General features: G+C 41.8%; 50 protein-coding genes (1 of these 50 running past the window's edge). 29 read left to right on the top strand and 21 right to left on the bottom strand.

Annotated elements, in window-relative coordinates; all coding sequences use genetic code 11:
• The 6 genes in view from RRG12_RS04665 to RRG12_RS04640 are tightly spaced (each overlapping or abutting the next) and all read left to right on the top strand, a layout consistent with a single transcriptional unit that may run on beyond the window.
• Positions 1-361, top strand: partial view of a cation:proton antiporter gene (locus RRG12_RS04665; RefSeq protein WP_420758517.1) — the end only. It extends 1,079 nt beyond the left edge of the window; the window shows 361 of its 1,440 coding nt (coding positions 1,080-1,440); its start codon lies beyond the left edge, outside the window; the stop codon is at positions 359-361.
• Entirely contained in the window at positions 346-735 is a 390-nt protein-coding gene (locus RRG12_RS04660; RefSeq protein WP_069073513.1) for a Na+/H+ antiporter subunit E, read from the top strand. Before RRG12_RS04665 ends, RRG12_RS04660 begins: the two co-directional genes overlap by 16 nt.
• Positions 732-989 carry a hypothetical protein gene (locus RRG12_RS04655; RefSeq protein WP_141699846.1) on the top strand — a complete coding sequence of 86 codons (258 nt, stop codon included), beginning with the start codon at positions 732-734 and terminating at the stop codon, positions 987-989. The genes RRG12_RS04660 and RRG12_RS04655 overlap by 4 nt, the downstream gene beginning before the upstream one ends.
• A complete protein-coding gene (locus tag RRG12_RS04650) occupies positions 986-1,264 on the top strand; it encodes a monovalent cation/H(+) antiporter subunit G (protein WP_069073512.1) in 279 nt (92 codons plus the stop codon). Before RRG12_RS04655 ends, RRG12_RS04650 begins: the two co-directional genes overlap by 4 nt.
• A complete protein-coding gene (locus RRG12_RS04645) occupies positions 1,257-1,826 on the top strand; it encodes a DUF4040 domain-containing protein (protein ID WP_420758516.1) in 570 nt (189 codons plus the stop codon). Before RRG12_RS04650 ends, RRG12_RS04645 begins: the two co-directional genes overlap by 8 nt.
• Positions 1,823-2,485 (top strand): Na(+)/H(+) antiporter subunit B, encoded by a 663-nt coding sequence (locus RRG12_RS04640; RefSeq protein ID WP_069073510.1) that lies wholly within the window; start codon positions 1,823-1,825, stop codon positions 2,483-2,485. The genes RRG12_RS04645 and RRG12_RS04640 overlap by 4 nt, the downstream gene beginning before the upstream one ends.
• Here RRG12_RS04640 and RRG12_RS04635 read toward each other — a convergent pair.
• The 9 genes from RRG12_RS04635 to RRG12_RS04595 all read right to left on the bottom strand — a co-directional run bounded on the left by RRG12_RS04635 (position 2,460) and on the right by RRG12_RS04595 (position 14,984).
• On the bottom strand, positions 2,460-2,603 hold the full coding sequence (locus RRG12_RS04635; protein ID WP_420758515.1) for a hypothetical protein: 144 nt from the start codon (positions 2,601-2,603) through the stop codon (positions 2,460-2,462). The two genes, RRG12_RS04640 and RRG12_RS04635, sit on opposite strands and share 26 nt — an antisense overlap.
• Complete coding sequence (locus tag RRG12_RS04630) at positions 2,600-3,955, bottom strand: UDP-N-acetylmuramoyl-tripeptide--D-alanyl-D-alanine ligase (RefSeq protein ID WP_420758514.1); 1,356 nt, start codon at positions 3,953-3,955, stop codon at positions 2,600-2,602. Before RRG12_RS04630 ends, RRG12_RS04635 begins: the two co-directional genes overlap by 4 nt.
• A gap of 561 nt (positions 3,956-4,516) precedes the next feature.
• Positions 4,517-4,963, bottom strand: a complete 447-nt coding sequence (locus RRG12_RS04625) for a tellurite resistance TerB family protein (RefSeq protein WP_420758513.1) — start codon at positions 4,961-4,963, stop codon at positions 4,517-4,519.
• Between the two features lie 177 nt (positions 4,964-5,140).
• Complete coding sequence (locus RRG12_RS04620; protein ID WP_176727159.1) at positions 5,141-5,278, bottom strand: hypothetical protein; 138 nt, start codon at positions 5,276-5,278, stop codon at positions 5,141-5,143.
• Between the two features lie 262 nt (positions 5,279-5,540).
• On the bottom strand, positions 5,541-6,470 hold the full coding sequence (locus RRG12_RS04615; RefSeq protein WP_420758586.1) for a histone deacetylase family protein: 930 nt from the start codon (positions 6,468-6,470) through the stop codon (positions 5,541-5,543).
• A 185-nt stretch (positions 6,471-6,655) separates the two neighbouring features.
• Positions 6,656-9,283, bottom strand: a complete 2,628-nt coding sequence (locus RRG12_RS04610; RefSeq protein ID WP_420758512.1) for an EAL domain-containing protein — start codon at positions 9,281-9,283, stop codon at positions 6,656-6,658.
• 441 nt (positions 9,284-9,724) lie between these two features.
• On the bottom strand, positions 9,725-10,936 hold the full coding sequence (locus RRG12_RS04605; protein ID WP_420758009.1) for an endonuclease: 1,212 nt from the start codon (positions 10,934-10,936) through the stop codon (positions 9,725-9,727).
• Positions 10,937-11,304: 368 nt separating this feature from the next.
• Positions 11,305-14,187: an isoleucine--tRNA ligase gene (ileS, locus tag RRG12_RS04600; RefSeq protein ID WP_420758511.1), complete on the bottom strand. Its 2,883-nt coding sequence runs from the start codon at positions 14,185-14,187 to the stop codon at positions 11,305-11,307.
• 359 nt (positions 14,188-14,546) lie between these two features.
• Positions 14,547-14,984: a hypothetical protein gene (locus RRG12_RS04595; RefSeq protein ID WP_069073504.1), complete on the bottom strand. Its 438-nt coding sequence runs from the start codon at positions 14,982-14,984 to the stop codon at positions 14,547-14,549.
• 149 nt (positions 14,985-15,133) lie between these two features.
• Between RRG12_RS04595 and RRG12_RS04590 the strand changes: the two genes are divergently transcribed.
• From RRG12_RS04590 to RRG12_RS04575, 4 genes are all read left to right on the top strand, one after another.
• On the top strand, positions 15,134-15,409 hold the full coding sequence (locus tag RRG12_RS04590; protein ID WP_420758510.1) for a hypothetical protein: 276 nt from the start codon (positions 15,134-15,136) through the stop codon (positions 15,407-15,409).
• A 338-nt stretch (positions 15,410-15,747) separates the two neighbouring features.
• Complete coding sequence (locus RRG12_RS04585; RefSeq protein ID WP_069073501.1) at positions 15,748-16,116, top strand: Crp/Fnr family transcriptional regulator; 369 nt, start codon at positions 15,748-15,750, stop codon at positions 16,114-16,116.
• Between the two features lie 168 nt (positions 16,117-16,284).
• Positions 16,285-16,650 (top strand): Lin0512 family protein, encoded by a 366-nt coding sequence (locus RRG12_RS04580; protein WP_420758509.1) that lies wholly within the window; start codon positions 16,285-16,287, stop codon positions 16,648-16,650.
• Between the two features lie 200 nt (positions 16,651-16,850).
• Positions 16,851-17,189 carry a hypothetical protein gene (locus RRG12_RS04575; RefSeq protein WP_069073499.1) on the top strand — a complete coding sequence of 113 codons (339 nt, stop codon included), beginning with the start codon at positions 16,851-16,853 and terminating at the stop codon, positions 17,187-17,189.
• Positions 17,190-17,666: 477 nt separating this feature from the next.
• On the opposite strand, the gene RRG12_RS04570 is transcribed toward RRG12_RS04575, so the two are convergent.
• Positions 17,667-18,917, bottom strand: coding sequence for an RNA-guided endonuclease InsQ/TnpB family protein (locus RRG12_RS04570; RefSeq protein WP_420758508.1), 1,251 nt, complete (start codon positions 18,915-18,917; stop codon positions 17,667-17,669).
• Between the two features lie 115 nt (positions 18,918-19,032).
• Between RRG12_RS04570 and RRG12_RS04565 the strand changes: the two genes are divergently transcribed.
• The 6 genes from RRG12_RS04565 (at position 19,033) to RRG12_RS04540 (ending at position 27,467) form a co-directional block, all read left to right on the top strand.
• Entirely contained in the window at positions 19,033-20,217 is a 1,185-nt protein-coding gene (locus RRG12_RS04565; RefSeq protein ID WP_420758507.1) for an AbrB family transcriptional regulator, read from the top strand.
• 508 nt (positions 20,218-20,725) lie between these two features.
• A complete protein-coding gene (locus RRG12_RS04560) occupies positions 20,726-21,052 on the top strand; it encodes a DUF3040 domain-containing protein (RefSeq protein ID WP_069073496.1) in 327 nt (108 codons plus the stop codon).
• A 16-nt stretch (positions 21,053-21,068) separates the two neighbouring features.
• Positions 21,069-23,150 carry a dynamin family protein gene (locus RRG12_RS04555; protein WP_420758585.1) on the top strand — a complete coding sequence of 694 codons (2,082 nt, stop codon included), beginning with the start codon at positions 21,069-21,071 and terminating at the stop codon, positions 23,148-23,150.
• Positions 23,151-23,292: 142 nt separating this feature from the next.
• Complete coding sequence (locus tag RRG12_RS04550; RefSeq protein ID WP_420758506.1) at positions 23,293-25,515, top strand: dynamin family protein; 2,223 nt, start codon at positions 23,293-23,295, stop codon at positions 25,513-25,515.
• A gap of 96 nt (positions 25,516-25,611) precedes the next feature.
• Positions 25,612-26,313: a DUF305 domain-containing protein gene (locus tag RRG12_RS04545; protein ID WP_420758505.1), complete on the top strand. Its 702-nt coding sequence runs from the start codon at positions 25,612-25,614 to the stop codon at positions 26,311-26,313.
• Positions 26,314-26,993: 680 nt separating this feature from the next.
• Positions 26,994-27,467 (top strand): DUF4385 domain-containing protein, encoded by a 474-nt coding sequence (locus tag RRG12_RS04540; RefSeq protein WP_069073492.1) that lies wholly within the window; start codon positions 26,994-26,996, stop codon positions 27,465-27,467.
• Here RRG12_RS04540 and RRG12_RS04535 read toward each other — a convergent pair.
• The 5 genes from RRG12_RS04535 to RRG12_RS04515 form a co-directional block, all read right to left on the bottom strand.
• A complete protein-coding gene (locus RRG12_RS04535; protein ID WP_420758504.1) occupies positions 27,422-27,724 on the bottom strand; it encodes a hypothetical protein in 303 nt (100 codons plus the stop codon). The two genes, RRG12_RS04540 and RRG12_RS04535, sit on opposite strands and share 46 nt — an antisense overlap.
• A gap of 335 nt (positions 27,725-28,059) precedes the next feature.
• Positions 28,060-28,272 (bottom strand): hypothetical protein, encoded by a 213-nt coding sequence (locus RRG12_RS04530; protein ID WP_420758503.1) that lies wholly within the window; start codon positions 28,270-28,272, stop codon positions 28,060-28,062.
• Positions 28,273-28,330: 58 nt separating this feature from the next.
• Complete coding sequence (locus tag RRG12_RS04525) at positions 28,331-29,350, bottom strand: aldo/keto reductase (protein ID WP_420758502.1); 1,020 nt, start codon at positions 29,348-29,350, stop codon at positions 28,331-28,333.
• Positions 29,351-29,460: 110 nt separating this feature from the next.
• Positions 29,461-29,796 (bottom strand): cytochrome c6 PetJ, encoded by a 336-nt coding sequence (gene petJ, locus RRG12_RS04520; protein ID WP_069073489.1) that lies wholly within the window; start codon positions 29,794-29,796, stop codon positions 29,461-29,463.
• 56 nt (positions 29,797-29,852) lie between these two features.
• On the bottom strand, positions 29,853-30,077 hold the full coding sequence (locus tag RRG12_RS04515; RefSeq protein ID WP_069073488.1) for a hypothetical protein: 225 nt from the start codon (positions 30,075-30,077) through the stop codon (positions 29,853-29,855).
• Positions 30,078-30,488: 411 nt separating this feature from the next.
• On the opposite strand from RRG12_RS04515, the gene RRG12_RS04510 reads away from it, so the two are divergent.
• From RRG12_RS04510 to RRG12_RS04500, 3 genes are all read left to right on the top strand, one after another.
• Entirely contained in the window at positions 30,489-31,289 is an 801-nt protein-coding gene (locus tag RRG12_RS04510) for a histidine kinase (protein WP_069073487.1), read from the top strand.
• 228 nt (positions 31,290-31,517) lie between these two features.
• The gene (locus RRG12_RS04505; RefSeq protein WP_069073486.1) at positions 31,518-32,324 is read left to right on the top strand and encodes a hypothetical protein; all 807 of its coding nucleotides are present in this window, start codon (positions 31,518-31,520) and stop codon (positions 32,322-32,324) included.
• 605 nt (positions 32,325-32,929) lie between these two features.
• Positions 32,930-33,868 carry a phosphoribulokinase gene (locus tag RRG12_RS04500; RefSeq protein WP_420758584.1) on the top strand — a complete coding sequence of 313 codons (939 nt, stop codon included), beginning with the start codon at positions 32,930-32,932 and terminating at the stop codon, positions 33,866-33,868.
• Positions 33,869-34,084: 216 nt separating this feature from the next.
• Here the strand turns inward: RRG12_RS04500 and RRG12_RS04495 are convergent, their stop codons facing one another.
• On the bottom strand, positions 34,085-34,660 hold the full coding sequence (locus tag RRG12_RS04495; protein WP_420758501.1) for a hypothetical protein: 576 nt from the start codon (positions 34,658-34,660) through the stop codon (positions 34,085-34,087).
• 47 nt (positions 34,661-34,707) lie between these two features.
• Complete coding sequence (locus RRG12_RS04490) at positions 34,708-35,271, bottom strand: hypothetical protein (protein ID WP_420758500.1); 564 nt, start codon at positions 35,269-35,271, stop codon at positions 34,708-34,710.
• 171 nt (positions 35,272-35,442) lie between these two features.
• Here RRG12_RS04490 and radC point away from each other — a divergent pair, with 171 nt between their 5' ends.
• Positions 35,443-36,174, top strand: coding sequence for a RadC family protein (gene radC, locus RRG12_RS04485; protein WP_420758499.1), 732 nt, complete (start codon positions 35,443-35,445; stop codon positions 36,172-36,174).
• 140 nt (positions 36,175-36,314) lie between these two features.
• On the opposite strand, the gene RRG12_RS04480 is transcribed toward radC, so the two are convergent.
• From RRG12_RS04480 to RRG12_RS04470, 3 genes are all read right to left on the bottom strand, one after another.
• The gene (locus tag RRG12_RS04480; protein ID WP_420758498.1) at positions 36,315-37,106 is read right to left on the bottom strand and encodes an SDR family NAD(P)-dependent oxidoreductase; all 792 of its coding nucleotides are present in this window, start codon (positions 37,104-37,106) and stop codon (positions 36,315-36,317) included.
• A gap of 278 nt (positions 37,107-37,384) precedes the next feature.
• Positions 37,385-38,857, bottom strand: a complete 1,473-nt coding sequence (locus RRG12_RS04475; RefSeq protein WP_420758497.1) for a lipase/acyltransferase domain-containing protein — start codon at positions 38,855-38,857, stop codon at positions 37,385-37,387.
• 232 nt (positions 38,858-39,089) lie between these two features.
• Positions 39,090-41,099: a hypothetical protein gene (locus RRG12_RS04470; RefSeq protein WP_420758496.1), complete on the bottom strand. Its 2,010-nt coding sequence runs from the start codon at positions 41,097-41,099 to the stop codon at positions 39,090-39,092.
• Between the two features lie 604 nt (positions 41,100-41,703).
• On the opposite strand from RRG12_RS04470, the gene RRG12_RS04465 reads away from it, so the two are divergent.
• The 4 genes from RRG12_RS04465 (at position 41,704) to RRG12_RS04450 (ending at position 46,605) form a co-directional block, all read left to right on the top strand.
• Positions 41,704-43,161, top strand: a complete 1,458-nt coding sequence (locus RRG12_RS04465; RefSeq protein WP_420758495.1) for an NADH:flavin oxidoreductase — start codon at positions 41,704-41,706, stop codon at positions 43,159-43,161.
• Between the two features lie 65 nt (positions 43,162-43,226).
• On the top strand, positions 43,227-44,693 hold the full coding sequence (locus tag RRG12_RS04460; RefSeq protein WP_420758494.1) for a cytochrome c: 1,467 nt from the start codon (positions 43,227-43,229) through the stop codon (positions 44,691-44,693).
• 30 nt (positions 44,694-44,723) lie between these two features.
• The gene (locus tag RRG12_RS04455; protein WP_420758493.1) at positions 44,724-46,160 is read left to right on the top strand and encodes a cytochrome c; all 1,437 of its coding nucleotides are present in this window, start codon (positions 44,724-44,726) and stop codon (positions 46,158-46,160) included.
• 7 nt (positions 46,161-46,167) lie between these two features.
• The gene (locus tag RRG12_RS04450) at positions 46,168-46,605 is read left to right on the top strand and encodes a hypothetical protein (RefSeq protein WP_420758492.1); all 438 of its coding nucleotides are present in this window, start codon (positions 46,168-46,170) and stop codon (positions 46,603-46,605) included.
• Positions 46,606-46,734: 129 nt separating this feature from the next.
• Here the strand turns inward: RRG12_RS04450 and RRG12_RS04445 are convergent, their stop codons facing one another.
• Complete coding sequence (locus tag RRG12_RS04445) at positions 46,735-48,300, bottom strand: cation:proton antiporter (protein WP_420758491.1); 1,566 nt, start codon at positions 48,298-48,300, stop codon at positions 46,735-46,737.
• A gap of 206 nt (positions 48,301-48,506) precedes the next feature.
• On the opposite strand from RRG12_RS04445, the gene RRG12_RS04440 reads away from it, so the two are divergent.
• The 5 genes from RRG12_RS04440 to RRG12_RS04420 all read left to right on the top strand — a co-directional run.
• A complete protein-coding gene (locus RRG12_RS04440; protein ID WP_420758490.1) occupies positions 48,507-49,508 on the top strand; it encodes a DUF389 domain-containing protein in 1,002 nt (333 codons plus the stop codon).
• Positions 49,509-49,550: 42 nt separating this feature from the next.
• Positions 49,551-51,104: a cation:proton antiporter gene (locus RRG12_RS04435; RefSeq protein WP_420758489.1), complete on the top strand. Its 1,554-nt coding sequence runs from the start codon at positions 49,551-49,553 to the stop codon at positions 51,102-51,104.
• 413 nt (positions 51,105-51,517) lie between these two features.
• Positions 51,518-52,234 carry a pirin family protein gene (locus RRG12_RS04430; protein WP_069073473.1) on the top strand — a complete coding sequence of 239 codons (717 nt, stop codon included), beginning with the start codon at positions 51,518-51,520 and terminating at the stop codon, positions 52,232-52,234.
• A gap of 3,209 nt (positions 52,235-55,443) precedes the next feature.
• Complete coding sequence (gene sat, locus RRG12_RS04425; RefSeq protein ID WP_420758488.1) at positions 55,444-56,622, top strand: sulfate adenylyltransferase; 1,179 nt, start codon at positions 55,444-55,446, stop codon at positions 56,620-56,622.
• A gap of 171 nt (positions 56,623-56,793) precedes the next feature.
• The coding region (locus tag RRG12_RS04420; protein ID WP_420758487.1) for a caspase family protein at positions 56,794-57,671 on the top strand (878 nt) is incomplete at its 3' end.

The raw sequence follows: 57,671 nt of genomic DNA, 5'->3' as shown, positions 1-57,671 counted from the left end.
GCCTTGGCAAGCGATCGCTATGAATATTGCAGCTCTCGGAACAGCAATATCTTTTGCCAAATTCATATTTCTGCCGCGTGGGGGAAAAGCGGAGGTAAAGCCTGGTTTTTGGGCAGCCATGATTCTATTGCTCGGTGGGCTGTTCCTAGCTAATATTGCGTATTACGAGGCGTACACCGTTGAGAATATCATTAAACCCCTCGCAACCATCGGCATTGGATGGTTGGCGTATTTACTAATTTTTAAACACTCAGCACTCAAGCTACCGCGTGTCCTTGAACAATTTGACCATTTGATCGGTGTTATGAGTCTGATTTTAATCCTATTGTTCTGGAAGGGATTTGCATGGTTGGGTATTTAAATCTAATATTGCGACTGACTATTTGGTTTTTGCTCACTGCCGATTTCAGTGTGGCAAATATCATCATTGGCATCAGCATCGCACTTCTATTACCGGGTGGTAAAACAGCAAGGGAATCATTAAAAGATTGGCTGCGTGTGCTGGGTGAAATTATGGTGGCGATTCCGCAAGCGTATATTGAAGCATTTCAACTCATCCTCCGCCCGCATAAATACGAAGATATAACGATGGAACGAGCCAAACCAGGACGTACACCAGGGCTTGTATTCCTAGATATCTTCCTAATTACCTTTACGCCAAAGACCATTGTTTTGAAATACCACGAAGCAGGCTGGTACGAAGTACATTGGGTGCGACGGAGGAGAAAAGTATGATCCTGAATCTAGTATTGATTGCCATGATTCTGGCAATGCTCATCCCCATGTATGAGGCATGGCAAGATGATGATATTTGGCAAAAAATGCTCGCATTTGCCAGTTTTGCCACCAAAAGTTCAATCATGATCCTGGTGGTATCCGTCTTCCGTGATGATTGGATGATTGGTGTTGTCGGGGTCATCATCCTAAGTGTGGGAAATGCTGGCTTAATGTTGCTGGCTCATGTAATCAAACGAATGAATGAAGTATGATTGACTTTTTGGGTTATATATGCATAGGGTTAGGACTTTTCTTCTGGTTTTGGGGAACCTTTCCTCTGCTGGGCAAGCGATCGCTATTATTCAAACTCCATAGTCTTTCGGTTGCAGACACCCTTGGCTCGATGAGTATCATTATCGGGCTGCTCTTAAAGATACCCAGCGAATGGCCGCTACTCATCCTCGCTCTCATCTCCTTGGCCATCTGGAATACAGTGCTGGGGTATGTATTGGCTTACTGTTCTAGTAGCGAGGGTAACTATGAATGATAGCTATCTCTATATCATCATCGCCCTACTGCCGTTGGCTGCGTGTATGGTGGTATTTCAGGTCAATCCCTATCATGCGCTGGTAATTCGCGGCATATTGGGAGCGGTGGCGGCAATGGTATATGCGGTTTTAGGAGCGCCAGATGTTGCTTTAACCGAAGCATTGGTGGGTACTATGCTGGCAATTACCCTTTACGCGGTGGCAGTGCGTTCATCCCTGGTAATGCGTCTTGGCTTAGTCAAAGACGAAGCAGATGAGGAACAGCATTTTGGGCAACTGATGGATGACTTACGCACAATTTTTCGCAAACGCCAGATGCGTCTAGAACTGGTTCCCTACCCAAATACCCAAGCTTTAGAACGGGCGTTGATGGATAAAGAAGTCCATGCAACTTGTGTCAGACGAGAACAAAACCAGGCAACCAGTGAGGACGAAAAACAATTTTATCACACCGCCATTAGGGTGAAACGCATCTATGAGATTATGCAAACCGAACTTGCATCACCAGCGACAATCCTGAGTTATGTAAGTACACCAGCTGAAGGGGAGAAGCATAAATGAAATGGATCTACATTGCAGCAGGGATAGCGCTCTTTGTAAAAATGCTCGTCTTGCCGAATTCAGCGCCAGTCATACCGGATTTCTCGATCGTTGAATCGGTTGTTAAAGATGGTGGCATACCCAATGCGGTTACAGTGATCATTCTTAGGAATCGGTTGTATGACACTATCTTCGAGGTGGTGGTATTTACGATCGCAATTATGGGAGTTAATTTTCTACTAGCGAATGAACAGCCGTCCTGCGCGATCTATCGTTTTACCGATCAACCATCCATTGTGCTGGCGCGTCTGGGAGCAACTATTGCTGCGATGGTAAGTATTGAACTAGCTATTCGGGGGCATCTCAGCCCTGGCGGTGGTTTTGCGGCTGGAGTCGCAGGTGGAACTGCGATCGGTTTGATTGCGATTACCTCATCACCGGAGTGGATGCAAGAAATCTACCAGCGCTACCACGCCGCTACATGGGAGAAAGTTTCGGTTCTTGTTTTCATTGTACTGGCGGCTATAACTCTGACTGGAGTTGAGTTACCCCACGGAGAAATGGGCGCACTTTTGAGTGGGGGAATTGTCCCCTTGCTGAATATTCTAGTTGCAGTCAAAGTCGCGTTAGGGTCGTGGGCGGTGGTTTTGCTTTTTATTCGTTATCGGGGATTGTTGTGAGAGTTTCTATTGGGGCATTGGGCATTGGGCATTGGGCATTGGGCATTGGTGACTCTTCCCCATACCCCATTTGCCATACCCAAAAACTCCATCCTGCAAGTGGCATGGAGTTTTTCATTTGGGAAATTCTGCACGTAACTGATTAACTACCCGATCTAGTCCTACGGAATGAGCAGCTTTAAACAATAAACGATCGCCTGTTTGCACAAATGTCTTCAACCTAGCGACCAAATCGGCATGAGTTGCAAAGCACTCCGATGGAATACCTTCAGCACTAAGAGCGATCGCTTCGGCATCTTGTCCATCTACCAAAACTAACAAGCCGTCTAAATTCAACTTTCGCACTGTTTCTCCCACTCGCTGGTGCAACTGCTGCGATCGCTCTCCCAATTCTTTCATTGCACCCAATACGGCAATCTTCCGCTTTCCGGGTGTATCTGCCAATAATTGCAACGCTGCAATCATAGCTTCTGGTGCAGCATTATAAGTTTCATCTAAAATTACCACATCATTAGGTAAGGTAAATCGCTGCGATCGGCCTGTGGGCATATCCACTTCCACACCTCCTTTGAGGTTTGACCAATCAATCCCCAAGACTTTTGCCACGGCTAAAGCAGCTAAGAAATTAGTCGCATTGTGACGACCGGGTAAAGGCAGTGGTAGTTGGATTCCTGCAACTTCCACAGTCTCGTTATCAATTAACTTTCCTTGAATATCTCCGCCAGAAAAGCCGTAAGTCAAAACTTCTCCGTGCCAAACTTTCGCCGCCGTGGCCATTAATAAAGGATTGTCGTGGTTGAGAATTGCCACACTATCAGCAGACATTTCAGCTAATAACTCACATTTTGCCTCAGCGATCGCTTCTTCCGAACCCAGTAACTCAATATGCGCCGTCCCGACATTGGTAATCACACCAATTGTTGGACGCGCTATTTGTGTCAGTTCGGCAATTTGTCCTCTACCGCGCATCGCCATTTCAATCACGGCGTAGTCATTTTCTGCGCCAAGTTCTAGGAGAGTTTTCGGGACACCGATTTCGTTGTTGTAATTTCCATAAGTTTTGTGAACTCGTCCCTTCGTTCCTAAAACTGCGGCGATTAATTCTTTGGTTGTAGTTTTACCCACCGAACCCGTTACGCCAATTACAGGAATATTAAAGCGATCGCGCCACCATCTGCCAATTTGTTGATATGCCTTGAGGGTGTCTTTTACCTGTAATACCGGAAATCCCGGATTTTCGTATTCAAAATCTACGATTGCAGCTATTGCACCCTTTGCGATCGCAGTTGGTACAAATTCATGTCCATCAAACTTATCGCCTCGGAAAGCGACAAATACTTCACCCGGCTTGAGGGTACGGCTATCTGTTTGGATACCGCTACTTACTTTTGTTAAAGCAGTTTCAGATAAGTTTAGAGTTTGGGCAAAAATAACTTCAACCAGTTCGGTTAGGGTGGCAGAACAATGCATAATAAGTAATTTTACAATTTAATGTTCAAAATTATAAAATCGGATTATGACACAATACTGCATTGAACAACAAGATTTACAACTTATCGAAAAAGTTAGGAATCTAACCCTAGTCAAAATAACACCAAAAATAGTGCCAAAGAAGTTAAGTTTCTTTGGCACGCTTTATTTATAAGCTATTTATAAGAAGAATTCAGAACTCAGGAGCGGAGCCGGAGACGCTCCGCCTCCGGTCAGAATGGGCTAAACCTTATACCAATCTAATGTGAAGTTGCACATATCTTGATCCCCCTAAATCCGGGTTAAGGAGGATCGAATTCTATGCAGCTTCATAAAGAATTGGTATTAGCTATCCGCTAACAGAATTGAATTGGAGTTCGACTGGGTAATGAATATTGGTTTAAACCCTTGCCCGCAAGTGGCGCGAAAAAATTAAATTAAAATATTCTCGCCTTAAAACTCTATCCCTTTATGGGTGGAGTATCCACCAATTCTGAATTCTGAATTCTGACTCCTGACTCCTGATTTTATATAGTTTAATTAGGCATATATTCTATCGTCCTATCCCCGGTTTTTAATCAAGATTACTTGCACAATTTGTATTGCGATCTCACTAGAAACCCCTAAAGCTTGATATAAATCATTTAAGAAGTTCTTTTCTTCTTCCGCTACGATACCTTCAGCTAAGACTAAATCAGTAGCTACTGCAAAGGCTGCTTCCCGTAAGTCTTGAGATAGAGAATCTTTTGCTGCATTAAATAAAGCATTAAAACCATCTCCCTGAAGAATGCCCAAGATTTTGTCAAACAGCCTGTTCATCATCTCATGGGGATAACTTTTAAAAAGTTTCATCCGTGACAGCACAGAAATGATAGAATTTGCTTGCTCAATAGAAATATAACCGTCTGAAGCTGTTGCCACCAAGATAATAACAGCAAAAGCTTCTGCTGGATTGAGTGCTGCTTGGGTTTGGCTTTCTGTGCCCAACACAGCGTCGAATAGACCCATTGTAGTAGCTCCTTGGTTAGAGTCCCACCAGCGCTACAGTTACCTGTGCATTTGGTAGATTTCCAGGTAAGACTGTAACGCTGTGAGACTTTCATCCCTTAGTGTTCCCAGGATTTATTCGCGGCGAACACTTGCAACCAATGGTTTTTGGCAATAACTACACTGCCATTTGTAAACTTAGCGTTCTCCTGTCTTTTCTATCGTTTCAATTACCGCCAAACCTATACCCGAACCTGCTATCAACAGTACTATTGACATCAAATAGGCGTTGGTCAGCATCCGTAGGGCTTCATCAAAAAAAATGTAGGTGGTCATTGCTTCACCTTTTGAAATTTGTGCTGCTAGTACTTTTTATTTCTCCACACACCGATAGGTGAATTTCGCTAAGAAACTGCTAGCAATTGCATCTTAACAAAACTTTAGCTGTTTAAGAACACTATTTAAACTTTTTATTTCTGAAGATTTGATGAATTTTAAAGAGTGTTAACTCATCCCCCGGCTTGAAGCCGGGGGATTTCGAGTCATTGGTCAGCGGAAGTACTGAGTATTTCTGAAATTTACTCGCTTGCCGAGGCACTCAGCACTGAGTGGGTAAACAGCGTTCAATCGTCGCTACAACTGATTGAGAAAGACTATCAAAGTCATAACCACCTTCTAAGCCAAACAGAATTTTACGAGTTATCCCTAGACAATAATCAGTAAATAATGCGTAATCTTCTGGTTGCAAATTGATACTTGCCAAAGGATCTGCGGCATTGCCATCATAACCAGCACTCACAATCAGTAAATCTGGCTGAAAGTTAGCTAAAAACGGTACGACTTGTGTTTCAAATAATGGCTGATATAGTGCAATATCACTGCCGGGGGGTACTGGTAAATTTAAGACATTTTTATGAAAACCGCGTTCTGCCGCTCTCCCAGTACCGGGATAGCAGGGATACTGATGTAGGGAACAGTAGGCGATACGTGCTTCAGCTTCGACGATCGCTTGAGTACCATTACCGTGATGTACATCCCAATCGAGGATGGCGACGCGGTTGATTCCGGGTTGATCGAGGGCAAATAAAGCTGCGATCGCAGCATTAGAAAATAGACAAAAGCCCATCCCCGCATCACTTTCTGCATGATGTCCTGGGGGACGCGCTAGTACAAAAGCTGGATTAGCTGAACTTAACACAACCTCAACTCCATCCAACCATGCACTGACTGCCAACAATGCCACATCATAACTGCGTGGGGAAACTGGTGTATCTCCATCCAAAGGGCCACCGCCACTAGAAGCGATTTGCCAAAGTTTTTTGATGTAGGCTGGGCTATGTGCTTTAACCAACGATGGCATCAGTGATGATTGTTCTGATGCTGGTGTAGGCGATCGCCAGGAAATTTGATCTGCAAATGTAGCTGCTTTTAGGGCATTTGCGATCGCTATCAAGCGTTCTGGTTTTTCAGGATGGTATTTTCCAGTCTTGTGATCTAAAAATTCGTCGGAATAGATGACTGGGAGCATAGGACGAAATAAGGTTGCAGCAGCGACACTGAATGCTATTGTATCGTCACTGGTACAAACAGTTTTTCTTTGTATAGCCGTAGCCACATAGGTTAGGACATTTTGAAAACCCCAAGGCTAGGAATAGTAATACTTTTACCTCCTGCCTCCTGCCTCCTGCCTCCTGCCTCCTGCCTCCTGCTGTACTACAGTTTTGGTCGTTTACTTTCAAGGATTTCTGTTGCTTTTTGGACAGAAAGCGGTCGATAGAATAGAAAGCCTTGTACCTCCTCGCAATTGATAGATTTTAAGAACTCTAATTCCTCTTCTTTTTCTACCCCTTCAGCTGTCAACTTCAATCCCAAGCTGTGTCCCAAGGTAACTATGGCCTTGATAATATGAGCTACTTTCACATCCTGCGTCAAATATTGAATGAAAGATTTATCTATTTTCAAATTATGGAGTGGTAAAAGTTGTAGGCGCGAGAGCGAGGAATGACCCGTACCAAAGTCATCAATGGAGATATAAACACCCATCTGCTTTAGATTCTCTAACACCGTTCTGGTAAAATCCAAATCCTCAATGGCTGTGGTTTCCATAATTTCTAATTCTAAAAAACGCGCTTCTAGACCCGTTTGTTCTAAAACTGTGGCTATAGTCTCAACCAATTTGGGTTGGCGGAACTGCTTAAGAGAAAGATTGACAGCCATCATTATGGGTGGAAATCCTGCATCTTGCCAGATTTTATTTTGAATACAGGCTGTCCGCAGCACCCATTCGCCAATGGCGACAATTAATCCACTTTCTTCGGCGAGGGGAATGAAGACGCTGGGTGCAACCAATCCCATCTCTGGGTGCTGCCAACGCAACAGAGCCTCCATACCAGTAATTTCATCTGTGGCAATGTTCACACGAGGCTGATAGTACACCGTAAATTCATTGCGTTCTAGGGCATAGCGCAAGCTCTTTTCTAAAGTCAAGAGTTCAGGATTTTTAGCGCTCAGGGAAACACTGTAGAATTGGTAGTTATTTCGCCCTTTATCCTTGGCATAGTACAAAGCAGCATCGGCGTGCTGGATTAGTGTTTCGGCGTCAGGACTGTTTTGATCAAGCAACGCAATACCGAGGCTGGCAGTCACGTAAAGTTCATGCCCTTGCAGATGGAAAGCATCTTCTAAAGCTTGTAAGATTCTGCACGCCACCAGCGTTACCTCTTCAATATCATTAACTCGTGGGAGTAAGATAGTGAACTCATCGCCTCCCCAACGGGCTATGGTGTCTCCGCCTCTAAGTGAGTCTTTTAACCTTTGAGCGACGCTTTGTAACAATTGATCTCCCAGAGTGTGCCCCAGAGTGTCATTAATAACCTTAAAGCGATCCAGGTCGAGAAAGATCACGGCTAAACTTTCACTATTACGAGTGGCGTTGGGCAGAGTTTTACTGAGCAGCTCGCTAAATAGTAGGCGATTGGGCAACCCTGTCAGTACGTCATGGAGGGCTTGATAGCGGATCTTTTCTTCTACTTGCTGACGCTGCCGCGTACTAATGATACTGGCGGCCATAGTCAAAAGGCTAGATTCTTCGTGCCTAGACCAATGACGCTCAAAAGTGCAGTCTGCCAAACCAAGGTATCCCCAAAACTCATTTTCCAAGCGAAGAGGCACTAAAAGAAGGGATTGAATGCCATCTCGAATTAGGAATTCTTGTTCGGCGACAGGAAATTTTTGGGTAATTCCGCTAATTGACTGGCCGGTAGAGAGAACATCGTACCAACGAGCTAATCCAGAAGCTTGATAAGGCAGATTTTGCCAATGGTGATGGGTAGATTCAAAAAAAGAGTGCGTCCATTCAAATCGTAGGCTGACGGCTATTTCCCCTGTAGCAGGATGGAGATGGTTTTGAAAAAGATAAGCACGATCTGCCTTGGCAGCTTCACCCAGTACAGCTAAGGCTCGATCAATACCAGTTTCATAATTCATTTCTCCTAGTAAATAATTGGCAGCTTCCGCAACTGCTTGTAGCAAGCGATCGCGCTGATGAAGTTCGGCTGTGGCTTGCTTTTGCTCTGTAATATCCCGAACAATAAAAGTTCTAATTAGATCACTTTCAGGAAGGTAGAGAACGGATTGTTCAAAAACTTCTGTGCCTACTTCCACTTCCCGCACAAAAGAATTTTGTTCTAGATTGTTAACTCCACTCAGGAGTCCTGTTAAAATCGGGTGTTCTGTCCCAACTTCCCGAAGTTTAGGAAACTTGATACCTGCGGCTGGATTGAGATAAGTAATTCTTCCCTCAAAATCCATCTCAATAATTGGATTGGGGATAAGTTCAGGGAAGGATGCTAGGCGAGCTAAGGCGGATTCACTAGCTGCTTCAAAGCTGGGATCGATCGCTAAGGTTTGAAAAGGATTGGCTTGCTCTGATAGGAAACCAGATAAGTCTTCAACATCACAAGATTCTGAAAATGCTTGTTCTGAGAGGTTAGAAATAGCATAATATTTAGCCTGAGCTTTATTATTGCCAAAGGCAATGACATCTCCGTGCCTGAGATTATGAGAAAAGCATTTAGCACCATTCACAAATAAGCCATTAGTACTTCCTTTACCCTTATAGTTGCCATCAATAATTTGGAAGCCGTATTGGTCTGTCTCTGGAACAGTTACTCGCAATAAAATTGCATGTTGCATTGATACTGACCGGGAAGCCAAGACAATAGTGTTTGCGGGATGCCGCCCCAGAGAATAAGTAGTCTCTCGTAAAGGGACAGTTCGTCGCCCTTCCAGGTCTTGGATGACCAACAAATGGCGTATTTTTTCCCGCTCATTTCCTAGCATGGCTGTTCCTCAAATTCTCATATTTTTATGTTTTAGTCTGAAAAATACTACTCCCAGAAGTTCAGATTTTCAGGCTGCACTTCTGGGAAAATTTTCTCAATCAAAGTTTTCACCATCTGCGATCTCATTGGTATGTGGGTGCATACCAGCTTTTCTCTTCAGAATGGACCACAGTAATAAGCTTTGTTGTTTCGTCTATATCATTTAACCTTGTCTTTCTTAGGATACCCAGAATAAAATCAAACACTTAATAGAACACGTGCTATATTTGCGGATTTTTATTCTGAGTTGTGGGGAAACCTTTATGGGCTAAAGCACGAAATACGCAACTATATTGCTGTTTCTCTGGGGTTTTCAACCTATCCTTAATAACCGGCTACGGTGTACACACAAGTCGAATTACCCCCCTTAATCCCCCTTTCAAGGGTAGGTATTTAAAAATCAGGCAGTAGAGAGGGTGATTTGAGAGACATGGAGTTGTGGAGTCAAGGAAGGCCAAGGTTCAGGGAAAAAGCTACCTTGAGGTAGGGGAAGACGATTAAGAACGGCAGCCTTAATCACTAAAAATCCACGACGGAAACATGAGAGACAACGATGGAAGACACTATTTTTCAAATTGCGTCGTGCAACGTGGGTTTGTGGTAATTCGTCTAAACTACTAATAGGCAAATTGGCATCAATAGCACCTCCAACACTAACCTGCCATAAAGTAGCGATTGCGATCGCTAACCAATGTCTCTCGGCTCGTTTGGTATCTGTCATTTTAGTTTGATGCCAAGCAAAACCACCTCTTTTACCGTCTTTAAATAGACATTCAATCCAAGAGCGCATCGAATACCAACAAGCATCCGCAACTTCGGGTTGTAAATCGGTGAGAATTAACCAAGGTTCGGCATAGCCCTCGTCATGACGGGCTAACAATGTACATTCAATCGGGTTACTTTTGAAACAAGTTACCAATGACTCAAATGACTGACCAACTTCTCGAACAAGAGTATTTAGAGGTAGCCAAGAAACAGTACCTTTAATTTGAAACTGCCCCTGAAGGTTAATCCGCATAAAAGGATGCCAACCACAGTTCAAGATTTGTTGATACAACCACTCAGCATAAAGCCCTCTATCTGTGGTGACAATTACAAACCAATCTGGTGGTACAGTTTTGTCTATATGGCGAAATAATTCTTCCCAGTGAGGTTTCCAACTTCCAGGAATGGTAGCTTCAACTATTTTCCAGGCAATTGGAATTCCACAGCCACGGTAAACAATGCTAATTGCTAATACAGTAAAGCGATCGCTTAAAGTTGAAGCATCTGCTGCCAATGCTAGACGTTTTTCACCTTTAGGCCAAAGACTTAGAATCCAAGATAGTAGTGGACTAAAACAAGATGTCACATCCAATGAAGTTCGACCAGTTTTTGTTTTATCTTCTGCGTCTCGATACCATTCCCGCAGTTGCTGACGTATAGTATTCTCCTTTTTACCCAGTAGTTCTGCTAAAAATACTGAAACCGTTGTCAGTCCACTTGATTGGGTCATTACTATCCCAAAAGTCCACATTGCCAGTACAACAGCTTGAGGTTTTGTGAGATTTGGCATTTTTTCAATTACTTTTCTAGTCCATTCTCTTAATTCCTCGCTTTTTCCTACTTGCATTCACCCTCCTGCACCCGTAGTAATTCTGCTGATAAAAGCTAGATAGTATTTTACCTGCAAAAATACGCCTTTATTAAATACCTACCCTTGAAAGCCTTAATCCCCCCGATGTATTGGCTACGGTGTACACACAAGTCGAATTACCCCCCTTAATCCCCCCTTGGAAAGGGGGGAAAAAGAAATCTAGTTCCCTCCCCTTTGCAAGTTTTCTGAATGTGAGTGCAGTTTTGGAGGAGAGGGGAAAAAGAAATCTAGTTCCCTCCCCTTTGCAAGGGGAGGGTTAGGGTGGGGTAAAACGCTGGTTAATCAGCTATTTAAGACTTGGTTTCGGTGACTTTTAATCTGCAAGCGCTGTGGGATTCTTGCTTTTAGAACTCTCCGGCTAAGGCTGCAACGCATCGTTCGCAAATTAGCGGATGTTCTGCTGATTCTCCCACATGAGTAGAGTAGTTCCAACAGCGATCGCATTTTTGCCCTTCTGCGTTCACTATCCCAATTGTCCAGTCTTCTGTTTGCGCTGTATATTTTAATCCTTGCAACTCTTGAGTAGAATCTAATAATTCCACTTGGGAAGTCAGCAATAAATACCGCAGTTCGTCAATCCCGTTACCTTTAGCAGGGTTAAAGGCTTTGATAGCATCGCCTAACTGTTTGTGAGGTATATGAATTAAAGCTTTCGCTTCCAGAGAAGAACCAATGAGTTTTTCAATCCTGGCTTGTTCTAACACCTTATTAACATCGGTGCGGAGTTGTCGCAGCGTTTCCCAAAATTCTGCTAAATCTGGATTACGCCATTTTTCCTCAACTAGTACCCAACCAGCCTCAAACACTGATTTGTAGGGTGTTTTGTAGGGGAGATATTGCCAGATATCTTCAGCTGTGTGGGATAGTACTGGTGCGATCGCTCGTGCTAAATTTTCTAAAGCAATCTGCAACACCGTTTGACAACTGCGACGGCGGAAAGCATCTTTTGCACTGATGTACAGCCTATCTTTGGCAACATCTAAATAAAAGTTGGATAAATCCACCACGCAGAAATTCTGCACTGTTTGGAAAAAGCGGAAGAATTGGAAACTCTCAAAGGCTTCGGTAACTTCCTCAAACACCTCATTGATGCGGTGCAGCATATAACGGTCAAGTTCTGGCAATTCCTCGAAGGGAACTGCATCTTTTTCTGGGTCAAAATCATCCAAGCTACCCAGCAAAAACCGCGCCGTATTGCGGATTTTGCCTCTGACATCATTCATCTGCTTGATGATGTTTTTGCCAATGCGGACATCGCCGGAATAGTCAACCGATGATACCCACAATCTCAATATATCTGCACCATAGGCCGGTTCTACTTTTTGATTTTTCCCGCCTTCAATGATTGTATTTGGGTCAACCACATTTCCTTCTGACTTACTCATTTTCCGCCCTTGTTCGTCCAAAGCGAAGCCGTGAGTTAGTACAGTTTTGTAAGGTGCAATGTCATTTACCGCTACACTGGTGAGCAAGCTTGACTGGAACCAACCGCGATGTTGGTCGGAACCTTCCAAATATATATCAGCAGGGTAGCGTAACTCTGGACGCTGTTGAGCGACAGCTGCCCAAGATGAGCCAGAATCAAACCATACGTCCATTGTGTCTGTACCTCTGCGGTAAGACTTGCCATTATTACGATAAGATTCTGGTAACAACTCTTCAACTGAAAGTTCCCACCAAGCATCGGAACCTTTTTCAGCGATAATTCCTTGAACGTGGTTGATAGTTTCCTCATTCAGCAGTGGTTCTCCCGTGGCTTCGTCGTAGAAAACGGGAATGGGTACACCCCAACTGCGTTGACGAGAAATACACCAATCGGAACGTTCCGCTACCATTGGCGTGATCCGATTTTCACCTTGGGCTGGAATCCATTTTACAGTTGCGATCGCCTTTAGTGCTTCTTCTCTAAATCCTTCCACGGAAGCAAACCATTGTTCAGTGGCGCGGAAAATCGTCGGTTTCTTCGTCCGCCAATCATAAGGATACTTGTGGGGATATGGTTCTTCCTTCAACAAAGAACCAGCCGCAGCTAGTGCATCAATCACCGCCTGATTCCCATCACCCAGCACATTCAACCCCGCAAATTGTCCCGCTTCTTCGGTAAAATTGCCATTATCATCAACTGGCGCAAGGATGGGCAAACCGTAACGCTGACCAACAATGTAATCTTCTTGACCATGACCGGGTGCGGTATGTACTAACCCAGTACCCGATTCAGTAGTGATATAATCACCGCCGACAACAATCGGACTTTCGCGGTCAAATAGAGGATGACGGTAAGTAGTATGTTCTAAGTCACTCCCTTTGAACGTGGCTTTTACGGTTAACTCAACTCCCAATGTTGAAGATAAACGTTCTACTAAATCAGCAGCAACGATTAGGTATTTGAAATTACACTGCGCTTGTCCCTCTGGATGTGAAACTTCCACCACTGCATAGTTCAAATCTGCATTCACCGCTACAGCCAAATTCCCCGGAATCGTCCAAGGTGTAGTTGTCCAAATAGCCACACCCAAATCTGACTGATATTCTGCCAACAGAGGCTTTACAGCTTCCGCCAAACTTGTGATTGCAAAAGCTGCATAGATACTGCGGGAAACGTGACCTTCAGGATATTCCAACTCAGCTTCAGCCAAAGCGGTTTTAGAACTGGGACTCCAGTGAACCGGCTTCAAACCGCGATAGATGTAGCCTTTTAAGAACATCTGACCAAACACGCCAATTTGAGCCGCTTCATATTCCGGCTTGAGAGTTAGATAAGGATGTTCCCAATCACCCCAAATACCGTAACGTTTAAAATTTTGGCGTTGGTCATCTACCGTCGCTAGACCAAATTCTTTCGCTTTTTGCCGGAGTTGTAAAGGCGTTAAGTTTTGCCGTTCTGCTGACTTCATGTTCTGCAAAACTTTCAACTCAATTGGCAATCCGTGACAATCCCAACCAGGAACGTAGCGAACCTTACGCCCTTTTAGCAGTTGGTAGCGATTAATAATATCTTTGAGAATTTTATTTAAGGCATGACCAATATGGAGTGAGCCATTAGCGTAGGGAGGCCCATCGTGCAGTATAAATAATTCGCCGGGGTTATTTTTGGAGAGGCGATCGTAAATTTTATTTTCTTCCCAAAATTTTTGGATTTCAGGCTCACGCTTGATGGCGTTTGCCCGCATATCAAAATTAGTCTTGGGTAGGTTTACAGTATCTTTGTAACTTCCTGGTTCGGTCACAGTCTCATGCCTAGAATTAGGTGTGCAGGTTTTATCAATTATAGAAGATGGCAGGAAAACCAAAATTCGCTTTTTGAGAGCGAGTTTGATAAACCTCTCCCTACCTTGAATTTTCGATAATAAAGTTGCAAAAATAAAGATAGGACTTTTCCACAAGAGCGTAGGGCGTGTTTTCAAAGTCTTAGATCCCCCCAACCCCCTTAAAAAGGGGGGCAAAGAGTCTCTTAAAGTCCCCCTTTTTAAGGGGGATTTAGGGGGATCTAAATTAAAGGTAGGTTGGGTTGACGTAAGGAAACCCAACTTATATTTAATGCAACAATTTAGTCTTGACACGCTACTAGATTTATGCAAAGAGTGGATTATTGCAGCAAAGAAGTTGTGCCGTTACCGTTAATTGACGCATTCGCAATTGCAGCTTGAGTAGGTTGAGTAGCAAGAACCGCTACAAGTGGAGCAACTTTTGAACTAGATTTTTTATTTCTTTTTCCATTAGAGCCGCCAGCCTTGGAATACTCTATACTGTTTCTGCCGTAGACAGTTGCAACTCCACTTAGCATTCGTTCAGACATTTCCGAGAGGGCTTTATCCATCTGGATTATTGTTTTACGCGATTCTTCAAGATTGGATACAAGCGTGTTATGAGCTTCTAGCGTCGAACGGGTAGTGTTGATGAGGTGGTTGTAGGCTTCGATAGTTAATCCATGTCCTAAATCCAGATTTTCATCAACGGATTTAAGCAAGGCGAGACGAAGTTGGGCTTTGTCAACAGCAGCAGAACCACGAGTTCTTAAAGACATGAGATATCCTTTTTTTAAAGAATTCCTTTTTCAACATAGTGGAGTATCCTTTTGCCTGAGATGGGTAGTTTTGTGGATTTATTTCATTAAAATTTCAACGAAATAATTACGAGTTTATCTGTATTCTTACTCATTTTTATATCGATTTGTTGTTTGAGAATAAGTGCAATCAGCAAATGCGATCGCCATATCAGCAAATGCGATCGCCATATCAACAAATGCGAACTCCGAATCAACAAATGCGAACTCCGAATCAGCAAATGCGAACTCCGAATCAACAAATGCGAACGCCGAATCAGCAAATGCGAACGCAAAATCAACAAATGCGATCGCAAAATCAACAAATGCGATCGCCGAATCAACAAATGCGAATGTCATATCAGCAAATGCGAACTCCGAATCAACAAATGCGATCGCCAAAATAACAACGGTGTATACAAAAGTCGAATTACCCCCCTTAATCCCCCCTTAGAAAGGGGGGAAATAAGAAATCCAGTTCCCTCCCCTTTACAAGGGGAGGGTTAGGGTGGGGTTAAAGCTTGGTTAATCAGCTATTTCAGACTTGTGTATACACCGTAGCTCCGACTCAGAGAGGGACGGTTTTGCCTGCATAGTAAAACCAGGGAAAGGTTTCTAGACGATTAGCAAATCAGAAATTTTGCGTAAATTGAGCTTAAGCAACAGAAAGTAGTATACTTTTGTGGGTTAGCGTCAAGCTATCCAAAAGTTTCGTCTAAAAACCAATAATTTTGGGGTTGCTCTAATGCTAAGTCCTGTAGTTACAGTCAGTATCTTTCAAAAACAACCCGACCCTAAAGGATTTTCAGCAGGTGAAGTCATCTTTGAAGAAGGGCAGCCTGGTAATGAAATGTACGGCATTCTGGAAGGAAAAGTGGATATATTAGTCAATGGCAAGGTTGTAGAAACCATTGATACAGGCGAAGTTTTTGGTGTCGGGGTACTCGTAGGAGTCGAAAATAGAACTTATACAGCTGTTGCCAAGGAGGATACCAAACTGGGTTTCCTTGATGAGAGAAAGTTTCTCTTTGCTGTTCAGGAAACACCAGTGTTTGCCTTAAAGGTGATGAAAAGTCACTCAGAACGTCTGAGTCGCTTGCATCATCTGCTCTAAAGCACCTTAGCCAGCAGAAGTTCCAAAACTAATCAAAATCTTACCTTCTCCCCAGAAGGCCACACACAATATGCTCTCTCTTGGGGAGTCATAAGTCAGAATTCACACAACTCTAAATTCTGGCTTCTGACTCCTGATTTATAGGTGCAGAATTTACCGGAGGTAGTAATGGCACGTAAACGATTAATTATTGAGATGGGGATGGGAATAGATCAACATGGACAAGAACCGACAGTAGCAGCATCTAGGGCGGTACGAAATGCGATCGCTCACAATGCTTTACCTGGTGTTTGGGAAGTTGCTGGCTTAAGTCATCCCAATGAAATGATTATAGAGGTTCAGGTAGCAGTTCCATATCCAGAACAAGTTAGAGAAGAAGAAGTATTAGCTGTATTACCATTTGGTCGGAAAAGTCTTACCGTAGAATCTGGGGGGATGATAGTTCAAGGGCGGGCAATTCCTGAACTCAACGATAAAAATGATGAAATGTTGATTGCGATCGCAGCTGTTACAGTTCTGATCGAAAATGATTAACCGACAAACCCTCAAAACTAGCTTGACAAAATACCAGTACATTGTGCCGGAAGTTTGCTTACTTTAAACAATTTTCTCAAACCCCTTGTGTGGTTAAGTCATGATCAAGTTAGTGGCTCTGCGCTAAAGTAAAAACATTGGGATAAAAATCTCTGGCAGTAAGTTCAACTGAATCACTAATCTTTAGCACTGCGGCGATAATGTCTCAAGAACATAACGAATCACTCCAAATTCAGGAGATCACCAAACTCAAACCGAAACACTTTGCTGATTTAGTCAGATCAGCACAATTGATTTTCGACCCCACAGCCGGAGTTTCGGGAAGACACATCACAGTTGACTGGGAACAATTCGGAATTCCCCGTGATGTGGCAGATAATCTCAAATCACTTGGTCAGCAGTACCAATATGCATCTCCTCACATCCCTGTTGAAGACATTTGGAGTAAATTAACTCCAGAAACTCGTATTTGGTTCGTTGAAAACAAAGATCGGTTATGGCAGCTTGAAGAAGCTTTCCCAGCCCTTGATGAAGATTAAACGGCTGAACCATTGAAAGGAATACAAATGATCTGTAGGGGGACAACGGTTGTTGTGCCCCTCTCCTCTATAGAAAAAATCTTGTATGAAGAGTGCTAAGTTGGTAAATTTAGACTAGTAGTCCACCAAAGCAACTTTGGTGAATCAATGAAGTTCGTAGTCAGGACTTTAGTCCTTGATTTGAACGCTAAAGCGCTCACTACAAACCTAGCAAACTTGACTTGACAGACTCTAATTATCTTGTGCGATCGCATTAGCTTGAGTAGATAAGTTAAATTATTGACGCTCCCCGCATTTCCCTAAAATTGTTAAATACTCAACTATTCCTCTCTCTGTTCTTGCTCCGCAAGAAATCATTCAAGGGATGTCTCGTATTTAACTGCCTTTCATCCCCACACTCCGCTATCGCTACGTATGGGGTCTTCCCGGCAATTTAGGTGACATGACTCCGACCTGAAGGTGCGGAGCTTCTAAGAATCACTTCTTAGACTTCCTAGTTACTCCCTTGCGGGTTTTCGACTTTGACCTAGACTGAGTTTCCCCAATCCCCGGCAAACCGTCTGCATAGGCATTTTGAATTCCGACGTGCCCCGCCGTACTAATCAGTTCTATTCCTCTGTTTCTAATTACTTGCCCACTGGCTACGTCACGATCTGTAATGTAATTGCAACTAAGACAATGATGCACTCTAACACTCAAGTCTTTTTTAACTTCTGCACCACACTCAGGACATTGTTGAGAAGTCCCCCTAGCATTGACTTCACCGAAGAATTTACCACGCTTCCAACAAACATACTTGGTGATGTTTCGGAACTGTCCAAACCCCACGTCAAGCATCTGTTTGCCCAGCATCCCTTTAGCCAAAGTCCGGTAATCCAAGTCTTCCATGAAGACCATATCACCAGCATCACAAAGGGCGTGAGCTTGTTTGAAGTGAAAATCTTTGCGAGTGTTGTCAATCGTGTGATGAAGTCTAGCAATCTTGATGCGTTGTTTCTCGTAATTTTTAGAGCGCTTATTTTTCCTCGAAAGTCTGCGTTGCAGCAATTTCAGCTTGCTTTGCATCACTTTCAGAAACTTGGGCGACTTTACGAGAACGCCGTCACTGGTTGCCAAAAACTTTTCAAGTCCCACATCTACCCCAACGGGATGACCGTGCGGCATCGGGCTGGGGACGCTAACATCACATTGGATATTAATGGAGGCGTACCAAATATCCGCTTTGTTGATTATCCGAACTTGCTTAACCACAAATCCACTTGGGATTGGGCGATGCAAATTAATTGGAATCAACCCCAATTTAGGCAAAGCAATATGTGTACTAGTTACTGGATTCTTTGCAAACTGGGGAAACAACAAAGACTTGAATTGCCCAAACTTTTTAAATCTGGGAAACCCATGCCCAATCTTCTGAAATCCCTCCCAAGCTCGGTGCAACTGCTTGATAGCTTGCTGCAAAACTTGACTTGGTACTTCACCCAATCTCTTGAATGCCTTTTTCGCTTTTGGTAAAGCGTTAAGTTGCTTTACTTCGCTAGGGAAAGAAGCATCCGCAGCCATAATGTATTCATGACTGATAGAGCATCTATCAACCATGCATTTCCGGCTATTACACCAATCCTTAATTTCTCGCAGTCCGTAGTTATAGGCAACACGACAAACATCCATCCAGTCAAAAAGCGATTGTTCCTGAGTTATGTTTGGATAGATTCTGTAGCGGTAATTCATGGTTAGCATTCCAGGACTTTAACACATTTACTGGAAGAGGTAAACCTAGCAAATCAAAGCCGTGCTAGAAGCACGGGGTTTTAAACCCATTTTTCTGATAAAAAAGCTTATATAGATGAATCACAGCCTAAGTGTTGCTCCCAGCCTGGAAGAACACACTCATGAAAATCCTATTGTTACCAAACAACAGCTATTTGCGAAGCAACTAATTGTCCTTGTCTTGGAAATATTTCTGGCATTACCTCTGGGTTTACTCCTCGCCAAGTTTCAAATTGGCAGGATTGCCTGGATCTTTGGTGGGATTGCAGCTGGTACTGTGGTTCTTCAAGGGTGTCGAATTTTTTATCAATATTCTCCCCAACCTAACCGCACTGCGAGAAAAGTGGGAATGGCACTTGTAGGCTTAACTGTCGGCGCTTCCAATACGCACGGTAATCTAGCTAGTGTTGCTTCTGGTATTCCCGTATTTATTTTTCTTACCTTGTTTCTACTGCTGAGTGGCAGCTGTATCGGTTATATTTACTCCCGCGTCAGCAAAACCAACCTCATGACAGCAATGCTGGCTACCGTTCCTGGTGGTGTCGGAATTATGGCAGCGATCGCCGCCGATTACAATAAAAATGTTAGCTTGGTTGCCCTAGTTCAGGCGATTCGCGTCACCTCAGTAGTTGTTCTAATTCCCTTCGTTGCTAGGACATCAGCTGGTAATTACTATCCACAAACACTCCCAATCAACCCTGCTTGGCTTAATTTCGATCCATTTCAACTAGAATTACTCTTGTTAGTACTGGTAATTACTGGATTAGTAGTTTATCCAGCTATATTATTTAAAATTCCCGCAGGCGATTTCTTTGGTGCATTGTTGATTGGTATTGGGTTTAATCCTTTGCTACATTGGCTGCCTTTCGTGGGTGATATTAGCTTTAGTCCGCCACCTTTAGTTAACTTATTGGGTCAAATGCTCCTGGGAATTACTATTGGTGAATATTGGGGAGACAAACCCAACTTTAGAAAGCGGACTGTTGGCTATGCCTTGATCTCTGTAGCCATGACCCTCATCGCCGGAGCGATCGCTGCTATACTTGCGATGCAATTAACCTCTTGGGACTGGTTAACCTGTCTGCTAGTCACAGCCCCAGGAGGATCAGCAGAAATGATCCTGGTTTCCCTGGCGTTGAATCATAATGTTGAAATTGTCACAACTGGTCATTTAGTGCGACTAATTGCGATTAATAGTTCCCTACCACTTTGGGTGTTTTTGTTTCGCCATCTGGATGAGCAACTTTCTGAACCAGTTTAATTGCAGAAGTATGAGGATTTGGCAAAACATTTCTGACAAGTAGAACCAAGATACTATTGATATTTATCGAACAGAATAAAGGCATCAGTCGTCAGAATGGGCTAAACCTTAGCTATCCGCTAACAGCAATGTTTTCTGTATGACTGGCGGTGCTTCGCAGCGTATACCCTTCGGGATGCTTCGCTTAGAGCGAGTATTTTCGAGTCGCGTCTGAATCCCCGACTGATAGCGTTCGCGTTGGCGGAGCCTCTCCGAGAGAAGCGTTAGCGAGTCCGCGTTCGCTTTTAGCGTCTCGTAGAGAGCGTCTTTATTCTGACTCCTGAATTCTGAATTCTGAATTCTGAATTCTTCTTCAAGGTATTCCAACTTCCAGCTTTAGATTTGTCGGCTAGGAAAATTAAAATAGTAATTTCACTGGGGTTAAAAAATATTTGTGTAAGTTACTATACTGCATGATTGTCGAGTGAATGTTGACATCATTTCATTGTCTTAGATGGGGTAGGCACCGATGACATCTGAAAGCGATCGCCAAAAAGAACTTGAACACCGAGAACGTTTACTACGAGAACGAGAAGTTGAATTGCGACTCCGAGAAATGGAAACTAACCTCCATACTACCGATGCAGCTTTTCATCAAACTGTGAAGCATCAGCCAGAAAATTCCCAGAAACCTTGGATGCAAAAAGTGATTCTGGGTGGAAAGCTGTTTGCTCTTGGTGTAGTAACACTAGTTGCAGTCAGAATAGCCGCAGCATTGGCTGGGTTTATTATTGTTGCTGCGCTGGGGTGGATGTCTTACAAATTATTTTTGGAATCTAAAAAAACTAATTCTTAATAATGGTGTAACTATGATGAGTGAGCAGGTAGCAACTGACAGATTTATCCAAGATTTAGAGCGTGTTGCTCAAGTGCGTTCTGAGATTTCTGTATGTTTGAATAAACTGGCTGAAACAATTAGCAAAGCTGAGTTCGCTGGTGATTCTTCATCAGGAAAACTCAGTTTAGATCGAGATATTGAAGATATTACAGTAGCTAGTAAAAACCTCCGCCAAGGTGTATTTCGCCTTTTAGTTTTGGGCGATATGAAACGGGGAAAAAGCACGTTTCTTAATGCCTTAATTGGTGAAAATTTATTACCTAGTGATGTTAACCCTTGTACCGCAGTATTAACAGTTTTACGCTATGGGCCAGAAAAAAAAGTTACTATTCATTTTAATGATGGGAAAAGTCCACAACAACTAGATTTTCAGAATTTTAAATATAAATATACTATTGATCCGGCTGAAGCTAAAAAACTGGAGCAGGAAAAAAAACAAGCATTTCCTGATGTAGATTATGCAGTAGTTGAGTATCCCTTAACGTTACTAGAAAAGGGAATTGAAATTGTCGATAGTCCAGGATTGAACGATACAGAAGCGCGAAATGAATTGTCTTTGGGTTATGTAAATAATTGCCATGCAATTTTGTTTGTGATGAGAGCTTCTCAACCTTGTACCTTGGGTGAACGTCGCTACCTAGAAAACTATATTAAAGGTCGAGGATTGACGGTTTTCTTTTTAGTTAATGCTTGGGATCAGGTGCGGGAATCATTGATTGATCCTGATGATGTCGAAGAATTAAAAGCATCTGAGAATAGATTACGGCAAGTATTTAATGCGAATTTAGCAGAATATTGTACTGTAGAGGGTCAAAATATTTATGACGAACGCGTGTTTGAGCTTTCGTCAATTCAAGCACTCAGACGGCGGTTGAAAAATCCCCAAGCTGATTTAGAGGGGACTGGCTTTCCGAAGTTTATGGAAGCCCTTAATACTTTTCTTACCAGAGAACGTGCGATCGCAGAACTCCGTCAAGTCAGAACCTTAGCAAGACTTGCCTGCAATCATACCCGCGAAGCAGTCGCTAGACGTTTACCATTACTTGATCAAGATGTCAATGAATTGAAAAAACGGATTGATTCAGTAGAACCAGAGTTTAACAAACTCACAGGTATTCGGGATGACTTCCAAAAAGAAATTATTAATACAAGAGATACTCAATCAAGAACGATTTCCGAGTCTTTTCGTAGCTACGTTTTAAACTTAGGTAACACCTTTGAAACCGATTTCTTACGCTATCAGCCGGAATTAAATTTGTTTGATTTTCTCAGTAGTGGTAAACGAGAAGCATTTAATACCGCACTACAAAAAGCCTTTGAGCAATATATCACTGACAAATCTGCTGCTTGGACATTAACTGCTGAAAAAGATATCAATGCAGCTTTTAAAGAACTTTCTCGCAAAGCATCACAATATGGCGCTTCTTACAGTCAAATCACAGACGAAATAACAGAAAAGCTCACCGGACAAAACGTCAAAGTAAATACCACTACTACTGCTGAAGAAGATAACTCTCCCGGTTGGGCAAAATGGGCAATGGGATTGTTATCACTCTCTAAGGGAAATCTTGCTGGTTTTGCAATGGCGGGGGCTGGATTTGATTGGAAAAATATCTTGTTAAACTACTTCACTGTAATTGGTATTGGCGGGATAATTACAGCAGTGACAGGGGTTTTGCTTGGCCCAATCGGGTTTGCGCTGCTAGGTTTAGGGGTAGGATTTTTGCAAGCAGATCAAGCGCGGAAAGAGTTAGTTAAAACAGCAAAAAAAGAATTAGTTAAACACCTACCCCAAGTCGCACATGAGCAATCACAGGTTGTATACAATGCTGTTAAAGAGTGCTTTGACTCTTACGAAAGAGAAGTAAGTAAACGGATTAACGATGATATTGTATCTCGCAAATCTGAATTAGATAATTTAGTCAAACAGAAAGAAACCCGTGAAATAAATCGTGAGACTGAGTTTAAACGTTTAAAAGATTTACAGGAAGATGTAATAGCTCAGTTGCAAAAAATCGAGGCAGCATATAGCAACTTATTAGCTTACTATAGCTAATATATTTCATTACTCTCGTTCCCAGCTTTTAGCTGGGAATGCCTACTGGGAGGTTCCGCCTCCCATAACCATAAGAATATGAGGCGGAGCCTCAATGAATTGCATTCCCAGCTTTTAGCTGGGAACGAGGAATAGGGGAACTATGCAACAACAGTATGAAGGTTATAAGGATTTAGCAGATTCTCTCAAATCTGCATCTACGTTCCTGAATTTAGAACGCAAATCGCAACTACATCAAGATATAATTACCATCTGCAATCATCTGGTTAATCCTAGCTTTCGGATTGCAGTATTTGGCCCTTTTAATCATGGCAAGTCTACCCTATTGAATGCCATGTTGGGGAATCGCACCTTACCAATTGATTTAATTCCTACCACAGGTGCATCGATTACTGTCAAGTATGGCTCTGATGTGCGGACTCGCATCATGTTGGTAGATGGTACAGAAATCTATCGCAGTGGCACAGAAATTTTACAGCAATTTGCAATTCTTGATGGCAATAGGCAGATGCGAAAAGATGTAGCATCTGTGGAAGTTTTTTGCCCAAATCCATTTTTGGAAACAGGAGTAGAATTTCTCGATTTACCGGGAACAAATGATCGAGATGAACAAGATAATTTAGTCAGAGAACAACTTTTAAGTGCAGATTTAGTTATCCAATTACTAGATGCACGCAAATTAATGACTTTAGGTGAGCGAGAAAACTTACGAGATTGGCTATTAGATCGCGGTATTAAAACAGTTATATTTGTTGCAAATTTTCTTAACTTACTCGAACCCGACGAGCAAAAACAAGTTCAAAATCGTCTGCTGTTTGTTGCAGAAAGCTTTCGAGCCGAATTACCTCCAGGTTTTAGTAATTTATATCGCGTTGATGCTTTACCTGCTTTAAGAGCCAGATTAAAAGGCGATGTTGCGGCTGCAAATAGTAGCGGGTTAGCAGCATTTGAAACAGCTTTGCAAAATATTGTCGGGATTTTGCAACCAAATCGTGGTGGTGTGCGTTTACCAAGAGTGGAAGCGATCGCTTCTCAAATTCAACTCTCATTCAAAGCTAAAATTGACCCGATTGCTATTGAAATAAAATCCTTTGATGATAAACAAAATAGCAAAATTGAAATTAAACAAAAAGCAGCTAACTTAATTTATAAAGGTTTTACCGCTAGCATAAGAGAGTTACGCGATTGGCTAGCATTACCAAAATTACTCACAAAATATCAAGCTGATGCGGCAGTTGCATTGGCAGAAAATAACTTTAAAGTTTGGCAAACAAATAATTTTAAAAAAGACCTGAACCAATTGCAATTGGCTGCGGTGAAATGGCTTTATCAAGCTTATGAATTTTTTCAAGAAGAACGGCCGCAAGATTTATTAATTCCCTTTCCTAGCGAACCACAAGTAATACTACCGCCAAAACCAAGCAGTACTGATGATTTAAGTGAACCTGGTTCCATCGCGGTTGGTGGTGGTATTGGTTGGTTGTTAGGCGGCCCGGTGGGTGCTGCTGTCGTCGGGAGTATTTCTTATTTGTTAAACAAGAATATCCAAAAACAAGACGAACAATTAGCAAAGGAATCTTATCATCAAGACGTTGCTAAACTTTGTATAACTGCAATAGAAGATTATTTATTTAACTTCAGCAGTCAAGCGTTATCAATTTTAACTGAATATGAACAGAAAGCCGATAAAGTAATTTGCTTTGAAGTCAGTCAAGAACCACTAGGAATTACTAATAAACGGGAAAAATTGCAGCAGTTACAAAACGGTTTTAATCAGTTATTAAAAGAGTTAGAAAAAGTCAAAATTATCTCAAATCATCAACCTTATAAAGAAATACCCAAATACAGCAACACCAAGAGCAAATATTCGCCACAGCCAAATAGAGTTCAAATTTCCCCTGAAAAACATCCTGACGTTAAGCGACAACAGGAAAATACTACTAAGAATACTAGGACAAGGGTAGAATCTGTTTCTCCACCACCGCCGCCAAAAGCTCCTCCCTCCCCACGGAAAGAAGAGGTGGAGGCAAAATTTCGTGATTGGGAACTAAATGAAGAAATAGCACGAATGAAAGCAGAGATGCAATCGCCTGGTTTTAAAACTAGTAAACAGCAAAATCCAACTCAAAGCAACGAAGCACCCAAACAACCCAAAACACAGACACAAAAAGATAAAATTACTCGCGCTTACAGTATTTTAGGATTGCAAACAAATGCTTCTTTGGCTGAGGTAAAACAGGCTTATCGAACTTTAGTAAAAAAATGGCATCCAGATTTGTTTGTGAATCAGCCGCAACTGCAAAAACAAGCACAAGAGAAAATGCACTTAGTTAATGAAGCTTACACAATTTTGAGTGATAAATAAACAACCAGATCCCCGACTTATCAAAGAAGTCGGGGATATTTAGATTTCATCCTAATTTCATTTCTGGCTGTCAATATAGAATTAGGAAACTATTATATGAGACTTATGCAACTGCTATCTTTGAGGAATGGCTTTTTAGCGTTAACCTTGACTGCGATCGCTTCAAGCGGTGGGTTAATCACAGGCTGTACCAATGCTGCTTCCCAGAACCCAAGCCAAGCGTCAGAAGCATCCACCAGCAATGCTAACAATAAGCAGATGATGAACCACGGTGGCATGAATCACAGCATGGGAATGGATTTAGGCCCAGCCGATGCAAACTTTGATTTACGGTTTATTGACGCGATGACACCGCACCATCAGGGAGCTGTGGAAATGGCTAAAGAAGCGCAGCAGAAATCAAAACGCCCTGAAATTAAAAAACTAGCAGACGATATCATCAAATCGCAAAACCAAGAAATCACTCAGATGAAGCAGTGGCGACAAGCTTGGTATCCCAGCGCCGGAGATAAACCAATGGCTTATAGCAGTCAAATGGGTCATACGATGGAGATGTCGTCTGACCAAATGCAAGCCATGATGATGAGTCAAGACTTAGGTGCAGCTGATGCTGAATTTGATCTACGCTTTATCAATGCGATGATTCCTCATCATGAAGGGGCTGTAACAATGGCAAAAGATGTCTTGAGTAAATCTAAGCGCCCTGAAGTCAAGCAATTAGCCCAAGAAATTATCAAGGCACAAAATACAGAGATTAAGCAAATGCAGCAGTGGCGAAAAACTTGGTATAACAAGTGATCGCATTGCCAAAAATCTTTGTTTGCGACTCAAATAACCATTTATGGTAGGTTCTGGTGCATCATAGTGTTCGCCTGCCAATACGGTTTGGTTAAGGCAAGAGACGCGATAAATCACCGTCTCTACAAGGATCAATCTTTTGTCTTAACCAAACCGTATTGGTTCGTCTGCTGGCAACTGCGATTATTTACGACTTTTCCAGTATCCCTTCGGGTCTACGTTCCTCAACCCAACCTACACATTTCAAGATTTTTGGCGCTAACCCAAGCGTATTGGAATATAGTCTCATTCAATCGTGTAAAGAATTCCATACGGAAACTTGCGTGTCATGCATCGGCGAACATCTTCATCAATCTCAACGTAGCGAGTAGGGGATTCTCTAATCCGATAAATCTCAATACTTAGATAGAAGTTGAACTTTTTTTTAAAGTTTATTATTCCTAACACCGTGTGCAACTTTCTCTCCGACCTAACCGCCAACCCCTTCCCTACTAGCGTTGGTGAGCAGGAATCAAAGCCTCTCAGGAGTGGGGCTATGGTGTACCTGATTATCGGTGAAATCGAAAAAGTAAAATTACTGTCCTACAAAGCTTTCAGCGTAAGATTGAGTGTTGCCAAAAAATGGATAAAGTCGAGCTAAGGATAAGTTGCACATCGCGTATTCCTAATAAAAATCTATCATGGCTTTTGATTATTCTTTAGACTTTAAAATTATTGATTTTCGCCAACATCCTGAACTCTATCGTGTTGGGAAGGGTGAGCAGGGTGTACTTTTGGTTGAACCATACAAATCAGAAATTCTTCCTTACTGGCGATTCAAAACTCCTGAGATTGCTAGAGAGTCGAGTGAAAAAATCTATGAAATGTTTCTTGATTATTTAGATAAAGATGATTTTGTTGGCGCAGATATGGCAAGGAAGTTTATCCAAATGGGGTATACTCGCTCTCGCCGTTATGCTAATCATAAAAGCGGCAGGAAGTATAAACAAAATTCGGAAGATTCAAGTTCCAAAAAAGAAATTCTTCCTTATGAAGTAGACCCAGTGAAAGCGGAATCAGCAGCAATATTTAAAGCTAAGTGGGTAGAAGCAAAGACAAATGAGAAATATCAAGAGCTTTTAGCCAAACATAAACAGATGTATGAGCTACAGTAAGACACTGATTGTGAAAAAGCTTGTTCAGCTAGAATTTTATCGTGATTTACTGACGTATCTTTAAATCCGCTTCCCCTGGGTGCAGGAGTAAGGCGTAAACCTTGCTGTTGTGGAGGTAAATAAACACGTTGGCTGAGGAATTCTTCGAGGGCATTTTCTACGATAGCGTTAACAGGTAAGGAAACTTCTTGATCGCCGATGTAAGCACTGAGAGCATTAGCGATCGCATCTGGCAGTGTGATATTTAGGGATTGCATAAGCTGGTTATATTGTTAGCGATTAATTTTAGAGTAACGCGATCGCTCTTGCGATTTCCCCTTGGTTGGCGAATACCTGTGCCATGTTGTTGAGAGTTGTGGCTTTTCTTGTTAATTCCTCTTCATGACAAGCTTGCCCACAACCGCCAGGAAATCAATTTCCTGGCTCATAGCTAAAGTCCGCTCAAGCGGACTAGAAATTCCCTCCCCTAAATCCTCAGTCCTCTTCAGAGGACTTTTGCTATTAGCCTGGGACTTCGAGTCCCAGGCGTTAGGGTGGGAAGTCGAAGAAATAGCTCTCACAATCTCCTCCGTCACGGGCAAATTAAACACACTCAACCGTGCGAGAAACTTTTGTTCTTCCGGTTCCAAGGCATCCAGCAGAGTTTGTGCCAGTGTAAGTTATCTGTTCGTCGAGGATAATAATTTTGCTCACACAAATCAATCAGCGCTGCCAACTCCGTTTTATCCAGGCGACGTGAGCCATAATCACAGCGCAGTTCAAAAGTTTGCTGTTGACTGAGGGCGAAGGTGAAGTTTAGGGGCATGGCTGACAGCAGTAGTTTCCACAGTAACCTTCACCGTATTATCACCCAATTCCTGAAATTATCGCCGATATTCGTCGCCGCAATCGCCGATAAGCTGGTACAAATCGCGTGATTGGCGAGATACTGCACTGATGCGATCGCGATCGTCTGTATCTAAACTAAAACTAAATACTTTGGCGTTATCTTCTATATGTTCAGAGACACCAAGTCTTGCACCAACTATCACACCGCCCACAGTTGGCTGATCTAAAATGTAACGTACTGCCACGTTGGAAATGCTTACCCCATGTTTATTAGCAATTTCCTTTAAGATAGCTAGCAACTCTTGAAATAATTGCCAACCACCCCAAGCATCGATCATATTTTTATATTTTTTCAAACTAGCAGTGGAGAGATCAAATCCTCGCGGTTCTGGTTTCCCCAAATAGTTTTCTGATAACAAACCGCCGCACACTGTACCGTAAGTAAAAAGCTTTATCCCATGCTGTTGACAAAACTCCACCATATTAACTTCAGGACGGCGGTCAACCAGAGAAAATTGCACTTGGTTAGAAACAATTTTGATACCTGCTTCGGTAATAATCTTCAAGTTTTCCGTATCAAAATTAGTTAAACCTAGATGCTTTATTTTACCCTCAGTCTGAAGTTCCGCCATATATTTGAGGGCATCCAGGTAATTTTTATCCTGATATTCCCACCAATGGAATTGCATCAAATCTAACGATTCCACATTCATTCTTCTCAGGGAGATATCAATATTTTCCTCAACCAGTTTTTTCGTCATTTTGCCTGGACGAGGTACCCATTTCGTAAAGGCTTGTACCTGAGATAAAGCATCTTTACCACGAGTATCAATTAGTTGACAACGAAACTCACCAATAAAGTCTTCTGCGGGGCCATAATGGTCTGCTAAATCCCAAGTGGTAAATCCTGCATCTAAGTATTTGAACATAGTCTCAATGGCAGCATTGGGATTAATCTGTCCATGTGCGCCAGAGACTTGCCACATCCCATTTAATATGCGGCAGATGTTCAAATCAGGAGTAAATTGGAGACGACTAGCTGCGGGTAAGTTCATTTTCAATTTATGAGTGAAAAGTAGGAATGGCAAGACTTAAGAATTACTAATAGATAAATCATAACTGATAATTCCTAGTTCCTAACTTCTAACTCCTAACTCCTAATTTTTTAACGCCAGCCTTTTTCAGCTTGTTCGAGAACGTAAGCAGAAACCTCTTGAATTTGCTGTTCAGTGAGTAGTTCTTTGTAAGCTGACATATTATTTTTACCATTGGTTACTATGGATGAAACAGCCTCTATTGAATCCATACCATACTTTTTCAGGGCTTGCTTTTTGAGATTTTTACCTCGCCGAATTATGTTGCTACCGTTAATATGACAACCAGCACAATGAACACTAAATATTTGTTCACCGTTAACTGTATCTGCTGCACTAACAGGCAAAGTAAAAGTACTGATTGATAACAAAATTGTTACTAATAATAATCTGAGTAACTTTTTCAATTAATTTCTCCTGATTTGGACATACTGGTTGCAAGTATTAAGTGTAAGAACCAATACTACAGAGATTCAAAATCTGTTGTAAATCCGGCAAAATTTGCACAATCTTCTTGAAAGGCTTCTGCATCGCTAACATCCTCAATTTTATAGGACATGATCCGCGTACCATCTGGCATTTTTTTGGAACCAATTAATTCACCTTGATATTTCTCTGCGATCGCTTTAAATTCAACACCATAAATTTTCCAGGCATCGCCCGAACAAGTAATATTTACTCGCCACATATTTTTCTCTCAATTACTACCATTAAATATTCATCATCTCACAAATAGGCAACATCTTACACATCACCTCTTTGGGATTGGAATTTTCTATCTAAAGGCAGTGCCAAGCCTGATCGGGCTACGCCATAATATGGATGTAGGAACACTTCTAGAAACTTTTATCGAAACAGAATTCAGGAGTCAGTAGCCAGAATTCAGAATAAATTTTGTGCGACTGGTGGATTAATCTAGAGGTTTAAGACCCCCACTAAATCCTTGATTTAGTGGTCTTCAATACTCTCGACTCCGCGGTAGCGAGTATTTTCGAGTCGCGTCTTCATTCTGACTCCTGTTAGCGGATAGCTAAGGTTTAGCCCATTCTGACTTCTGAATTCTTCTTCAACCCAATTAGTTAAACTCCAAGAGTTGAAAATGCCTAACAATATCAAACAACAAATTCAAGCAGACCTGCAACAAGCGAAAGAAACTGGACAATTAAGAACTGAGCGGATTCGAGAAATTGTCAAATCCGCAGTTTCTCAAGTATCGTCTGAGTTTAAACAAGGTTCTAGTGAAGTTCGTAGCATTGTTAAAGATGCTGTTTCTGCTGTAATTGAAAACTTCCAAGAAAAAGGTAGCGAACTCAAAGATGAAGTAACAGCTTCCATTGAAGGAGCGCTGGAAGGGATTAATAGCAAAAGACACGAAAGCATTGCTCAAACTCAAACAGATATCAAGCGCCTACAAGCTCAACTGGATGGTGAAGAAGAACAACTCCAGCAAGAGGTTGATGTAATTTTGGCAGAGATTGAAGAGACGGGTAGGGAAAAACCTGCAAGTACCAAAACTGCCATTGATTCTGCTGTCAATGCCATTAAAGATAGTGAAGAAGTCGGATTGTTAAAGAAACGTTACGCGCAACTGCAAGCGCAGCTAGCCATTGTCCGAGCTAATATGGCTGCACGCTACGGCGGACGGAATATGGAGGTTCAAGATTATCTAGACGAGGCTAAACACTGGTATGATAAAGCTCGTCCCCAAGCGGAGTCTGTAGTCGTACAGGTAGGAGAGAAGCGATCGCAGCTAGAAGATAAACTGGGTGAAGCTGGTACATCTCTAGCAAGAAAAGAGCGCCAAATCAAACAGACTTTAAGAGAGTTACTCCTAACTGCCGCTGACTTGTTCAAAGATAAGGAACCTGCTGATAAAGAGCGGGAGACTATTCATAAATAGACTAGATTCCTTTTTGACAAAAATCATGTTTTTGTAGGGGTGTAGGCAATGCCTGCACCCCTACAAATGTATTTATAATATAACTGACTCAATGCCGAAAATCTGGATTACCTTGTTTTTTGCAGGGTTTACTCATAAATAGTATCAACAACACTGGGTTTTGGCTTAAGTTCAATAGCCGTAAATTAAATTCTCCAACTGTCGGGTTAAAAATCGAGCAAATGTCTTATGGATTGGCTAATCTCAATTGATATATTTCACCTTGGGGATTGGATTCTTGCCCAAAGTCCAACTCCTACACCATTACCAACACCTGCCAAAAATGTTAATGATATTGAATTACTCAAAAGCCAGTTGGAATTTCTCAAGGCGACCAATGGTCAATTGAGTGAAAGTTTTAACAAATTTGTGGGTGCGATGCAATTTACTTTAGTAGTATTTGCATTTTTAGGGGGATTTTTAGCCTATGTATTTGGCAAAAACTTAGACGATGCTAAAAAAATTGCTAGCCAGGTAATTCGCCAGGAAATTGATAATAAAGTTGCTGATTTAGTCAAATCAGAAGTCGCAACAGTTACGCGAACTTTGCAGCGTGAAAGGGTGATAGCTTCGACAGTTGTAGATTATTACTTGCCTAGCAATGATCTAGAGACTAATGATTGTAAACTGTTGCAAAAACGAGGCTTTCAAAAAGTTAGGTTTTGGAATCAGAGAAGACAACCTAAAAATCCAATAGGTGATGTTTTTATACTGGATTTAATAAATTCTAATCTGCTTTCAGGACAAGAATTCGCTGGGCTTTCTGATACTGATGCAACTAACAAACGGGAAGAAAAAGTTAAAGAGCAAGTTGATTTAGTACTGAATTGGCTGGAAAAAGCAACCGTTCTCGTAATTTATGTTAAGGGAAGGTATAGAGAAATTGATAATTTAGCAACGCGAGTTGATTACTATTACGTTTCAGCAAATGCACCTGTGAGTTTAATGGGAATTGTTACAGATTCCGCTTACGTTGCTCATGGTGAAAAGAATTAGGTTTGACTCTATTATTACTAATTTTCACACTTTAAAAGTCCCTAAAGTCACAGCGAAACATTTGTTCATTCAACCTCTTAAAGAAATTCAACCTATCGTCTGGAATAACCTTCTGTTGTTGTATGAAGAGTGCTGAGTTCCAAGTGCTGAGTTGAAAGACCACCCACAAGGGGCGGGGCTTTTACCGTAGTGCGAAAGTACTGAGTACTTCTTAAATTTACTCGCTTGCCGAGGCACTCAGCAATGAGTGGGTAAATAATACTCAATTTATTCATGTTGACTTCAATGATGGGAAACGAGTTCTATAGGACTCATATTTGATTTTTGAACAAAACTCAGTACACCTTTATTCCATCTTCCCAGTCCCCAATCCCCAATCCCCAATCCCTAGTCCCTTACCTCTACGAGTGATTCTCCAAATCAAAGACGCTCGTTCGCGTAGCGTGTCGTAGACAAGACTCGCTACCGCTTCGCTATTGGATTGCTATATATGTAGAGATATTGCATACCAAGCCTTTGCTTGAGTTACTCGCCTAAACCCTTCTAGAATGAAAACTATTGTAGGGAATTTTATTAATAAACTTGTTTTTATTGTGGGAGGTATGATGAGCCGTCCAATAATTCTTGGTATTGTCGGCGACAGCGCGGCTGGGAAAACAACACTAACGCGAGGAATCGCTCAGGTACTCGGCCCAGAAAATGTTACGCTCATTTGTACAGATGATTATCATCGTTACGATCGCCAACAACGTGCAGAAATTGGCATCACTGCCCTCCACCCCGACTGCAATCACTTAGATATTATGCAGCAACATCTGTCGTTGCTACGCACGGGACAACCAATTCTCAAGCCAGTTTACAGCCATAAAACCGGCACATTTGAGCCACCGCAGTATATCAAGCCGAATAAATTCGTGATTATTGAGGGATTACTCGGTTATTCTACTCGTGCTGCTCGTGACTCTTACGATGTGAAAGTTTACCTTGCACCCCCAGAAACACTACGCGCTAAGTGGAAAGTTAAGCGAGACACCCAAAAGCGCGGCTACACGGCTGAACAGGTATTAGCGGAACTAGAAAAGCGTGAACCAGACTCATCACAATTTATTCGTCCGCAGCGGCAATGGTCTGATATAGTCATTAGTTTCTATCCACCCACCGGGGAAGATGATGAAACCAATGGTCATTTAAATGTCCGTCTCGTACTTCGTCCGACAATTCCCCACCCAGATTTTACTGAGATTGTCAACTCTGGCTATGGTAATTCTGACTCAGCAATCCGCTTGGGGCTAGACAGGGATATGAGTAAGCCTGTGGATGTCTTAGAAGTTGATGGTCATGCAACCTTAGAACAGGTAAATAAGCTAGAGCATATTATTTGTTCTGATATGCCCCATTTACGAAGTATTTGCGATCGCGAAAGTAATCCAGAACTGGGTAAAATTGCTGGTACAACTGGAGAAACACTCCAAAGTTATCCTCTGGCTTTGACTCAGTTGATCATTACCTACCACATGCTGAAAGCAACGCAAACTTATCAGTAATCAGCGAAGATGGAGGATTAAGGAGTTTGCGATCGCGTGCAATGTTAGGTTGTTGAATTATGCGAACGCACTATTAGTCTGTCAAGTTTTAATTGATGGGTAAGCAAGTTCGTAGTGAGGACTTTAGTCCTTATTTTCTAAGCACTAAAGTGCTTACTACAAAACCTCAAAACTATCTTGACAAAGTAATATAATTATGGTTTTAAACTCAAATGCTCATGATTGTGACTTGACGGGAGCTTGCAGCAATTCAATATCTTTAATCTGAAGAATACCACTACTCTCAAATTGCACACTGATTTGAATCTTGGCAGCATTCGCTTCTTTTTTGAAATAGGCACGCACTTTGTAAGGCTGAAAATTTTCCGTTTGTGAAACTCCTCTACCCCATGAAGTTGTTCTCATTTCGCCCGATTCTCTTGGTCTACCTACACCCAAACTTACTGCAATTGATTCTTCTGTATTCAGCGCTTTCGCATTAAATTGACAAGCAAGAACACATTCTTGGACATCGGGTTCTGCAACTTCAAACAAGATGACTTTTCGCAAAGGATCTGTACTATTAGTTAGAAAGCGCTGAGTATTATCGTCATAAGCTTCAATTTGCCAACTTTCTTCGACAATTGCAATGCCTCCCTTTGTCACCGTGGAATCGGCAGGTGTGAATCGACGAATCAATACAAATGGCTCTGCGGCTTCGGGAATAGCTAGGGGTTTTTCCAGTTCCTTAAGGGCTTCCTGAGCTTTAGAGAGAATAAAATTTGTCAGATTTTTGAATAGCTCGTCAAACATAGCGTACTTTAACTAATTACTCAAATTTCAGGTATTGCTCATGATTGCTACTTTACAGGCGCTTGCAACAATTCAATATCTCTAATCTGAAGAATGCCACTACTCTCAAATTGCACACTGATTTGAACTGTGGCGGCATCTGCTTCTTTTTTAAAATGGGCACGCGCTTCATAAGGCTGCAAATCTTCCGTTAGTAAAACTTCTGTTGGCCATAATCTCGTCATTGTGCCCCATTGTCCCGTTCTCCGCCAACCTAAACTAACTTTAATTGGTTTTTCTGTGTTTAGCGCTTTGGCGTTAAATTGACAAGCAAAAACACACTCTTGCACATCGGGTTCTGCAACTTCAAATAAGATGACATTTCGCAAAGGATCTGTACTATTAGTTAGAAAGCGCTGAGTATTATCGTCATAAGCTTCAATTTGCCAGCTTTCTCCAACAATTGCAATGCATCCCTTTGTCACAGTGGAATCGGCAGGTGTGAATCGACGAATCAGCACAAATGGCTCTGCGGGTTCGGGAACGCCGAAGCGTTTTTGCAGATCGTTACCGACTTCTTGAATTTTAGAGTCAATAAAACCTTTGAGATTGTTGAATAAATCATCGAACATAGCGATCGCCTAAATCATCTTATTTTTAGTATTCCCTTTGAAGGTTGCAAATGAGATTACCCATAGAAACTGACCAAGGTTAAAGATTTTCTCAAATAAAGATGTTTTTGAGAGCAAACAAGGGATAAATAAAGATAGTTACATCTTTAGTGACTATTTTCTTAGTTTCCTATGACCTATTGCCTCAGAATTGCCGACTTACCTACAAATGAGCGTCCGCGTGAACGATTAATGACGCATGGTGCCAAAATTTTAGCCACAGCGGAGTTAATCGCAATTCTTCTAGGCACCGGTCAAGGGCCGGGAAAACTCTCTGCTGTGGGTTTGGGACAATATATTTTGAGCGAATTAGCCAAACACCAACGCGATCCTTTGGTAGTTCTGCGAGAAGTTAGCCCTGCTGAGTTAATGCAAATTTCTGGTGTTGGCCCGGCAAAGGCGACAAGTATCTTAGCAGCAATTGAATTGGGTAAACGTGCTTTTCAATCTCGACCCAATGATGGCACATTAATTGATAGCCCACTTGCTGCTGCTGCTACCCTTAGTCAAGATTTGATGTGGCAAATACAAGAACGTTTTGCAGTGGTGTTATTAGATGTCAAGAATCGCTTATTGGGTACGCAAGTAATTACCATTGGTACCGCAACGGAAACCTTAGCCTCTCCCCGTGATATTTTTCGGGAAGTTATTCGCCAAGGCGCAACGCGGGTAATAGTTGCCCACAACCATCCTTCTGGGAACCTTGAACCCAGCCAGGAAGATATAGAATTGACGCGTCAGTTGTTAGCAGGGGCACAGCTTTTGGGCATTCCGGTACTAGATCATCTGATTTTGGGCAATGGCAATCATCAGAGTTTACGGGAAGTGACAACCCTTTGGGATGAGCATCCGCAGGGGGATTAAAATAATTCGTAATTCGTAATTCGTAATTCGTAATTCGTAATTAAAGACTTGTGAGAATTGCAACACGCAGATCCCGGACTTCTTTAAAAAGTCCGGGATCTTGTTTCTGCGCGTTTGATTTAGGATTGCTATGGTAAAACTTATTTGCTTTCCTGCATATTTCTGACTAGTTTAGTCACTAGCTTTCTGGGAGTAAATCTTACAGATTCAGCAAGGAGCTTATTTTTAATTCCAGGAACTACAACAGTTTTGTTTTCTAATAGACCACGATAGCCGATTTGGGCTACTGTTTCCGCAGTCATAATTTTTTGACCGCTTACTAGCTTTGAGTCTTCCATTGCGGCTCTTTGTTGAAAACCAGATTCGGTAGGCCCTGGACAAAGCGCCGTTACAGAAACACCTGTATCTTCTAACTCATTTGCGATCGCTTCTGTGAACGATAATACATAAGCTTTGCTAGCGTAGTATACTGCCATCAGCGGCCCTGGTTGAAAAGCAGCAGTCGAAGCCACGTTTAATATTTTTCCAGACCCCCGCTTCACCATACCCTTTAGGAATAATTTGGTTAAATGTGTGAGACATAAAACATTAACCTGTAACATTTGCATTTCAGCATTCAGGTCAATTTCGTTAAATAATCCATAGGTAGCAAAACCAGCATTGTTTACCAGCACGTCAACTCTGATAGATGCTTGTTCTAGCTCAGTGAAAATTTCTTCTGGGGCTGATGGATTTGATAAATCCTTGGAAATAACTTTGACAACAATGCCAAATTTATTTTTAAATTCATCGGCGATTTTATTCAGCTTGTCCACGCTTCTAGCTACCAACACCAGATTGTAACCATCTTGAGCAAATAACTTTGCAAATTCATAACCGATGCCGCCAGATGCACCAGTAATAAGAGCCGTTTGTTTGCGATTACTCTGCATAATTTTTTCTTTGTTAACAGCTTAAACAATGAATCATTTAGTTATTAGCTATTATTAACCTAACGCTCTTGAACCTTAATTATTCTCTCTTTACAATACTTAAAAAGCGCTAATTAATTTAAACTAATCACTGACTACACAACAAGCATTCCTCACACTACTACTTACAGCAGATTTAAAATTAGTGAAGTACACAAGCTAAGTCTTAAAGCCAGATATTTTACTTCTGAATTCTAACTCCTGAATTCTGAATTCTGACTCCTGAATTCTGCTGTAATTTATTGCCACCGTGAAATTTCCAAGCGGACTGCCACATTTTGGCCTAATACTCTTTGGCCACGTTCAGGTAAGGGAACGTATGCAACATATACATTTGAACTGGATTCTGAAGTGGGATTTAAGTTCGTTACTGGCTCTTTTTCAACGGAATTCCAACTGTATTTAGCCTCATAAGTACCATCTGTTGCGACAACGTCAGTAATTAGATAGTCAGTCCACAAAGGCACTTGGTCGAGATGACTGTCACGTAACCAATTTGTCTCTTGTTTTGTGAAAGAATGTAGTGCTAAACGCAGGGCATATCTACAGACATTATTATCACTAGCTGAGTTTTTTGGGATTAAAAAGGCTGTAAATAGAGGAACGGGTTTATCTGTTCTGGTTAACTCTTGTGTGATTGGGCAATAATGAGCGATCGCTTGTTCATATATAGGAGTAGGAAGACCACGCAAAGCAACCCTAGTTTCTAGTTGATAAAAATTCTTGTTCTGTTCTTTTAAATCGACATTACTCAGAGACAGTTTCACCTGAATATCACCGAACAAAAAGCGTTGCAGATTTTGATAACCTTCTTCCGAGTTTAATATACCATAACGTCCACCATGAGCGCGATGAATATATGCACGATGAGATCCTGTGATGTAGGCTTTATCAATCTGAACTAAACCATCACTTTTCACCCCGACAGCCTTTCGTGAAAGACCCAAAGCCTCTTCATAATCATGTGCATTAGTGCCGATTAGAGAAAAGACGCGGCTTGGCGAAAATGCATTCTCTATACTTTGTAACTTTTCTAGTTGAAAATTATTAGGTAACTTATCGGTTGGCTTAACATAAGGTGTTAAATACTGGTACATCCGCTGAGGGCCAAAATCATCAGAATTATTCAATTGAAACCTGTCCCTCAGTTCTTCCAGCAAGCCACTTCCGACTTCAAAATAAATGCCACCATGAGGTGTACCGTAGGTAAAGAATTTATCAATGTGAGCGGCAGCTTGCTCACCTTTTTCTGGATAAATCTTTTGAATCAAGCTTCGACAAACAAGGCCTCCCATTGAGTGGGCGACAAGATAAACTTTGTCTGCACCCGTCGTTTTCTTAACGTTTTGGATCAAGTTTCTTAAACCCTTAGCTATCTCCTCCATCTCCTGACGAACTACACTTGAGGAGCCAAAACTAGGTGTAGTTACATCATAAAATCGGTAGATCCAAATAGTTTTATGAAGTTGACCAGACAATCTTTTAATCTGATTGCTCACATTCTGATTGTCAACAATCGGTTGATAACCATGATCAGTCATTAGCCGCAGCAATGGACTCTCAAAAACAAACTTTTGGGGATTTTCTTTCTGGTCTACTCGAATATGTGTTGAACCACTATTGAACCCATAAAATGGATCGTTAACTGTTTGTTCAACATCTTTTTGTGTCCCTGCATATCCACGAACAAAGATTATTGGTAAATACTGCATCTATATCCTCACTAGTTATTGAAGAAGAATTCAGAAGTCAGAATTCAGGAGTCAGGAGTCAGAATCAAGACGCGACGCTGGTTCCTCTCTACCGCTACGCTATCGTGGACTCGCTTGCCGCCAGCGCTATCCGCCACTCACACAGAAAACATTGCTGAATTCTGTTCGATAAATATTTTTGCTCGTTCCCATATTTAACATGGGAACGAGTGCAGCATCCAGACAATTTGTCTTAGAAAGTTTTCACAAACTCAATTAGGGCTTTCTTATCTTCATCTGGCAGATTTGAGCCAAAATAATGACCCTCATCTTCAACGAAGTCGGGAGATTTGTTGGCTCTTAAAAGCACACGTGCTAATTTACCTTTGATTCCACCGCCCGGTTTCAAGTCTTGGAAAAGGCTGCTGAGATTGAGAGATGTAATCGCCTCTCTAATATTGATGCTTGCCAGCAAATTCACAGGTGTACCTTTAGGAATAGGAATCCTAAATCTCGGATTTGGATCTCCTGGAGGAAGCTCTAATTTAGTATCTTGAGATGTCCTGCTGATAATTCCTTCACGCTTTTCAGGCCACAGCAACTTTTCCATAGCATCCGTATAGGCTTCCACACGTCCTTTCACTGAAGGATCTTCGTTGTAAAGTCCTAGTGTGTTGTTGTGCAGAAGTGGTGCTGTTGCCCAAATACTAACTAGCGAAGGTGTGCGGTAATATCCCAAACCGCCATCTGGTATTTTAAATTCAATGGGTTTTTTCTCATCGAAGGGGTTGTACAGCGTCAAATTACCTGGTGACGGTAGTTCTTTGTAGGTTTTAGACGAGAACTGATCCCAAATATGCCCCTTAGTAGCATTTGTCCCTAGCGATCGCGCCGCATTGGTACCAATTAGTGTAACTGGATAACGCTGGTCATCAGACAAGAAGTTGTGGTCGAGAAAATTACTACTGAGTACAGATTCTTCATACCATTTCTGAGCCTGTTCGGAGTCAGCAGCAATTTCAGCAGGTGGCTTTTTGCTGGAATGGCAACCAGCACAAGTACTAGCAAAAACCAGTTTGCCACGTTTGAGAACTTCTTCGTCTTTGGTCAATAACTCTTCACCACCCGGTGCATCTTTCAAGTGCATCGGCTTGATGGTTTTCAAGAATGCTTCGGCATCAGCCATGCGTGCTTCTGTCTGTCTCCAGCCTTCGCACTCCTTCCGCGCCTTTTCGATATCAAAAGGTTTTTGGGGAGTTCTGCCTAATAAAGGTTCATGGAGAGTCGTCCAGTAATCGCCGCACATCCCAATATTGACGTAGACGCGTAGTGAGGCATTTGCCACTCCTGTAGAGTCTGCACCATCCTTGAGAATATGATTGACATCCTTGATTGAACCATCGTTCATTACTTCTGGATATGTGGGGCGATCGCCTAAATTAAAAATGGCATTGATCGCATTCGGATTGTTGATGTGATCGTTACCAATCCGAGAAGTATCAGATGTACCCGGCCTTTGAGAGTCAAGTACTTGCTTAACAAAACTATTTGCCCCAACGCTGGATGCAAATAATTTGCTTTCCTTGATGTACTGATTACCCAATGCTGCTACAAGATTTTCCCATTTCGGGTGTTCCTTATCTTTGGGTGGGTTGAGAGGATCTAACGCTACATGACAGATGGCGCAAGACTGCCCAATTACGTATGGAGGCTCAACTTGTGAAGTTTTGGCATATTCAACAGAGTTCCATTTTGCCGAGTCGAAGTTGGGGTTTTGGAACTTACGCAACCCGATAACGCCAGTTGAAAGTGGATCTTTGCACTTATCTAGCCACAAACCGTATTCATCTGGTGTTGTTGCTTTCTCACATCCAGGATCGTTAATAGCGCCATAGCGTTGGAATCGTTCATCATGCACACGCGAATCAATCAGCTTTAGCAGATCAACACCGCCATGTGTCCGCTTCGCTAAATCACGATAGTACTTAGCGTTACCGCCAGTCCATAAGTACCAAGTACAACGGCCCCGTTTCTCGGCATCTGTCAAATTCTCTATTTTGTAGTCTGGGAGATAACCGATACCCTCACAGTTATCAGGGTATTCAGATACACCCGCATCTGAATGGCTAGTACTTATGGACGTAGGTGTTTCACTATACTCATCAGCTAAAGCTGTAGGCGTTCCATAAAAGCCGCAGACTATAAACATAGTCACGAATAGCAGGAGCAGACAGCCCTTAAAAATTAGACTTGTCTTTTTCATAAAACTCTTTCTTTGTAAGACCTAAACCTTCTCCACAGCACCTCACATTTGCAGAGGTACACTAATACTTCATCACTAATTTCCCATTTTCCAGATTTAGTCTTGGGATATTTTGATGATTTTAAATGTACCTTACTGAGGTTAGTTATATATGAACTTACTACACAAGTTTGCAAAACGTCATCAATAAACTTTTATACATTTTTAAACCAAAAATTTAAAAATTTGTAAACTTACAATGGTGTTCAATAACCAATTTGCTATGGTTATATCCATTCCCTAGGTACTTGGTTAAGTTTGTAACAAATTGTTAGAAGCTAATCTTAAGGTTGACTTAACCTTTTAAGAGAAATAAAGACGAAAGTTTTCATTTTTCTTAAGATTTTGTTTGTTTATTTTGTAGGTTTACAAACTGCAAAAGACTTTATATAACTGTAAAAACCAATAAGGATAAACATCCATGCTGAAACTTGGTAGGAAAATATAAGTAACAAAAACTTAATACTTAGCTTTCGCATCCGAAAACCTCCACTGTAGATTTGTAGAGATAAAATATTACCCTCCCAGAGACATTAGAAATCATAATTCTCTGGCGAGGCTATTCGTGCTACGAAAAATTCTGACACCTAATTTTATTGCCGAAAAAACACAAAAGACAGAGGAACAGATGGAAAACGATATTATCTTTGAACCATTGAGATTCCGTAATCTCACAGTAAAAAATCGGATTTTTCGCTCTAGTATTTCTGGAAGATGGGATAACTATGATGGTTCAGGAACCCAAGCCCGAATCAACTGGGAAGAAAAGTTTGCTCGTGGTGGTGTAGGGGCTATTATTACTTCCTTTGTACCAGTCGCCATCCGGGGAAGAATTATGCCCAATTATGCCACTATTGACTGTGATGAACGCATTCCTTTTTGGCGGAAAGTAGGAGAAAAAGTCCACGAATATGACTGTAAATTTATCTTGCAATTAAGTCATTCGGGGCGACAGCAGGACATTGCTGGTGTAGAAAACTTAGGAAAAAAAGCCTTAAGTTCCACTAGCCAAACTGAGCCATTTCACGGATTTTTGTGTCAAGCGATGACACTAGCAGAAATTAAAGAAACAATCCAATACTTTGCCGATGGTGCTAGACGGGCCCGTGAAGCAGGTTTAGATGGAGTAGAACTGCACAGTGCGAATGGATATCTTTTTAACCAATTTCTCAGTTCTGGAATTAACGATCGCCAAGATGAATATGGTGGCTCATTAGAGAATCGAGCGCGGTTTCTGCTAGATGTAATTAGAGCAATTCGTAAAGAAGTAGGTAATGACTTTCATCTGCAATTTAAAATTAGTGCCGTTGACTATAACAACGCCGTCACCTTTTGGGAAAAACCAGGTAATACCATAGAAGATTCTATCCAAGTTTGTAAATGGGCAGAAGAAGCTGGGGCTGATGGCATCCATGTATCAACTGGTAGCTTATTTCCTCACCCACTCAATCCCATTGGTGATTTTAATTTTGATGTTATTACTAAAACTTATGATGCGATGTTGTCGAGTGGCGTTGAAACCACACGCAACTACATTTTATTTCGCAAATCATTTCTGCATCCAATTTTCAATCTTTTATGGAACCGTGTGAAAAAGCAATTACCTCCTCAAGCATTTAGTGGCAATGATGTAAAAGATCCCAAAATTAAGCAGTTATTAATAGAGAACCAAGGCAGAAACTTACTAGATTCCAGAGAGATTAAAAAGCACGTTAATATTCCCGTATTATGCACTGGTGGTTTACAGCAAGCTTCATATATTCGTCAAGCAATTAATGATCAGTATTGTGATGGTGTCACAATGGCTCGTACCCTAATTGCTAACAATTACTTAGTTAAATCTTTTCAAGAAGGTAAAGACTTAGCAGATAAACCATGTACTTATTGTAATAAATGTCTGTTGAATGTAATTGAAAATCCCTTGGGTTGTTACGAGCAGGATCGCTTCAATAGCTATGAAGAGATGATGGAAGAAGTAATGTCAGTTTTTCATCCAACTCAGTTTGCCAATTCATCTAAATAAAAAGCGATGGGTATCACATTGACAATTTCGCTTACAGATAATCTCGACAATATGGGGAGTGTTTCATGACTGAACAAACAAACCCTACCCTACTTCCGACCTCAATTAAGGGAGTATTTCAGCGGATTTGGGTGGTGATTGTAGGCATTGTAGCAGTAGCAGTATTTTTCCTTTGGCCTGTTTTATCTAACTCCCCAGTGGATTATGCTGATATTGAAAACCACTTTAAATATGGTTCAATCGGCAGCGAACCCATCAATGGCATCCCTTACTGGATTTGGAAAGTTTTACCAGAATTATTCCCAGATAAATTACCCGGACAAGGTTATAATTCTTTGGGATTTATCAAAGAACCTGACAAAGATTTACCTGTAGGTTTTTCGCAACGAAGAGTCTTTATTGACCGAGTTGGGTTGAATTGTGCAGTATGTCATACAGGGACACTGCGAGATACCCCTAATAGTGAACATCAAGTCATGACTACGATGCCTGCTAATGTGCTGAATTTGCAGGGATATATCAAATTTTTATCAGCAGTTGGTGTGGATGAGCGCTTTACTGCTAACCGGATGTTACCAGAAATTGAAAAAATTAGTGGTGGTCTTAATCCCATTGAAAAATTACTTTATCGCTTCATTGCAATTCCCCAAACTAGAGATGCACTAATTAATCAGGCATATCGACTTAAGTTTGTGGAAGAACAACCAGATTGGGGGCCAGGAAGAGTAGATACTTTTAATCCTTATAAAGCAATTCAATTCCATTTCCCAATGGATAAATTGCGTGAAGATGAACTGATTGGTACTTCTGATTTCCCCTCAATTTGGAATCAAAAACCCCGCGAGGGATTGCAGTTACATTGGGATGGTAATAACACATCTGTTGATGAACGTAATAAGAGTGCAGCCTTAGGAACTGGAGTCACACCCACAACAATTGATTTGCCTCGAATTCAGAGAGTTGCTGATTGGCTGTGGGAACTACCACCACCCAAATATCCTTATGAAGTTAACGAAACTTTAGCGGCTACAGGAAAACCACTTTTTGAAAGTAATTGCGCTAGTTGTCACGCTTTTGGTGGTGCGTATACAGGCAAAGTTGTACCAATTCAAGAAATTGCTACAGACCCTCATCGCCTAGATTCATTTACTTATGAAACCATCTCTAACCAAAATACGCTGTATGCAGGTTATCCGTGGCGCTTTAAGAATTTTCGCAAGACTAATGGCTATGCGAATATGCCTCTTGATGGTGTTTGGTTACGCGGCCCTTATTTGCACAATGGTTCAGTCCCTACCTTACGGGATTTACTAGAAAAACCAGAGAACAGACCACAAGAATTTTATCGGGGCTACGACGTTATCGATAGAGAAAAAGTTGGTTTTGTCTCTGATGTAGCCGAAGAAAATGGTAAAAATTACTTCAAGTTTGATACAAAACTTGATGGTAACAGTAATAGCGGTCACTTATACGGCGTTGATCTTTCCCCAGAAGAAAAAGATGCGATCGTTGAGTACATGAAGAAACTTTGAAAAATCTTTTAGCGAGAAAAACCTAAGTTTATGGCAATACTTAAGTCAAAATTAGGGAAAATAATCACCTCAATTGTTGTAGTTATTATCCTTGCTTTTGGGGTTGTGGGTTATGTGGGATGGTACAACCTTTTCCGCGAAGTTCCTAGCGAAGTTTATGAGTTACCGGAGGATCATTTTAAATATGGTTCTATTGGTACAGAACAAGCGCAAGGTGTACCGTATTGGATTTGGTTAGTATTACCACGCATATTTCCCGATAAGCTACCAGGCCCAGGCGGTTATACTTCTTTGGGAATTACCTGGGAAGAAGGTAAAGAGCTACCAGTCGGTTTTTCTAAAAAAACAATTGGGTTTCCCAGAGTTGGAATAACTTGTGCTGTTTGTCATCATGCTACTTATCGAGAAAACCTCAAAGATAAGCCAACAATTATTGCAGCTGGGCCTGCTAATAGATTTGATTCTCAAGGCTATATCCGCTTTCTCGGTAACGCTGCTAGTGACCCCAGATTTGAACCGGATTATATACTTGATGAAATCAAATATAGTCATGAGTTTAGCTGGTTAGAAAACCTGCTTTATCGTTTTATAATTATTCCCCAAACAAAAAAAGGGCTGCTGCAACAAAGTGCAGACTTTGCTTGGACTGATTCTCGTCCTAATTGGGGGCCAGGTAGAATTGACCCGTTTAATCCTGTGAAGTTTACTACTTTAAAGTTGCCTAAAGATGACACCATTGGTAACTCAGATATGATGCCTCTGTGGAATCAAAAGCAACACCAAAACTTTGCCCTGCATTGGGATGGTTTAGAAACTTCGCTGCGAGAAACGGTGCAGACTGGAGCGATTGGTGACGGTGCAACTAAAGAGTCTCTACCAGTAGAGGATCTCCAACGAGTAGAAGATTATATTTCGGAATTACCGCCTCCTAAATATCCGTTTGCAGTTGATGAGCAACTAGCTACACAAGGAAAAGCGATTTTTAGCAGTACTTGTGCATCTTGTCATGCATTTGGCGGCGAAAGGACTGGTAAGGTGATTCCTGTTGAAGAAGTGGGAACTGACCGCCACCGTCTAGATATGTGGACGCAGCAAGCAGCAGATACTTACAACAAATTTGGTGATGGTTATGCTTGGGACTTCAACCAGTTGCGAAAGACCAATGGTTATGTTTCTGTCTCTCTTGATGGTCTTTGGTTAAGAGCGCCTTATCTCCATAACGGTTCGGTGCCATCCCTACAAGACTTGTTAGAAAAACCGGAGAATCGTCCCCAATCTTTTTATCGAGGATTTGATGTCTATGACCAGAACAAAGTTGGCTTTATTTCCGAAGGAGAAGAAGCGCAACGTGTAGGTTTTAAATATGACATTAGCGTTCCTGGTAATAGTAACCAAGGACATATCTATGGCACTAATTTACCTGTCAAAGATAAACAAGCATTAGTCGAATACTTAAAAACTTTGTAACCAAGTTATGAACAAATATGCTGTTTGGTTCCGGGCGCTCGTCTGGTTAGGTGTTATCCAAAACTGCGTGATGGGTATACCCGCTATCTTCGCACCGAATTGGTTGCTGGAATTACTCCACCAAAGACCTACCGAAGACCCGGTATGGACTTCGTTTGCTGGCTTGCTAGTGGTTCTGCTGTCGCTGTTCTACATTCCGGGAGGAAATGACCCGTACCGCTACACATCTAATGCGGTACTAGCGATCTTTGCGCGATCGCAAGGAGTGATCTTCTTTTTCTTTATTTACCCCAATGTTTATCCCGTCTTCGGGATTATCGACTTGGTATTTTTCTTGTTCCAAGCACCACTGTTGATACTGACCATGCTCAACAAACCTCAAGCTTCTACGCCGGATAACGATGTTTTAAAGTATGACGGGTCTACCTACAAAGAAGTAACTTGAAGTTGCTTGTTAGGTGGAACTAATTTTTAGATCACAAAGATGCGATAAATCGCCGTCTCTACAATAATTAGTCTTTTGTAGAGACTGCGATTTATCGCGTCTCTTGCCTTAACCGAACAGTATTGGAAGTCAACCTTCTTTTTGATTCGGCAAAACACCCTCAAGCATAGATTCTAATTCTTTATTTAACCGACCAGATTTGACAAATTCTGCATAAGTATCTGCCTCAATTGCCAGCAGTTCTCCTCGAAATTGTTCTGTTGTAAAGCTCTGAAGATTGGGATATTCACCCTGTAATTTGTCAATTTCTATCCGTAAATCTGCAAGTTCACCTTTGATTAGTGTCTCTTGATAACGACGAAACTCTGGGTCAATACCTGGGCGTTTGTCTGCCTGGAGATGTTCTAGAACGCGTTCTAAGGCAACATGACGGGCAACGAATTCTAAATATTGCTCACGTAAGGGTGCATCACCTAGCAAATTGAGTTTCTCTAGCAATGGTTTGATGGTTAACCCTTGGACAAGTAGAGTAAATAAAACTACTCCAAATACCGTTGCAATGATTTTTTCTCGCTCTGGTAATGTTACTGGTACACTCAATGCCAAGGCAATGGAGACGGAACCACGTAACCCACCCCACCAGAGGATAGTTTGTTCTGGTAACGAAATGTCCGATTTGGTGATGCTAGTACTAAATTTGGTGAGAATCAAAATAGCAACTGCTCGCATCAAAATCATTGCTACCACTGTCACCATTATGATTTGCAGGTTTTCGCCTAAACTAGCAAAGCGTATTTGGTCGCCAATTAGTAAGAAGACAATCGAGTTAACAAAGAACGCCAAAAATTCCCAAAATTCGGAGACAATAATCCGAGTGCGGGGATTCATGCCGATACGAGAGCCAAAGTTGCCTAAAATCAAACCTGTGGTGACAACCCCAATTACCCCAGAACCGCCTAAATCTTCGATAATCAGGTAAGTGCCGTAGGCGGAAACTAGGGTTAAGGATTGCTCCACCAAGGGTAAATCGAAGCGCTGGGTGAGATAGGAAATCCCAAATCCAATGAAAGCTCCTACCCCTACACCAATGCCAACAACTGTAAATAACTGCAATAAAATTGGCTGGAATTCCAATTCCACAGTTCCCAAAGATAACGCCACCAAAAAACTAAAGGCAACTACAGCCATGCCATCATTGAATAGGCTTTCACCTTCCATTAAGGTGGTAAGACGACTACCTACACCGAGTTGGCGGAACAAAGCGGTGACAGAAACCGGGTCAGTGGCAGATAGACTGGCGGCGATGAGTAAAGCTGTAGTTAGGGAAATACCAACGAATTGATTGAGAGCGATCGCTACTCCTGCTATTGTAATTAACACCCCAAACACTGCATACAAGCAAATTGGCACTAAATCCCGCTTCAGTTCTGACCATTTCAAATTCCATGCGGCTTCAAATAGCAGCGGTGGTAAAAAAATGAACAAAATTAATTCGGGGGAAAGGGTTACTAAACGCACATCCACCAACGCCAAACCTAACCCAACAATCACCAGTAGTAAGGTGTAAGGGATATTGCGAAACCAGCTAAATATCTGCGGTAGTGTCGCCACACCTAGAGATACCGAAAGTACCAGTAAAAACTGCTTGAGATTGTTTGTAATCACTTCTTCAGCGATCGCGGATTCAAGTACCATAAGTAAATTCCTGGTATAATTTTGCATTTATTGAAACAGAATTCAGGAGTCAGGAGTCAGAATTCAGAATTCAGAATGAAGCCGTGAATTTTGTATGTTTGGCAGACTTAGATATGACTATTTTCAGATGACACCAATTCAATTTAAGACTTTAATTAGCAGAGAATGAAGATTTTACAGTTAACCGAACATTTAGGAGGAAGGTCTTGAGTAATAACATTCGAGACCGCTTTAAAAATTTCCGCCGTCGGGGTTCTCACCCAGAACAACTCCAACAGCTACAAACAGACTTGCTGGCAGAATCGACTCTAGACTCAGCTTACATAATTTTGATTATTAGCTCCTGTGCGATCGCTACTTTAGGTTTATTGTCTAATAGTGCGGCTGTGATTATTGGCGCGATGATTATTGCCCCTCTAATGTTGCCGATTCGCGGGTTAGCTTTTGGTGCTTTGCAGGCAGATATTACATTATTCCGTAAGGGAATAATTGCTGTAGCAGTGGGCACTATATTAGCTGTAGCGATCGCCTGGACTCTGGGTTGGCTAGTAGGGTTGCCCAGCTACGGTAGCGAGATCCTGGCTAGATCAAGACCAACATTATTAGATTTGGGAATTGCGGTAGCGGCTGGTGGTATCAGTGGCTACGCAAAAGTTGAGACGAAAATCTCTACTAGTTTAGCGGGAACTGCGATCGCTGTCGCCCTCATGCCTCCCATTTGTGTCATTGGCTTAGGCTTGGCACAGGGAAATTGGTCACTGAGTTTCGGGGCAACCCTACTTTATCTCACCAACTTGTTAGGTATCGCCCTCTCCTGTATGGTGACATTCGTGGTAGTAGGTTACACTTCAATGGCGCGGGCCCGTCAACCCCTAATTTGGACTATGGCTTTAACGGCTATTTTGGTAATTCCCTTGGGAGTAAGTTTTGCCAGACTTGTACGACAGGCACAACTGGAAAATAGTCTACGACGGGCATTATTAAACCGAACTGTCACTTTTGGACGCTTGCAGTTACTCAACAGTAATACCAATTGGTTGACAAATCCCCCAGAAGTCCGTTTGAGTGTCCGGGCAAGGGAACCTGTCACACCCCGGCAAGTAGAATTATTAGAAGAATTTATCGAACGAGAGATGGGGCAACCATTCACTCTCATTTTTGAAGTTGGTCAAGTGGAGGAAATTCGACGTTCTGAACCAACGCCCTGAAGTTGCTAATGTAAAGTCAAGATAACTTTCCAGAATGCAATAGTGGATGTAACTCAATTAGTCAAAGTTTCAATTATTCTCTTGCTTGTTGCTACAGGTGTAGCTTTGCTGTCCCGACGGCTGCGAATCCCTTATGTCACAGGTTTAGTATTAGCAGGTTTGCCAATCACTGAGTTATTATCTCGGCCCATTGGTTTAAATCCAACCCTTGTATTGAATCTTTTCTTACCAATTCTCATCTTTGAAGCTGGTATTAATACAGATGTCAGCCGCCTACGCAGCACCTTTAAACCAATTGCCCTACTAGCTGGGCCAGGGGCTATACTTTCTAGCGCGATTATTGCCGCCCTCTTAAAATTTGGGCTGGGACTGGGTTGGATACCTGCGTTATTTGTAGGAGTAATTCTGGCAAACACTGATACAGTTTCCATGATTGCTGTATTCAAGGAGATACCAGTTCCCTCAAGGCTTTCCACCATCGTTGAAGGAGAAACCCTATTCAATGATGCAGCCGCCCTAGTTTCCTTCAACCTGATTTTGCAAGTATATTCAACAGGCTCACTCACATTTTTAGAGGGAATCCAACAACTACTATTTATCTCTCTAGGGGGATGTGTTGTGGGGTTAGTCTTGGGCTACTTGAGTATACCTATATTCGCCCGTTTAGATGATGCTCTTAGCAGTCTTCTACTGACAGTTGCAGTTGCATTAGGAACTTTTCAGGCTGGGCAATTTATCGGTGTATCGGGTGCTGTGGCTGTAGTTGTTGCGGGATTAATTTTCGGGAATTTAGGGCTTTCTGGCAATACTTCTGCTTCTAGTCGCATCACCTTGTTAAGTTTCTGGGAATATGCCAGTTTTACCGTCAACACCTTTATTTTTCTGTTGATTGGTGTAGAAATAGACCTAGTAACGCTCTGGAGAACTTTACCTGCAATTCTACTTGCAGTTTTGGCTTATCAAGTCGGACGAGTTCTTACAGTCTATCCGCTACTAGCAGGGATTCGTTGGATTGACCGCCCAATTCCGCTGCGCTGGCAACATTTACTGTTTTTAGGCAACATCAAAGGTTCACTCTCAATGGCTCTAGCTTTGAGCTTACCCACTACTCTACCAGGGCGAGAAGTCTTGATAGCTATAGTCTTCGGCTGTGTGCTGGTGTCGTTAGTGGGACAGGGCTTAACTTTGCCCTGGGTGGTAAAACGCTTAAAATTATCTAAATTTTCAGAAGCTCAACAACAGGTTGAAGAATTGCAAGCCCAGTTAATGACGGGTAAGGCAGCACAAGATGAATTAGATAGTTTGTTGAAATCAGGGGTGTTACCAAAAGCCGTTTATGAAGAGATGCGTTCAGCTTATCAAGTGCGAATTGCCAGTGCAGAAAAAATACTGCGGGAACTATATAATCGTCGTCCTGATGAGGTAGAAGGTAGAAGTGGCAAGAGCAGTAAACTGGAAGCTATTCGCCGACGTTTACTGCTGGCAGAAAAAGGAGCGCTCAATGAGGCAATGCGGAAGCGAATTCTCTCAGAAGAAATTGTGCGTGGGCGGATACAAACTCTTGATGAACAATTACTGAAATTAGAAGATGATTAAGGATATGAGGCATTGGTCAAAACAGTTGTGTTAGCAATAGTGGGGCGTTTAGCCCCGCTACTGCTAACAGCACTTTTCATCCATTGGCTACGCTGTCCCACTTTCCCAAGGGTGGACTTATAATGTGCATCTTCATGCAGAATTGTTATTAAGACACCCTAGTAGCTAATCTTGTTGTTGAAAAATTAAAATTACAGTAATTTAGTTTTTAAAGAGTGTATTCCATTCAATTGAAAACCGCTGTCAAATCTCACAGTATCTTTTTGGTAAGTACGCCACTTTTAAGTGCGTACTTCTCATTTTATATGTATATACTTTACTATTTAAATAGTTACAAATTAGGTCTAATCAATCAGAACTTTAAACTTTCAATTCTAAATTCTTCTAAAAACAATTAACAACGAGGTAAACTTATGTCTCAAAATACAATTACCCACTTAATTCACGATCGCAATGACCGCGGCCACGCTCAAACAGGCTGGCTCGATAGTTATCACACATTTTCTTTCGGTAGTTTTTACGATCCCAACCGCATGGGATTTCGCTCTCTGCGAGTGATTAACGATGATCGCATCGCCCCTGGTGCTGGATTTCCTACCCACAGTCATCGTGACATGGAAATTCTCACCTACGTCTTAGAAGGTGCTGTAGAGCATAAAGACAGTTTGGGTACTGGGTCGGTGATTCGTCCTGGTGATGCCCAAATTATGAGCGCTGGTACTGGAATCAGCCACAGCGAATTTAATCCCTCACCAACAGAACCACTGCACCTGCTACAAATCTGGATTCTTCCCGATCGAGAAGGAATAACGCCAAGATATGAACAAAAAGCTTTTCCTCTCGAAGAAAAGCGCGGTAAACTCCGCTTAATTGCCTCTAAGGATGGGCGCGATGGTGCTGTGACAATTCACCAAGATGTTGAGTTATATACATCTGTTTTAGAGTCAGGTGATGTTGTTAATTATCAAGTCAAAAGCGATCGCTATGCCTGGTTACAAGTAGCCCAAGGCATAGTCAACTTAAATGGTGAAGAACTCAGAGCCGGCGATGGTGTGCAGATCAACGGCGAAGAACAGCTAGAAATTAGCACCAACATCGGCGGCGAAATCTTGCTTTTCGATTTGGGCTAATATTCCACCTAACCTGGATTTCTCACAAATGAGAAATCCGGGAGTTGGGTATTCTGTATGACTGGTGGATAGCGCAGTGTAAAGCCTTCTCTTTCAGAGACGCTAACGCGAACAGCATGGGCATGGCTTCGCTTAGAGCGAGTATTTTCGAGTCGCGTCTGAATAACCGGGTTTAATACCACCACCAAATCGTAGATTTGGTGGTGCAACAATTCAATCGCTGGTCTGAATCCCCAACTGATTAGATTCTGACTCCTGAATTCTGACTCCTGAATTCTGAATTCTTCTTCAATTATATTTATTAAGTTATATAGGACTCATATTTGATTTCTGAAAAAACTCAGTACAACTAAGAAGCCTTCTTGCCTGTTGCCTGTTGCCTATTGCCTATTGCCTATTGCCTATCTACGCAAATTCGTTCAGAAATCAAAGCGGATTCCTACACCATTGCTGTATGCTAATTTTAAATGTGACAATTTTTATTTTTAATTCACTATATTTAACTATTTATCTATCTAAAGGAGGTTTAATCACTTGCCAAAATGGCAATATCAATACGTATCATGTTTTAGAATTATTGTACACATCCTAGAGCAAGATGACCAAAAGGAAGAGTAGCTCTAAATTAATTCTGGTGTGTCGAATAACTGCTTTCTATGGAGGTTTAGCTTAGTGCTAAACCTTTTTCATGGCTTCCATTATCGTTTGATAAGGATTCTTATAATATTTGTATGCTCCCTAACAGCAACCGAGTTCTTAATTTTGGATAAAGTCGAGCTAAAAGGATATTTGAAAAGTATTGTGCGAATATAATTCGCTACCACAAAAACAAATTACATCTCTATATACTAATATAAAAATAATGCTTTTTAACCTACCAAGGCATGTTTTGCCTGTGTAGGCGTGATTGAAAATTGCAGCTAAAAGTAATAAATTAGACTTTTCAAAAATCCTCTAAGGCTTGGTGATAAAACAAGTTTTTTTTATTAAAACAATTCGCAATTCGCATTCTTGCTAACGCCCCGCTTCTCTACGAGATGCTACGCGAACGCTAACGCAATGACACTCTCTACGAGATGCTAAAAGCGAATGCGGACTCGCTACCGCTACGCTAAAATAATTACGTTTTGCGTTAGCGAGTCTGCGAGCATCCGGGGATTTAGACCCCGACCCAAAACGGGCTGCCTGTCTTGCTGGGGACTTAAACCCCCAAAGTTATTTAACATGAATTCCTATAGGACTCATATTTTATTTCTGAAAAAACTCAGTACAACTAAGAAGCCTTCTTTCCTGTAGCAAGATTGCCTATTGCCTGTCTACGCAAATTCGTTCAGAAATCAAAGCGGATTCCTATATTAAGTATAATTTAATGTAAATTGTATAAAGCACTGGTATTAGATTAATATTTCGCTTAATGCAGACTTTTTTATAGCAATTAATTCTTGATTTGCCAACACTTTGGAGAATTTTTGTAAACCCACTAGAGACAGATGAACTGAAATCAAAGTAATTCTAAATTAGCTAGGTATGGTAAACACTTGGTATATATAGGGCGTGGCTTTTAGCCATGCCTTTTTCGTGAGTAGCATCAAGTAAGTGAAACGTAGAAACAACAAGTAAAATACTTACCCTATAATCTTTATATTTAATGTAAATAAGAGATTAATATCAGATCACAGAATATTGGAACTGATACTAGAGAAGTAGAAAATATCGTCCAATTTATCTATTTAGTATTAAAAAATACTATCTATAATAGACTAAGCAACAAAAAAGTACCAATACCATATATAGATAAATATTTGTATCGTTCTATGGATAGTAGAAATAACTATTTTACAGAGTTATTATTCAGCCTGTTAATGCCTGAAAAACGTGTATGCACCCTGGAGTAATACCCAGGGTCTTTTTTTATAAAAGCTTCGATCAGCAAAAGATAAACTCTCATTAGAGTAACGGTAAATTGAACATAGATAGACCCGTTCGTTGACAAAGCCTCTCGTACCACTCCGTGGTTATTTGAAACCAAGCTTTTTTCATTCTTTAGGTATATTTTTATGTATTTTTTAAATAAACCAGTCAATATTTTTACCAAGTGATTGAATACCAGATGCCTGAATATTTATACACATCCTCTAGGATGATGATCTGTAAACAGAGTAGAACTAAATTAATTTAGTACGTTGTTAAGCACAGCAATTATTGAGGTTTGGTTCACAGCCAAACCTTTTTTTTACAAGTAACCAGGAAATGTTATATCAGATGTCAGAATATTTGGACACAGCCTATAGGAAGATGAACTAAAGTAAGAGTCAGTCTAAATTAATCTTGGTGTAGTAAATGCTTGGTATATATAGAGGCTTGGTTTAACCAAGCCTTTTATTATTAATAATCAGGTAATGGCGTATAAGTCTTCAGGATATTTGGATACAGTCTATAGGAAGATGAACTAAAGCAAGAGTGGGTCTAAATTAATCTGGGATGTCTGCTTAAGCACTAAATATATAGAGGTTTAGCTGGGTGCTAAACCTTTTTTTAAGCAAGTGACGAGAATTGAGGAAGAATTCAGGAGTCAGAATGGGCTAAACGCCCCGCTACCGCTAACAGGAGTCAGAATAAAGACGCGACGCTCGTTCGCCCTTGGCGTCTCCCCTTGGGAGAAGACTCGCTAACGCTACGAAGCACCGCCAGTCATACAGAATACCCAACTGAATTCTGAATTCTGACTCCTGACTCCTGAATTTTGTTTGATCAACGACACCGAATAGCTCGTCGTAGCCATCGCTCTCATTCATGACACTGGGTAAATTCCTATCGAAGCATAGCTTGCAAAATAATCATCAATGTTATGCGTTAATTGCATGACTACGGATTTACTATAGCTTCACAGATGCGATCCTAATATGTAGGGAATAAAGATGGATACCCCTGGTGTTGACCAGGGGCTTTTTATTTAGGAACTTCCAAGAAATTAGGACTTACGCAAACAATAGCCGAAACCTCCCAGAATGGATTCCCAGCCTGGGGGCTGGGAACCAGTCAGAACAAGGGCTGTATCTTTTCTTAGTGCCATTCCCTCCAGAGTCAAAATGGGAGGAACCCAGTTCCCAGCCCCCTATATACCCAAACTATTTTTCTCTACGTACCAGCATTTGATAAGTTAGTACATAATCTGAAACAATAACAGTAAAAGCAAAGAGGGGATTACGTTGAGTCACAATCCAGATGCCATAGCCCCCCACGGTGGACAGTTGGTTAACCGTATCGCCACATCAGAACAAAGAGCAGAGTTCCTATCAAAAGCTAACTTTTTGCCACGAGTAGAACTTGACGATCGCGCCGTATCTGATCTAGAAATGATTGCGATCGGTGCTTTTAGTCCACTCACGGGTTTTATGAACCAGGAAGACTACGATCGCACTGTTACAGAAATGCGATTAGCTAACGGTCTTGTGTGGTCAATCCCGATTACACTATCGGTAAACGAAGAAGTAGCTTCTCCGCTGCCAGAAGGTGGCTTAATCCGTCTCGATAACTCCAGAGGGGAATTTATCGGAGTTTTGCAACTCACCCAAAAATATCACTACGACAAAACCCGCGAAGCAAGAAATGTCTACCGCACTGATGATGTCAATCATCCAGGCGTGCAGGTACTCTATAACCAAGGTACTGTAAATCTGGCGGGTGACATTTGGTTGTTGCAACGCGAACCTCATCCCCAGTTTCCCACTTACCAAATTGATCCAGCCGCCTCACGGCAAATGTTTAGAGAAAAGGGTTGGAAAACCATCGTCGGCTTTCAAACACGCAACCCCATCCACCGCGCCCATGAATATATTCAAAAGTGCGCTTTAGAAACTGTTGATGGTCTATTTTTGCACCCATTAGTCGGGGCGACAAAAGAAGATGATATTGCCGCTGACGTGCGGATGCGTTGCTATGAAATTTTGCTGGAACATTACTACCCTTTAGATCGGGTAGCTTTAGCAATAAATCCAGCCGCAATGCGCTATGCTGGGCCTCGTGAGGCCATATTCCATGCTTTAGTCCGCAAAAACTACGGCTGTACTCACTTTATTGTTGGACGGGATCATGCTGGTGTAGGTGACTATTATGGCACTTACGATGCTCAGTATATATTTGAAGAGTTTGCGCCAAGTGAATTAGGCATTGTGCCAATGAAATTTGAACATGCTTTCTACTGCACGCGCACTAAGCAGATGGCAACATCTAAAACTAGTCCCAGCAGGCCAGAAGAACGCATTCACCTATCAGGGACAAAAGTTAGAGAAATGCTGCGGCGCGGTGAGTTACCTCCACCAGAATTTTCTCGCCCAGAGGTAGCAGCAGAGTTGGCACGGGCAATGCGGATAGAAGTACCGGTTTAGGGAATTGGGCATTGGGCAAAATAGTTCTGAGTGCTGAGTGCTGAGTGCTGAGTTAAGAGTTAGGAGTGAAGAGTTAGGANNGCCCCCTGCTCCCCAGGTTTTTGTAACTTTACAATACAGAGTTCAGCCCTGTAAGCTGCTAACTGAATAGCTGAGGGCTGATAGCTAATTATGAAACGTCGCACGTTTTTAGAGAGAATTGGCTCAATACTCGCGGTATTGGGGATAACTGAAGCTGAGTGGTTGTCTTTAGGAAATCGCTATTATCAGGCTTTGGCACAACCCAGTCCGCGTAAGTTGGCATTGTTAATAGGTATTAACCAATACCCAAAAATTCCAGCCCTCAGTGGTTGTCTGACGGATGTGGAACTACAAAGAGAACTTTTGATTCATCGCTTTGGTTTCCAAGGGTCAGATATCCTCACCTTAACTGAGGAAGAAGCTAGTAGGGAATTCATTGAGGCGGCTTTTTTACATCACCTGGGCAAGCAAGCTAAACCCGGTGATATGGTCGTCTTCCACTTTAGCGGTTATGGCAGTCGAGTCAAATTGGAAACATCGCCAGAGACAATGCAAAATGCTCTGGTAGCAGCTAATGGAATTATAAATACACAAAATGAGAAAATAGTCAACTATATATTAGAAGAAACTCTACTGCTATTATTGCGATCGCTCCCCACAGACCGAGTAACAGCAGTATTAGATACTAGCTATGATGCTCCTAGCACAATCTTAGGATTAAAAAGTCGCGCCCTTCAGGAGTCAGTGGCAAAGTTAGCAGCAGAGGAACTTGACTTTCTCCAACAACTCAAAACTCAGAATTTACCAAGCACTCCGATTGTTTTAGCAGCTACCTCAGAACCAAAGCAGCCGGCAAGGGAAGGACTCTTTTCTGGTTTTAGTGCCGGGTTATTTACCTACGCTTTGACACAGTATTTGTGGGAATTCACCCCAGCCAGCACAATTCAAGTCGCCCTTTCCCATGTGGAAAATTCTCTATTCAAATTGGGTAGCAGACAACAACCAGGGAATCTGGAAAACCTCTCTCC

Source organism: Nostoc sp. CALU 546, from assembly GCF_048836525.1.
The sequence above is the reverse complement of the archived record's forward strand: the minus strand, read 5'-3'. Positions and strand labels throughout refer to the sequence as shown.

Excerpts from the sequence above, each read along its gene's own strand:
- RRG12_RS04660 (WP_069073513.1), top strand. The coding sequence starts at position 346 with ATGGTTGGGTATTTAAATCTAATATTGCGACTGACTATTTGGTTTTTG.
- RRG12_RS04655 (WP_141699846.1), top strand. The coding sequence starts at position 732 with ATGATCCTGAATCTAGTATTGATTGCCATGATTCTGGCAATGCTCATC.
- RRG12_RS04650 (WP_069073512.1), top strand. The coding sequence starts at position 986 with ATGATTGACTTTTTGGGTTATATATGCATAGGGTTAGGACTTTTCTTC.
- RRG12_RS04645 (WP_420758516.1), top strand. The coding sequence starts at position 1,257 with ATGAATGATAGCTATCTCTATATCATCATCGCCCTACTGCCGTTGGCT.
- RRG12_RS04640 (WP_069073510.1), top strand. The coding sequence starts at position 1,823 with ATGAAATGGATCTACATTGCAGCAGGGATAGCGCTCTTTGTAAAAATG.
- RRG12_RS04635 (WP_420758515.1), bottom strand. The coding sequence starts at position 2,603 with ATGAAAAACTCCATGCCACTTGCAGGATGGAGTTTTTGGGTATGGCAA.
- RRG12_RS04630 (WP_420758514.1), bottom strand. The coding sequence starts at position 3,955 with ATGCATTGTTCTGCCACCCTAACCGAACTGGTTGAAGTTATTTTTGCC.
- RRG12_RS04625 (WP_420758513.1), bottom strand. The coding sequence starts at position 4,963 with ATGGGTCTATTCGACGCTGTGTTGGGCACAGAAAGCCAAACCCAAGCA.
- RRG12_RS04620 (WP_176727159.1), bottom strand. The coding sequence starts at position 5,278 with ATGACCACCTACATTTTTTTTGATGAAGCCCTACGGATGCTGACCAAC.
- RRG12_RS04615 (WP_420758586.1), bottom strand. The coding sequence starts at position 6,470 with ATGCTCCCAGTCATCTATTCCGACGAATTTTTAGATCACAAGACTGGA.
- RRG12_RS04610 (WP_420758512.1), bottom strand. The coding sequence starts at position 9,283 with ATGCTAGGAAATGAGCGGGAAAAAATACGCCATTTGTTGGTCATCCAA.
- RRG12_RS04605 (WP_420758009.1), bottom strand. The coding sequence starts at position 10,936 with ATGCAAGTAGGAAAAAGCGAGGAATTAAGAGAATGGACTAGAAAAGTA.
- RRG12_RS04595 (WP_069073504.1), bottom strand. The coding sequence starts at position 14,984 with ATGTCTTTAAGAACTCGTGGTTCTGCTGCTGTTGACAAAGCCCAACTT.
- RRG12_RS04585 (WP_069073501.1), top strand. The coding sequence starts at position 15,748 with ATGCTAAGTCCTGTAGTTACAGTCAGTATCTTTCAAAAACAACCCGAC.
- RRG12_RS04580 (WP_420758509.1), top strand. The coding sequence starts at position 16,285 with ATGGCACGTAAACGATTAATTATTGAGATGGGGATGGGAATAGATCAA.
- RRG12_RS04575 (WP_069073499.1), top strand. The coding sequence starts at position 16,851 with ATGTCTCAAGAACATAACGAATCACTCCAAATTCAGGAGATCACCAAA.
- RRG12_RS04570 (WP_420758508.1), bottom strand. The coding sequence starts at position 18,917 with ATGAATTACCGCTACAGAATCTATCCAAACATAACTCAGGAACAATCG.
- RRG12_RS04565 (WP_420758507.1), top strand. The coding sequence starts at position 19,033 with ATGAATCACAGCCTAAGTGTTGCTCCCAGCCTGGAAGAACACACTCAT.
- RRG12_RS04560 (WP_069073496.1), top strand. The coding sequence starts at position 20,726 with ATGACATCTGAAAGCGATCGCCAAAAAGAACTTGAACACCGAGAACGT.
- RRG12_RS04555 (WP_420758585.1), top strand. The coding sequence starts at position 21,069 with ATGAGTGAGCAGGTAGCAACTGACAGATTTATCCAAGATTTAGAGCGT.
- RRG12_RS04550 (WP_420758506.1), top strand. The coding sequence starts at position 23,293 with ATGCAACAACAGTATGAAGGTTATAAGGATTTAGCAGATTCTCTCAAA.
- RRG12_RS04545 (WP_420758505.1), top strand. The coding sequence starts at position 25,612 with ATGAGACTTATGCAACTGCTATCTTTGAGGAATGGCTTTTTAGCGTTA.
- RRG12_RS04540 (WP_069073492.1), top strand. The coding sequence starts at position 26,994 with ATGGCTTTTGATTATTCTTTAGACTTTAAAATTATTGATTTTCGCCAA.
- RRG12_RS04535 (WP_420758504.1), bottom strand. The coding sequence starts at position 27,724 with ATGCAATCCCTAAATATCACACTGCCAGATGCGATCGCTAATGCTCTC.
- RRG12_RS04530 (WP_420758503.1), bottom strand. The coding sequence starts at position 28,272 with ATGCCCCTAAACTTCACCTTCGCCCTCAGTCAACAGCAAACTTTTGAA.
- RRG12_RS04525 (WP_420758502.1), bottom strand. The coding sequence starts at position 29,350 with ATGAACTTACCCGCAGCTAGTCGTCTCCAATTTACTCCTGATTTGAAC.
- RRG12_RS04515 (WP_069073488.1), bottom strand. The coding sequence starts at position 30,077 with ATGTGGCGAGTAAATATTACTTGTTCGGGCGATGCCTGGAAAATTTAT.
- RRG12_RS04510 (WP_069073487.1), top strand. The coding sequence starts at position 30,489 with ATGCCTAACAATATCAAACAACAAATTCAAGCAGACCTGCAACAAGCG.
- RRG12_RS04505 (WP_069073486.1), top strand. The coding sequence starts at position 31,518 with ATGGATTGGCTAATCTCAATTGATATATTTCACCTTGGGGATTGGATT.
- RRG12_RS04500 (WP_420758584.1), top strand. The coding sequence starts at position 32,930 with ATGAGCCGTCCAATAATTCTTGGTATTGTCGGCGACAGCGCGGCTGGG.
- RRG12_RS04495 (WP_420758501.1), bottom strand. The coding sequence starts at position 34,660 with ATGTTTGACGAGCTATTCAAAAATCTGACAAATTTTATTCTCTCTAAA.
- RRG12_RS04490 (WP_420758500.1), bottom strand. The coding sequence starts at position 35,271 with ATGTTCGATGATTTATTCAACAATCTCAAAGGTTTTATTGACTCTAAA.
- radC (WP_420758499.1), top strand. The coding sequence starts at position 35,443 with ATGACCTATTGCCTCAGAATTGCCGACTTACCTACAAATGAGCGTCCG.
- RRG12_RS04480 (WP_420758498.1), bottom strand. The coding sequence starts at position 37,106 with ATGCAGAGTAATCGCAAACAAACGGCTCTTATTACTGGTGCATCTGGC.
- RRG12_RS04475 (WP_420758497.1), bottom strand. The coding sequence starts at position 38,857 with ATGCAGTATTTACCAATAATCTTTGTTCGTGGATATGCAGGGACACAA.
- RRG12_RS04470 (WP_420758496.1), bottom strand. The coding sequence starts at position 41,099 with ATGAAAAAGACAAGTCTAATTTTTAAGGGCTGTCTGCTCCTGCTATTC.
- RRG12_RS04460 (WP_420758494.1), top strand. The coding sequence starts at position 43,227 with ATGACTGAACAAACAAACCCTACCCTACTTCCGACCTCAATTAAGGGA.
- RRG12_RS04455 (WP_420758493.1), top strand. The coding sequence starts at position 44,724 with ATGGCAATACTTAAGTCAAAATTAGGGAAAATAATCACCTCAATTGTT.
- RRG12_RS04450 (WP_420758492.1), top strand. The coding sequence starts at position 46,168 with ATGAACAAATATGCTGTTTGGTTCCGGGCGCTCGTCTGGTTAGGTGTT.
- RRG12_RS04445 (WP_420758491.1), bottom strand. The coding sequence starts at position 48,300 with ATGGTACTTGAATCCGCGATCGCTGAAGAAGTGATTACAAACAATCTC.
- RRG12_RS04430 (WP_069073473.1), top strand. The coding sequence starts at position 51,518 with ATGTCTCAAAATACAATTACCCACTTAATTCACGATCGCAATGACCGC.